A 56,060-nucleotide genomic window follows, 5' to 3' on the forward strand; every position below is an offset into this window, starting at 1 on the left:
ACTACGCTGACCAAGAATCAGGCCAGCCGGCACCTGCTGGACAAGCCTCCCGATAGGAACGAAAGTCAGGCCGATTCAGCCGGCTCGACAGCCTCGCGAACACCTACCACAGCGCTCACGAGGGCCTCGATCAGATCGTCGGAGTCCTCACCGACCTCGGTGACCTCTACAGCAAGTGCGAACCTGCTGAACGCCGCATGCTCAACCGCGCGCTGTTCAAGCGAATAGTCATCGACGAGGACGAACACGTCACGTTCGTGCCAGCCGAACCGGCGGCCGCTGTCCTCGCGCAGGAGCATGGGGGCGAGACGCCCCAACCGGCTCCGGACGCGAAACTGCCCCGCCATCAGGCGGGGCAGATTTCGAATTTCTCAACTTACGTGGACCCAGGGGGATTCGAACCCCCGACCTTCTCATTGCGAACGAGACGCGCTACCAACTGCGCCATGGGCCCGTGAACCTCGTCAACATTACCAGACCCGCGGCGGGCTCCCGCACGCGGGCGGGAGCCCGGGCGTGCCGGATCAGGATCAGGCGGACGCGCGCCGCGTGAGCAGGTCGCGGACGTGCGCCTCGATCTCGGCGTCGTCGACGTAGCCCATGCGCGAGTACGGCGAGGACGCCGCCGCCTGCTCGGTCCGGACGGTCTCGATCGGCACGGGAGCGGGACGCAGCTGCGCGGCACGCTGGCGCAGGGCCTCCTGCTCGGCGGCCCGTCGCAGCGCCTCGCGCGCCTCGGCCTCGGCCCTCGCGGTCTGCGCGCGCGACCCGGCGGTCGCGGTGAGCGGGGCCGGCAGCGAGCGCGGCACCCAGCCGCGATCTGCCTCGTCGAGCAGCGGAGCCGGCGCGGCGCGGCGCACCGGAGCGGCACCCACCGCGGGGGCCGCGGCGCGGCGCGCCGCACGCGCCTGCACGGCGGCCATCCGCTGCAGCATCGCGAGCGCGAGGAGCGTGATCGCGATTCCGGCGCTCAGCCACACGGCGCCGGCGCCGGCGATCAGCGCCCACGTGCCGAGGCCGCTCAGCGCGATCCCGGCGAGCGCGGCCACGGTGGCGACGAGCCTCACCCGACGGCGGGCCTTCGCCTGACGCACCTCGGGGGCGGATCGCAGAGCGGCGATCTCGCGGCGCTTCTGCTCGAGGGCGACGAGGTCCTTCTCGACCTGCAGGCGGCTCTGCTCGATCTTGAGCCGGCTCTGCTCGGCCTGCACCTGCTTCGCCAGCTTCTGCTTGGCCGAGGCCTCGCGAGCGGTGAGCTCGACGCGGACCTCCTCCGGCGTCTCGCTGGTCTCGGCGAGCACGCGCAGGGCCTGGTTCAGGCGCACGGCGTTGCGCTCGGCCGCGTTGTACTGCGCGCGGCTCTGCCAGGTCGGCAGCAGATAGACGAGCCACAGCAGCGTCGCGACCGCGACGACCACGCCTCCGCCCAGCAGCTGCCCATCCATGCCCCCCACGGTAGGCGACGCCGCCCCGCCCACCCGGCAGGCGGCGGGCGTGTCCTGCCGCATCGCCTGCGCTGCCCGTGCCGATCCCGGACGCGTGCGCTAGGGGATGTCGGCGGCGTGCTGCGGGGCGCGTCCGGACGCCCAGCGCTGCAGCACGCCGTCGGGCACGTCCTCGGTCGTCAGCGCGAAGGCGTAGTGGTCGCGCCAGGCGCCGTCGATGTGGATGTACCGCCGCCGCAGGCCCTCGTACCGGAAGCCGAGCTTCTGCACCACGCGCAGGCTCGCCGCGTTCTCGGGCCGGATGCAGATCTCCATCCGGTGAAGCTGCAGTTCGGTGAAGCACACGTCGGTGGCGAGGGCGACGCCCGTCGGCGTGATCCCCTTGCCCGCGAAACGCTCGCTCACCCAGTAGCCGATGGTCGCCGAGGACAGCGATCCCCGCGCGATCCCCCACACGTTCAGCTGGCCGGCGATCTCGCCGTCATACTCCAAGACGAACGGAACCCCCTGCCCGTCGCGGTACTGCTGCAGCAGGCGGCGGATGCTGCCGCGCATGTCGAGCGGAGCGGGGCCGCCGGGGCTCGTCGCCTCCCACGGCCGCAGCCAGGAGCGGTTCATGAGCAGCTCGTTCTGCAGGATCCGCGCGTCCCGATGACGAACGAGCCGGATGGAGATCGGCCCATGCTGTCGCGGGGCGAGACCGTCCATCCGGCTCCTTCGGGAAATGTGTGGCTACAGCGTCTTCGCGAACTCCTTGAACCACGGGCGCAGCTCGGGTCCGAGGTCCTCGCGATCGGCCGCGAGGCGCATGATCGCCTTGATGTAGTCGACCCTATCGCCGGTGTCGTAGCGACGGCCGCGGAACACGACGCCGAACACGCCGGGGCCCTCGGCGTCGGTCGCGACCTCCTGCAGGGCGTCGGTCAGCTGGATCTCGCCGCCCTTGCCCGGAGCGGTGCGGGCGAGGATCGGGAAGATCTCGGGCGAGAGCACGTAGCGGCCGATGATCGCCAGGTTGGACGGCGCGTCCTCCTTGGCCGGCTTCTCGACGAGGCCCTTCACCTTGACGACACCTTCGGTGTCGGTCTCCTCCACGTCGGCGCAGCCGTACATGTGGATGCTGTCGGGGTCGACCTCCATGAGGGCGATGATCATCGCGCCGCGCTTCGCCTGCTCGGCGATCATCGTCGTGAGCAGCTCGTCGCGCTCGTCGATGAGGTCGTCACCCAGCATGACCGCGAACGGAGAGCTGCCGACGTGCGCCTCGGCGCGCAGCACGGCGTGGCCGAGGCCCTTCGGCTCGCCCTGACGCACGAAGTGGATGTCGGCGAGGTCGCTCGAGGCCTGCACGCGCTCGAGACGCGCCTTGTCGCCCTTGTCGAGCAGCTTCGTCTCCAGTTCGGGAACCGCGTCGAAGTGGTTCGCGAGCGCGTTCTTGTTGCGCCCGATGATCATGAGGACGTCGCGGATGCCCGCGGCGACCGCCTCTTCGACCACGTACTGGATGGCCGGCTTGTCGACCACCGGCAGCATCTCCTTCGGAGTTGCCTTCGTGGCGGGGAGGAAGCGCGTGCCCAGGCCGGCCGCGGGGATGACTGCCTTGATCTTCGGGGGATGCATGCCCTTATCGTAGGCGAAGGGCGTTACGCGTCTGTGATGGTCTGCTGTCACCGGCTCCGCGTCGTCCTGATCCGACCCCCGGCGAGCCCGCGCCTAGACTCTTCGCAATGCGCCGCACGGAGCGGCCGGAGGGAGACGACGTGACGGACTCGCTCGATCAGGCCAAGCGGGCGCTACGCGCCGAACTCCGCGAGCGACGGCAGCAGCTGTCCGACGCGCAGCGCGAGAGCGCCGCGGAGGGCATCCGGGAGCAGCTCGAGGCACTCGTCGACTCGCTCGGCGCACGCAGCGTCTCCTGCTTCCTCTCCTCGCCGACGGAGCCGGGCACCCGCTCATTCATCAACGCCGCGATCGAGCAGGGCCTGCGCGTGCTGCTCCCCGTGATGCGCGAGGACGGCCTGCTCGACTGGACCGTCGCGTCGCCCGGCGGCCAGGAGGTGCAGAGCGCCCTCGGCGTGCCCGAGGCTGTCGGCGAGCTGCTCGGGCCGATCGCGGTCAACGACGTCGACCTGATGATCGTGCCGGCCGCCGCCGTCGACAGGGGCGGGATGAGGATGGGCTGGGGGCGCGGCTTCTTCGACAAGACCCTGGGTTCCATGGCGCGGCGTCCCCCCGCCTATGCCGTCATCTATGATTCGGAACTGGTCGACAGCGTGCCGCAGGACGTGCACGACCAGCCGGTGACCGGGGTCGTGACCCCGACGCGCACCGTGCGGCTGCCGGCCGACACCTGACTCCTCCGACACCTTCGAGGTCGCATGCCCACCTATGCCTATGCCTGCAAGACCTGCGGGCACGCGTTCGACGCCGTCCAGTCGTTCAGCGACGCCACCCTCACCGAGTGCCCCGCGTGCGGCGGCGTGTTGCGCAAGCAGTACGGGTCCGTCGGCGTGACGTTCAACGGGTCCGGGTTCTACCGGACCGACTCGCGCGGTTCGTCCGACGGGCGTGCCGCTGCCGGCGCAGCGTCCACCCCTCCGGCATCATCGAAGCCGGAGGCGTCGCCCAGTTCGGGCGCGTGAAGGGAATGACGCCGGCGATCGTGCCGGCAAAGGGGGAGGACCCATGATTCAGGGCTTCAAGGAATTCATCTCGCGCGGCAACGTGATCGACCTCGCGGTCGCCGTGATCATCGGCGCCGCGTTCAGCGCGATCGTGACCGCCGTGGTCGAGCACATCGTGAACCCGCTCATCGGCGCTCTCGTGCCGTCGGGCGACCTCGCGGGCTGGGTGATCCCGATCCAGGGAATCTTCGCCACCGCGAACTTCGGCATCGGTGCGGTGATCTCCGCGATCATCAACTTCCTCGCGGTCGCCGCCGTCGTGTACTTCGCGCTCGTGCTGCCGATGAACAAGATGGCCGAGCGCCGCGCAGCGAAGCTGGGCGTCGTCGAGGACGAGCCGGCCGCACCCACGCAGGAGGAGCTCCTCGCCGAGATCCGCGACCTGCTCGCGGCGCAGCGCCGGGCCTGACCCGCACGCATCGCGAAGGCCTCCCCGGATCATCCGGGGAGGCCTTCTTCGTACGCGAGTCGGATCCGACCGGGTCCGGGATCGACCGGATGCCCGGATCCGTCGGATCCGCGTCAGTAGTGAGGCGGCACGTCGCGGCGCAGGCGCTCGTCATTCGGTCCGCGGTCGGCGGATGGATCGACCGGCGCCTTCTCGCCGCGCAGCGTCGCCTCCGCCTCGGAGTCGGTGAGCGTGCCCTCGACCGGCGTCAGCTTGGCGCGGCGCGAACCGCGCACGCGCACCACCCGCTGACGCGGCGGCTGCTTCTCGTCCACGGCCTCAGAGGCTGAGCGGCTGGGTGTCGCCGTCGGCGCGCTGCGCCTCGGGAGAGACGCCCAGCACCGCGGCGATCCGCTCGGCCACGGCCGCCGGGTCGCTGTACAGGTCGAACGCGTGCACGCGCACGTAGTGCCAGCCCAGCCGGCGCAGCACGTGGGGCCGCAGCCGCAGCGACTCGCGCAGCGACTCGCCCCGCGACTCGGGGTCGGGCTCGACCACGACCGCCTTGCCGCCGTGCTGTGCGACGAGCGGCAGCAGTCCGCGGTAGTCGACGTCGACCGCCACGCCCAGACGACGCAGTTCGCGCGCGAGGGCGAGCGTGAGCGGATCGGCAAGGTCTTCCAGCCGCGCCTCGCGACCGCGAGCGGCGATGCTGCCGAGGATGCCCATCAGGGTCGCGGCGCCGTGCTCGAGCCGCCCCTCGTCGAAGGCGGACGGGCGGATCGACGACACGATCACCATCGAGCGCCGCGCGCGCGTCATGCCGACCGTGAGCAGCCGCTCGCCGTCGGGAGTCGACAGGTCGCCGAATTCGCTGAGCACGCGGCCGTGCTTGGTGAGGCCGTAGCCGAGCGAGAAGATGACGCGGTCGCGACTCTCGGCCGTGGCCTCCTCGAGCGTCAGCACCGCCAGCGGCTCCGCCGTCTCGCGGGCGACGAAGTCGGCGACATCCGACCGTCCGGCGAACGCCTCCATGATCGCGGTGCGCACGCGCTCGGCGTGGCGGCGGCTGGCAGTGACGACCATGAGCGACTCCGCGGGGCGGTTCACCGCGTGCTCGACCACGAGCGTCACCACGCGCGCCACCTCGGCGTCCGGGCTCTCGACGGATCCGGTGATCGGGTCGGGCGTGCCCGATCCGCCCTCGACGTAGTCGACCGAGAGGCTGCCGCGCCCGAGGTACGAGCCCGCCCACGGTAGCGACACGATCTCGCCGCCGTAGAACGCGTCGTTGACGAGCTCGGCGAGGTCCTCTCCCCCGGCCCGGTAGCTGCGCGTCAGGGTGGCGAGGGGCAGCACCTCGGCGAGGTTCTCGAACAGGCTCTCGGAATCGAACGCGGCGTCGGCGGCGGGCTCCCCCGCCGCGGCCACGGCGAACTGCGTCGGCCGCTGCGTCACGGGGTCGCCGAAGGCGACGACCTGGCGCGCGCGGCGGATGGCCGGCACCGCCTCGGCGACGCCGATCGCGCCCGCGTCGGCGATGAGCACCACGTCGAACGCGGGGTCATCCGGAATCGAGGGGACCTCGTACGGCGACGCGATCCAGACCGGGGCGAGGATGCGCCCCAGCGTCGGGGCCTGCGCGAGGAGATCCTGCGGCGTGACCCGACCCTGGGTGAGGGCGCGGCGGAGCGCCGCCGACTCCTCGGGCTCGTCGACGATGCCGATGCGCCACTGCGCGGCGAGCTGCCAGGCGAGAAGCGGGCCGGATGCGGCGGCGTGCGCCTCGTCGACGAGGCGGAAGTCGCGCTCGAGCCGATCGACGACCGAGGTGTTCGCGCCGAGGAGGGCGCGGTCGTGCTGCAGCAGGTGCTCCAGCACCGACTGCCACCAGGCGAACTCGAGCTCCTCGCCCACGCGCTCCTCGTCGACGTGCCGCACCGACAGCTCCGTCAGCAGCGGCTCGAGGCCCAGGCGCGCGAGCTCGGAGCGCAGCTCGGCGCGCTCCACGATGTTGTCGAAGACCTCCGACTCGGCGGCGAGGCCGGCGAGGGTGCGGACAAGACGCTGCACGGGCATCGCCGCGAGGCGCGTGCCGCGGCCGAGCGCGCGATCCAAATCCGAGAGCTCGGCCTCGACGCGCTGCCACTCGACCTGGACGTCGGCAAGACCCAGCGGGATGTCGGGGATGGTGCCGACGTCGACGAGCTTCTGCCACTGCGCGCGCTGGTGCTGGATGCGCACGAGCGCCTCGTGCATGTCGGCGAGGTGGACGCCGGGGCGCAGGTACTCCTTGGCGAGGCGCTTCAGGCGGCGGCGCGCGGCCCCCGTCATCTGCGACTCGCGGCGCGGACCGTATGCGCGGATCATGTCGGCAAGCGGACGCTCGAACACGGTCGGGCTGAAGCGGTCGAGCGAGTCGCGGATGCCGTGGAGCAGGCGCAGGAACTCGCCCAGCTCGTCGATCGTCGTGAACGGCCGCATGCGCGTCTGCGCGATGAGCTCGTAGCCCCGCTCGAGCAGCTCGGGCACGCTCTTGTGGTGGAGCTTCCCGGCCTGCTCGTGGGCGCGGCGGGCGTCCTCGGTCGTCGCGAACGTGACGCCGTACCAGGGCGAGTCGTCGGGGCCGACCTTGAACTCGCCGAGGCGCGCCGCGAGCGCGAGGGTCTTGCCGGCCGAGACGCGGTCGCCCGCGAGGGCCTCGAGCGCGCGGATGCCGAGGCGCGCCGACGTCGAGGGCGGCTCCGGAAGCGAGGCGAGCTTCGTCAGCGCGCGCGTCGCGTCGAGCACCGAGACGTTCAGCCTGTCGTGCCGGCGGGTGAGCGCGCGGCGGTAGTCGCGCAGCACGGTGCGCAGACGCACGAGCGCATCGTCGACCTCGGCGACCTTCGGCTGCTCGGCCTTCTCGTTGCGGCCGATCGCGCGGATCAGGTCGCGGCGCAGGTCGGCCGGCGAGACGGCGAGTCCGTCGAGGCCTATGCCGGCCAGCCGGTGGCGCACGCCGTCGAGCGTCGCGCGGCGGGCGCTGACGACGAGCACCCGCTTGCCGGCGCGCACGAGCGAGCCGACTGCGTTGATGACGGTCTGGGTGCCGCCCGTGCCGGGAAGCGTATGGACGACCAGCGATTCGCCGGCCGCGATGCGCGCGAGCACCGCCTCCTGCTCGGCATCCGCGTCGAGGAGCAGGGTGTCGGCGGCGGGCGCGCGCTCATCCGGATTCGGCACCGCCGCGGGCGTGACCTCCGCGGCGAGCGCGGCGAGGTCCTCGCGGTGTCCGGCGAGAGCGTTGAGCAGCGGGTGGTCGAGCCTGGTGAGGTCGCGCGCCATCGCGCCGCCCACCTCGGCGAAGGTCGAGACGATCAGGCGGGGACGCACCGAGAACGTGTCCACGTGCGCGAGAGCGGCACGGAGAGCGTCGATGACCGGCTGGGGCTTGAACACCCCCTCGCCGTAGGCGAGCGCGGCGAGCGCGTCGCCGTCGAGCTCGACGCCGAAGTGGTCGCGCGCGGCGCGCACGAACTCGGGGTTGACGGTGAAGTGACCGTGGAGCTTCAGCTCGAAGTCGCTGTGGTGACGCCGGATGGCCAGCGGGCGCAGCAGGACGGGCGCGGCGAACTGCTCGTCGGCCACACGCCACACGGCCATGCCGACCGCGAGTCTCACGGCGTCGATGCCGCGCACCGTGCGCAGCTCGAGGTGCTTGGTGGTGATGCGCTCGGCCGCGATGCGCGCGGTGCGCAGGGCAACCTCGTCGCGGAACAGGTTCGACAGCAGCGTCGACTTGCCCGTGATGAACTGCGGCAGGCTCCCGGGATGCGCTTTGGTGATGTCGATGCCGGCCTCCGGCACCTCGGTGCCGTCGACGCCGATCGGGAAGTGAAGCAGCGGCGAGGGGCCCCCGAGATCGCCCGCGACGGTGCGCAGCCGCTCTCGTTCGGGGTCGGCGACGTGCGCGACCACGATCCCCGGCTCGGCCACGCCGAGATCGGTCGGGGTCACGATGGTCCCCGTGTCGTCTGCCACGATGCGATCCACCGCGGAGCTGCCTTCTGTCCGCCACACGTGAGCCAGGGTAGGCGCGGCGTACGCGCATATCGCGCGGGCGCGGCGGAGTTTCGCCGGATTGGGTCCGGGCGCGTCGTCCCAGTCCGTGGTAATAGCCGCCTGGTTGGTCCACAGGCCAGGGAGGCGACCGGATCCATCCCCCGCCGGCTGGAACCGGACCCGGTGTCCGCGGCACGCGTCAGGATGGGGGACGTGACCCTCCGCTACGACCTCGGCGCGACGCCCCTCGGCGTCGTGACCACCGTGCTCTCCGACCACGGCGTGCTCGCACTGCATGTGTCGGACGACACCGACCGCTGGGTGCTCGAGCTGCTCGCGCAGGAGCACGGCGTGGTGCCCGACCACGTGCCGGGTTCCGCCGGAGCGCTGTTCACCCAGCTCGACGAGTACTTCGAGGGGCGGCGCGAGTCGTTCGACGTGACGATCGACTGGAGCCTCACCCACGGCTTCGCGCGCGATGCGCTGCAGGCGGTGTGCACCATCCCCTACGGCGAGACCGCGAGCTACGGCGAGGTGGCCGTCATGGCCGGCAGGGCCCGCGCGCACCGCGCCGTCGGCACCGCCTGCCGCACCACGCCTTTCTCGCTCGTCGTCCCTGTGCACCGGGTGATCCGCTCCGACGGATCGATCGGCGAGTACGGCGGCCGCCCCGAGAACAAGCGCTTCCTGATCGACCTCGAGAAGGTCGCGCCCGCGTCCTTCTCGATCCCGCCCGCGCCGGCCTCTGCGAACGGAGACGACTTTTGACCGATACCATCACCGATCTGGTCACCGGGCCCGATGGCCTCGTGCGCCCGCTCTGGGCGGCGCGCGATCCGCTCATGCAGTCGTACTACGACACCGAGTGGGGAATGCCGATCCGCGACGAGCAGGGCCTGTTCGAGCGACTCAGCCTCGAGGGGTTCCAGTCGGGCCTGTCGTGGGCGACCATCCTGCGCAAGCGCCCCGCCTTCCGCGCCGCGTTCGCCGACTTCGCGCCGGATGCCGTCGCCGCATTCGACGAGTCGGATGTCGAGCGGCTGATGGCCGACGCCGGCATCGTCCGCAACCGGGCGAAGATCCTCGCCACCATCGGCAACGCTCGGGCGACCGTCGCCATGCGCGGCACCGTTCCGGATGCGGACGGAGGTCAGAGCGGGGGGCTGGCCGAGCTCGTCTGGAGCTTCCGGCCGCTGGAGACGCCGGCACCGCGATCCTTCGCCGACATCCCCTCGTCGTCGCCCGAGTCGCTTGCCCTGTCCAAGGAGCTCAAGCGCCGGGGCTTCCGCTTCGTCGGCCCGACCACGATGTTTGCGCTGATGGAGGCCGTCGGCATCGTCGACACCCACCTGGTCGACAGCCACCGCCGCGGCACGAGCGGCGTCTGGCCCGCGTGATCCCGCGCCCCTCAACGGCCGAGCGCCGGCCCGGAGGCGTGTAGGCCGCCCCGGACCGGCGCTCGGCGCCGTTCGTCGATCTAGTGGTGCACCGCCTTCTCGGCGCCGTGGCCGGTGAGCGAGCGCACCTCCATCTCGGCGGCGATCCGCGGGTCCTCCGATCCCTTCGACGTGATCGAGCCGAGCCAGCCGAGCAGGAAGCCGATCGGGATCGACACGATGCCCGGGTTGCTGAGCGGGAAGATCGCCGTTCCCTCGCCGGTCTTCAGGACGCTGGTCGGGCCGCCGAAGAACACCGGCGACAGCGCGATCAGCACGATCGCGGCGATCAGACCGCCGTACATGCTCCACACGGCGCCGCGGGTGGTGAAGCCGCGCCAGAAGAGCGAGTACAGGATGGTCGGCAGGTTCGCCGACGCCGCGATGGCGAAGGCGAGCGCCACCAGGAAGGCGACGTTCTGGCCGAGCACGGCGATGCCGCCGATGATGGCGAGGGCGCCGATCACGAGGATCGTGATGTTGGCGACCTTGCGCTCCTGCTTCTCGGTGGCCGTGCCGCGCTTGACGACACCGTTGTAGATGTCGTGCGAGAACGACGCTGCAGCCGTGATCGTGAGGCCGGCGACGACCGCGAGGATCGTCGCGAAGGCGACCGCGGAGATGATGCCCATGAGCACCGGACCGCCGAGCGCCTGAGCCAGCAGCGGAGCCGCCGAGTTCACGCCGCCCGGGGCGGTGAGGATCGTCCCCGCGCCGACGAGCGAGGCCGCGCCGTAGCCGAGCACGAGCGTCAGCAGGTAGAACCCGCCGATGAGCATGATCGCCCAGACGACCGACTTGCGCGCTTCCTTGGCCGTGGGGACGGTGTAGAAGCGCATCAGCACGTGGGGCAGGCCGGCGGTGCCGAGCACCAGGGCCAGTCCCAGCGATAGGAAGTCGAGCGGGTTCTTGTACTGCAGGCCCGGGTCGAGCACCGAGGCCCCGCCCGCGATCGCGTCGCCGAGGGCTTTCGCCGATTCGGGATACGTCTGGTTCTGCGATGCCTCGACGGCCGCGCTGAACAGGTCGACGCCCTGGATGGCGAGAACCCAGATCGTCATGATGACCGCGCCGCCGATGAGCAGGAAGGCCTTCACGATCTGCACCCAGGTGGTGCCCTTCATGCCGCCGATGAGCACGTAGCCGACCATCAGCACGCCGACGACCGTGACGACTGCCGCGGTGCCGATCTGGTCGGTCACGCCGAGCAGCAGGGCAACGAGGCCGCCCGCGCCCGCCATCTGCGCCAGCAGATAGAAGAAGCAGACGACGAGCGTGCTGATCGCCGCCGCCATGCGGACGGGGCGCTGCTTGAGCCGGAAGGACAGCACGTCGGCCATTGTGAACTTGCCGGTGTTGCGCATCAGCTCGGCGACGAGCAGCAGTGCGACGAGCCACGCGACGAGGAATCCGATCGAATAGAGGAATCCGTCGTAGCCGTACACCGCGATCGCGCCGCAGATTCCGAGGAACGAGGCGGCGGACAGGTAGTCGCCCGCAATGGCGAAGCCATTCTGCGTGCCCGAGAAGGAACGTCCGCCGGCGTAGAAGTCGGCGGCCGTCTTGTTGTTGCGCGACGCCCGGATCACGATGAACAGCGTCACCGCGACGAAGGCGCCGAAGATCGCGATGTTCAGGATCGGGTTGTTCCTCTCGGCCGTCTCTGCGGCCGCGGCGAAGACGTTCATGCGCCGGCCTCCTGCTTCTCGAGATCCTCACGGATGGCTGCGGCCTTCGGGTCGAGGCGCGCATTGGCGAATCGGACGTACCAGAGCGTGATGATCAGCGTCGTCACGAACTGGCCGAGACCGATCAGCAGACCGACATTCATGTCGCCGAAGACGGGCTGCGCCATGAAGTCCTTCGCCCAGCCCGCGAGCAGGACGTAGACGAAGTACCAGACGAGGAAGAACACGGAGAGCGGAAAGACGAACGAGCGGTGGGTGCGCTTCAATTCGCGGAACCGCGGAGAGTTCTCCTCCGCGATGTAATCGATGCGTCCCTGGGTGGGAGCACCGGGGGGCGTGTCTGTCACGAGGCCTCCTTGCCACATGTCGAGATCCACGGCGCTCCATCGCGCCGCGTACATACGGCCCCGAGCAGGGCAGGGCCGATGATAGGTTCGACGCTACGAAGGCGGCGAAGGGGCCGTCACCCCCGAAAGTTGGTACCCGGTTGACCCTGCAAGAGGAGCTCGCCGACGACCGTCGGCTGGTTGCGGATGCGGTGCGCGAACTGGCGCGGCGCACCCGCTTCCCCGTTGCGTTCGGGGGGCTCATCGAGAACGGCGTCGCGCGGATGACGGCGTTCGTCGGCAACCACACCGACGCGCTCGCGGGCCTGTCGGTGCGGCCCGAGCGGGGCCTCGGCGGGCGCGCGATGGTCGAACTGCGTCCGCGGATGACCGGCGACTATCGCACTGCCCGCCAGATCACGCACGACTACGACGTCTACATCCTCGGCGAGGGGATCGGCACCCTGCTGGCAACGCCGGTCATCGTCTCGGGTCGGGCCCGCGGCGTCCTCTACGGCGGAGCGTGGAGCCGCTCCACCGTGGGCGGTGTCGCCGCCGCGCCCGCCGTCCGCGTCGCGGAGGATCTCGGGCGGGAGCTCGCCAAGCGCGACGAGGCGCGACGCCGGCTCGCGGAGTCCGCGGCGCCGACCGAGGTCGACCTCTCCCCGCGTCACCGTGAGGAGCTGCGCGAGAGCTACGCCGAGCTCCGCGCCATCGCGACATCGATCGACGACGCCGCCGTGCGCGCGCGCCTTGCCGACGTGGAGCGCAGACTCGCCGCGCTGGCCGGATTCTCCGAGGCGCCTCGCACCGAGCCGATTCCCGCGGTGCGCCTTTCCCCGCGCGAGGTGGATGTGCTCGCACGCGCCGCGCTCGGCGAGACGAATGCGCAGATCGGGATGCTGCTGGGCCTTCGTGAGGGAACCGTGAAGGTTTATCTCAGCGCCGCGATGGCGAAACTCGATGCCTCCACGCGGCATGCCGCCGTTGCCAGAGCGCGTAAATGGGGCTTTCTTCCTTAGCAGAGCCGAGTTTCCTTTCCCGCGAATTGCACACCGTGGAAATGGGTACTTCTCTCCCCCTATATCTCCAGGGTCTAACCGGTATCATCGGCCCATGGCCCGAAAGATCGTTCACCAGCTCGTCGATGACCTCGACGGCACTGTCCTTGAGCCCGGCGAAGGAGAGACAGTCCTGTTCTCCCTCGATGGGAAGAGCTACGAGATCGACCTCACCGCGGACAATGCGCAGGCACTGCGCGACACGTTCGCGAATTACATCTCGGCCGCGCGCCGCATGTCGTCCGGCTCCTCCGGCTCTGCCTCCGCCCGCGGTCGCCGCCGCACCGGCCAGACCGATTACGGTCCTGTGCGCGAGTGGGCGAAGAAGAACGGCTTCACCGTCTCGGAGCGCGGCCGCGTTCCGGCGGCGATCATCGAGGCGTACGAAGCCGCGAATTGATCCTGTTTCCGACATATTCGGTCACCCCCGCCAGGGATCGCCTGACGGGGGTTTCCTTTTATCCGGGAGCGCAGCGTCGAGCCACGCCGGGCCCCGCGGCTTTGAGCCGTCGAGGATCCAGGTGTGTATCCCCTGGACGTCCCGCGTGACCCTTGCAATCGACGACGATTCTCGGAATCGTGGCCGGTCCCGAGGGAAGGAGAGCCAGATGCTCACGCTTACCGAGAACGCCACGGACGCCGTCCGCACCATCGTGTCTCAGACGCCGGATGCCTCGACCGCGGGGCTCCGCATCCAGGGCACCAGCGCGTCTGACGAGGGCTATGCGCTCACGCTCGCCCCGTCGCCCGAGCTGGGTGACACGGTCGTCGAGAACGGCGACGCCCGCGTGTTCCTCGAGCAGGTCGCAGCCACCGAGCTCGACGACAAGGTGCTCGACGCGCAGGTCACCGACGAGGGCGTGCGCTTCGCCCTCGCGCTCCAGCAGTAACGCGCCAGCGCGTCACGCGGCCGCCGCCCGGCTCATCCGGGCGGCGGCCGCGTTGTTGTGGAGGGCAGGCCGCCGAGCCCCGATAGACTTGCGGGGCCAGCCTCTGTAGCTCAATGGAAGAGCAGTTCCGTCCTAAGGAAACGGTTGGGGGTTCGAGTCCCTCCAGGGGCACCGAGCGATGGATGTCCCACGTCACCGTGGCGCCGTCGTCACCGCGGCTTGGGCTCCCGGCTCGGCGGCTGCTGCGGCTTCGGTCCGAGAACGCGCGGCGCGGGGGTCGACCGCGTGACCGATTCGCCGGCGACGAGGACGATCTCCTCGTCGAAGTGACGGAACGCGCAGCGCTCCCCCTCGATCAGCGTGTAACGCGACCGGTTCGCCGCGACGTCGACCTCGAGCAGCGCCTTTCGGAGCGTGAGCCGGAAACACACGCGCCGCAGCGGCGCGGGAAGGCGCGGGGCGAACCGCAGACCGCGGTCGGTCTCGCGCATGCCGCCGAGGCCCGCGACGATGGCGCTCCAGGTTCCCGCGAGCGAGGCGATGTGCAACCCGTCGGCGGTGTCGCCCTGCGTGTCCGCCAGGTCGATGCCTGATGCCTCGTCGAGATAGTCGAGCGCGAGATCCAGATGCCCCACCTCCGCCGCGATGATCGACTGGACGCACGCAGACAGGGACGAATCCCTCACGGTGAGCGACTCGTAGTACGCGAAGTCGCGCGCCTTCTCCTCGAGAGTGAACGCATCGCAGGACGTGTAAAGCGCGAGCACGAGATCGGCCTGCTTCACGACCTGCTTGCGATACAGATCCACGTACGGGAAGTGCTCCTGCAGCGGGTACTGGTCGGGCCTTGTCGCGTCGAAGTCCCAGCGCGCGTGCCGGGTGAAGCCCGCGGACTGCGGGTGCACCCCCAGTTCCGCGTCGTATCCGATGGCCATCGCCTCCGCGGCCGCGGACCACACCTCGATCTCCGCCTCCGTCACACCGAGGCGGCGGGCGACATCCGGGTGACGGCGGGCCACGGCGACGCCCGCGGCGAGATTCTCACGGGCAGACAGATTGGTGTAGACGTTGTCGTCAGCGAGGGCCGAGTACTCGTCCGGCCCGGTGACGCCGTCGATGTGGAAGCCGCCGTCTGCATCCCAGCGTCCGAGGGAAGCCCACAGCCGCGATGTCTCGATCAGGATCTCAGCACCGGCGTCGCGCTCGAAGTCGACGTCCCCGGTGGCGCGGACGTAACGGCAGACGGCTGCGGCGATCGCCGCATTGTTGTGGAAGGCGGCGGTGCCGGCCGGCCAATACCCCGAGCTCTCGCGGCCGTCGATCGTACGCCACGGGAACGCGGCGCCCTCGAGGTGCAGCTCGCGGGCGCGCTCGCGTGCCTGCGGCAGCGTGTCGTGCCGCCACTGCAGGGCTGTGCGCACCGCCGCGGGCTCCAGGTACGTGAACGCGGGCAGGACGAACGCCTCCGAGTCCCAGAAGGTGTGCCCCGCGTATCCGGTCCCCGTCAGCCCCTTGCTCGGCACCGACCGGCCTTCGAGTCGCGCGGCCGACTGGAACACCTGGTACAGCGCGAATCGGATCGCCTGCTGCAGCCCGTCGTCGCCGTCGACGACGACATCCGCGCGATGCCAGAAGCCGTCCAGCGTCGCACGCTGCTGCGCGGCGAGCCCGTCCCATCCGGTGCGGCGCGCGTCGTTCACGGCCTCTTCCGCCCGGTCGCGCAGACCGGGAACCGACACTCCGCTCGCTTCCTCGTGTCCGACGTACTTGACGATGGTCAGCCGCGCGCCGGGTGGCAGCTGCGATCGGATGGTGGTGCGCGCGAGATCGTCGGAGACATCGGTGCGCAGCTCGAGGACCGTCGCATCACCGGACGTCTCGTGGTCCATGCAGACGGCGACGTGGATCCCGCTCTCCCTTGTGCGGTGCACAAGGGTGGCCGAGTCGCCCCGCGTGTGCTGTCCCGCAGCCGCGAACGCCGGGTCGAGCGCATCCTGCACGCGCGGATCCGGGTGCACGGACGGAAGCGGCTCATTCGCCACGAGCTCCGACTGCACGGCGATCGCGACCGGGTGCTCGTCCGCGGTCACGGTGTAGCGGATCGCCGCCACCGCACGGTGTGTGAGAGAGACCAGCCGCTCCGACTCGACGGTCACGGTCGATCCCGACGGAGACGTCCACCGCGAGCGCCGCCGCAGCACCCCGTCGCGCATGTCGAGCCGCTGCTCATGGTGGTGCAGACGCCCCCGCCGCATGTCGAAGGGGTCATCGTCCACGAAGAGGCGGATCACCTTGCCGTCCGTGACGTTCACGACGGCCTGTCCACGCGCGGGATAGCCGTAACCGGGCTCGGCGTAGGGCATCGGATGCAGCTCGTGCACGCCGTTGAGGAAGCTCCCCGGCTCCGCCGACGGCTCACCCTCGTCGAGGTTGCCCCGCCACCCGACATGCCCGTTGGACAGCGTGAAGACGGATTCTCGCCGCCCCAGGAGCGACTCGTCGAAGCCTTCCGCGCGAATCGACCAGGGCGAGACATCGCTCGCGTCCGTTCCGAGGGCCGCAGGATCGATCGATTCAGGCGTCACACCTCGACGCTATCCGACCGCTTGTCGGCCCTCCGCCCTGTCAGCAAGACACCCGCCGCGTCAAGCGGACCCGGAGCTTCCCATCGGGGTGACAGGGTGGAATGCGTGAAGACTCCTATCGAGCGTTTGAGCGAGGCTGCCCGCGCACGCGGTCTGACCGTGGCGGTCGCCGAGTCGCTGACGTCCGGCCTTCTGGCGAGCGAGGTCGGCAAGGGCGAGTCGTCGAGCGACTGGTTCTCGGGCGGCGTGGTGGCGTACCGGATGCCGGTGAAGACGCACCTGCTGGGCGTGCCGGAGGGAACGGATCCGACCTCTCCCGAGTGCGCCACCACCCTGGCGACGGGCGTGCGCGCGCTGCTCGACGCCGACCTCGCCGTGGCGACGACGGGCGTGGGCGGGCCGGATCCCGAGGACGGGCACCCGGCCGGCACCGTGTATCTCGGCTGGGCGACGGCGACGGACACCGGAGCGGAGCACTTCCAGTTCGCGGGCGATCCCGAGGACGTCCTGGGCGCGACCGTGGAGCACGCCCTGCGCCTGCTCGTGCGGCTCGCCGAGCGGGCCTGAGCCGGCGCGAGGACGTGGGGATGACCGGCACCCCGGGGGCACCGGCCTCCTCCGCGCTGCGCACGCAGCGGCATCTGCGGCTGTCCCTCGTCCTGCTGGTCGCCGCGCTGTTCATCGCGGTCGCGATCCAGACCGTCGTCGTGTCGTGGCAGCCGGTCCGCCTCGGCTGGCAGGTGCTGCCGTCGATCAGCCACTACTTCTACACCCCGGCGCGGGCCGTCTTCGTGGGCGTTCTCGTCGCGGCCTCGGTGGCGATGCTCGCCCTGTCGGGGCGGCGCCGGCCGAGCGTCTTCCTCGATGTGGCGGCCCTGTTTGCGCCCCTCATCGCCATCGTGCCGACCCCGATCCGCGGGGAGGGCACCGCGCCCGGCCTCACGTGCGTCGGGGCCGATTGCATTCCCACCGCGCTGCTGCCGGAGGTCCGCATCGGCGTGGCCACCTACGTCATCGTGGTGGTGCTCGCGGTCGTCACGACGGCCGCGATCCGGCGACGGCAGCGCATGGCCACCACCTCCGCTCACCGGATCGTGTCGGCGGTGGCCCTCGTCGCGGCCGCGGGCCTCGCGCTGCTCGCGTTCGCGCCCGGCCTGAGCGAGAGCTTCCCGCTCGCCCTCTGGCCGGTCGGCTCCGTGCACTTCGCGGCGGTGCTGCTGTTCTTCGGGTCGTTCGCGGCCGTGCCCATCGTGTACGGATGGCGCCCGGCCGAGGCGGATGAGACGCCGCCGACGCCGTGGCAGCGGACCGTGTACCGGCTCGTCGCCGGGCTGCTCGTCGCCGACCTGCTCTTCCTCGTGCTGGTGATCCTGGATCGCCAGACGGAGTGGGGGCTGTTCGGGGAGGCTCCGGTGGTGCTCATCGGCGAGGCGATCGCGCTGCTGCTGTTCGCCTGGTTCTGGTGGGAGCAGACGCTCCAGCGGTGGGACGACGTCGCCGGCCCGTTCGCGTGGTCACCGGCGGGGTCCGAAGACCCCGCCGGTGGCGATCACGGGACGACGTAGCCGGCGGCGCGGAACAGCTCGTACCACTCGGGCCGCGTGAGCGGGATGTCCGAGCCGAGTGCCGCAGCGGCCACGCGCGCGGGCGTCGTCGTGCCGAGCACGACCTGCATCTGCGCGGGGTGACGCGTGATCCAGGCCACCGCGATGGCCTCGGCCGGCACCTCGTACTTCTCCGCGAGGCGGTCGATCACGGCGTTGAGCTCGGGGTAGCGCTCGGACCCGAGGAACGGGCCGTCGAAGAAGCCCGCCTGGAACGGCGACCACGCCTGCACTGTGATGTCGTTCAGGCGGCAGTAATCGACGATCCCGTCGTCGCGCACGATCGACTGATCCAGCCCCTGCATGTTCGCCGCCACGCCCTGGGCGATGATCGGCGAGTGAGTGATCGACAGCTGCAGCTGGTTCGCGACGATCGGCTGCGTGACGTACCTGCGCAGCAGATCGATCTGGCGCGGCGTCTGGTTCGAGACGCCGAACGCCCGCACCTTGCCGGACGCGGCGAGCTCGTCGAACGCGCGGGCGACCTCCTCCGGCTCGACGAGGGCGTCGGGACGGTGAAGCAGCAGGATGTCGAGGTAGTCGGTGCCGAGCGCCTCGAGCGACCCGTTCACCGACTCGACGATGTGCTCGTACGAGAAGTCGAAGTACGGCCCGTCCTTGACGATGCCGGCCTTCGACTGGATGACGAACTGCTCGCGCTCGGAGGACGTCAGCTTCATCGCCTCGGCGAAGCGCCGCTCGCAGCCGTGCACGCCGGATCCGTAGATGTCGGCGTGGTCGAGGAAGGTGATGCCCGCATCGCGGGCGGTGCTCACGAGCGTGTGCACCTCCTCGTCGGTCTTGTCCTGGATGCGCATCAGTCCGAGGACGACGTTGGGCACCTCAAGATCGGTGCCGGGCAGGGTGAAGGTCTTCAACGGTTCCTCCAGAGGATCAGGCGGACAGGCGGGCGACCTGGTCGGCCGTCAGCACGAGGTCGGTGGCACCGGCCGAGTCGCGGATGCTCTCGGGACGGGAGGCGCCGGGGATGGGGATCACGATCGGCGCGAGCGCGAGCTCCCAGGCGAGGGTGACCTGGTAGACGCTGGCGCCCACCTCATCCGCGACCTCCTGGAAGGCGCCGTGACGGTCGGCGAGGTCCTTCGCACCCGCGATGCCGCCGAGCGGGCTCCAGGGAAGGAACGCGATGCCGAGCTCGGCGCAGTGCTCGAGCTCGCCCTGGCTCGAGCGGAACGCGGGCGAGAACTGGTTCTGCACCGACACCAGCCGGCCACCGAGGATCTCCCGCGCCTCGTCGATCTGCGAGATGTCGGCGTTCGAGATTCCGGCCATCAGGATGACGCCCTCGTCGAGCAGGTCGCGGATCGCACCGATCGAGTCGGCGTACGGCACCGCCGGGTCGGGCCGGTGGAACTGGTAGAGGCCGATGGCGTCGACGCCGAGCCGGCGGGCGGACTCCTTGGCGGCGCCCTTGAGGTACTCGGGGTCGCCGTTGCGCGTCCAGGTGCCGTCGCCGGGACGGAGGTGACCGCCCTTCGTCGCCACGAGGACGTCGGCGGAGCCGGCACCGTACTCGCGCAGGGCGCGGGCGATGAGCTCCTCGTTGTGGCCGACCTCGTTCGCGTCGCGGTGGTAGGCGTCCGCGGTGTCGATCAGCGTGACGCCGGCGTCGAGCGCCGCGTGGATCGTCGCGATCGACCGCTCCTCGTCGGGACGGCCCTCGATCGACATGGGCATGCCGCCGAGGCCGATCGCCGAGACGGAACGACCTCCGATGGTGCCCTGCTGCATGTGCTCTCTTTCTCCAGAGACGTGACGTCGATGGCGGCGCCGAACGGGCCGCTGCTTCAGCCTAGGAACGGCTAATCTAGAAGTCCAACAGTTTGCAGTTCTGGGATTGAGAAGCGGAGGGAATGGATGGATCTGCGCCAGATGGAGTACCTGCTCGCGGTGGCCGAGGAGCGGAACTTCACGCGCGCCGCCGAGCTGGCGGGCATCTCGCAGTCGGGTCTGTCCTCCGCGATCCGCAGTCTCGAGGAGGAGCTCGGCACCGCTCTGTTCGACCGCACCACCCGGCGCGTCGAGCTGACCGAGGCCGGGCTCGCCCTCCTCCCCTATGCCCGGCAGATGCTCGCCCAGGCCGCCGCCGCGCGCGACGCGGTCGTGATGGCAAGCCGCGAGGTGACCGGCTCGCTGCGCATCGGCGCCGAGCAGTGCCTCGGTTTCGTCGACGTCGCGGCGCTGCTCGAGCGGTTCCATCGCCGCCACCCCCGGGTGGAGACGCACTTCACACAGGCCGGATCGCAGGATCTGGTCGCGATGACGCGCGCCGGCGACATCGACGTGGCGTTCGTGGCGACCGCGAAGCACCTCGGCGCGCTCCCCCACCGCACCCTCGGTCAGGAGTCGCTCGTCCTGCTCGCGGCCCCGGATCATCCGCTCGCCGCCCGGGGGTCGGCGCGGCAGGAGATCGCGTGGCGCCAGCTGGAGGGTGAGGACTTCATCGACTTCACCGCGTCGTGGGGCGTCCGCGAGCTGAACGAGGACACGCTCGCCGCGCACGGCGTCCATCGCCGCGTGCGCTGCACGGTCAACGACGTCCACACGCTTCTCGACCTCGTCTCGCGCGGCCTCGGCGTCGCGATCGTCCCCCGCCACGTCGCGGCGAAGCCGCAGGCCGCGGGCCTTCGCGTCCTGAATCTGCCCGAGGCGACCGGCTCCGCCTGGATCGTGTCGGTCGTCTCGGCTTCCCGCGACCGGGTCGAGGCCCCCTCGGCGCACCTGCTGGAGCTGCTGGCGGACGCGGGCGCACCCGCCGAATCGCGCTCCCTCGCCGGATGAGCGCGGCCCCGCCGCTCCGGGTAGGTCCGGTGCTCGTGACGTGGGACCGGGTCGCCGTGGTCGCGCCGAAAGGACCAAGCCGGGAGGGATCGCCCCCCGCGGCGCGGAGCTGCGGGTTCCGCGAGGATCGCCGCGCGCGCGGCGACGCGCTGCTCGCCGGACTCATCGCCGAGCTCGCGCCCGGCGCCGACACATCCATCGCGCGGCGCTGCCGCCACTGCGGCGCGGACGACCACGGGGCACCGCACGCCGTCGCGGCTCCCGTCGCCGTGAGCGTGAGCTACGCCGGACGGATCGTGGTCGCGGCCGCGGCCCTGACGCGCGACGCGTCGGCCGTGGGGGTCGACGTCGAGCGCGGCACGGGTCCGCTGCCCGGCCTCGCTCCCCTGTTCGCGCCGCAGCCGCCGCCGGATCGCGCCGGCTGGACGAGGATCGAGGCCGCGCTGAAGGCCGACGGCCGCGGCACGCGCGTCCCCCCGGGCGACGTGCGCGTCACCGAGGCCGGCGGATCGCTCGTCGCCCGGGTCCCCGACGGGGACACGGCAATCGAAGTGGCGACGCTCGAGACCGCGCCGCCGGGGTGCGTCCTCAGCCTCGCGATCCTGCCTACAGCGACGCGCTGACGGAGGCGGGGCGGACGGCCGGCCCCGGCGGCAGCGCGGGGAGGGCGACGTCGTCGAGCCACGGGCCGAGGAGGGATGCGGCGGGGCCGCCGGCGAGCTCCTCCACGAGCCGGACGAAGTCTGCCGTCTTCGCCGTGCCGCCGCGGTGCCGCTCGGTCCAGGCCCGCAGCACGCCGAAGAACGCCTCGTCGCCGATCGTCAGCCGCAGCGCGTGGAGCGCGAGAGCGCCGCGCTTGTAGACGCGGTCGTCGAACATGAGGTCGGCTCCCGGGTCGGACAGCACGACGTCCTGCGGCTGCGCGGCCAGCCGGCCGTGGTAGCCGAGCGCGAGCGCGTGCGCGGACGGGCCGCCCGAGCGCTCCTCCCAGATCCACTCGGCGTAGCAGGCGAAGCCCTCGTTGAGCCAGATGTCGCGCCACCGCGCGAGGCCGACGCTGTTGCCGAACCACTGGTGCGCGAGCTCGTGCGCGATCAGCCGCTCGAGGCCTCCCTGGCCATCGATGTGGTTCGCGCCGAACACCGCCATCCCCTGCGCCTCAAGAGGGATCTCGAGGTCGTCCTCCGTCACCACAACGGTGTATCCCGGCAGCGGGTACGGGCCGAAGGCCTCTTCGAACACGGTCATCATCCGGTCGAGGTCGGCGAAATCGGCCTCGACGCGCGACTCGATCGCCCGCGGGTACAGGATGGCGCCCCGCACCCCACCGAGCTCGACGTCCCGGCGCGTGTAGCGGCCGATGTACAGCGCGACGAGATACGTCGGCGTGGGGACGTCGAGGTCGAACGTCCACACCCGCCTCCCGCGCTCGAGGACGGGCGTGACGGGCTGGCCCGCCGCCACGGTGTACGCCGCGTCGGTGGTCACGCGGATCCGGTACGTCGCCTTGTCGCGGGGAAGGTCGTTGCACGGGAACCAGGTGGGCGCCCCGGTGGGCTGCGAGGCGACGAGCACGCCGTCGTTCAGCTCCTCCCAGCCGAGGGTGCCCCAGCGGGTGCCGCGGGCGCGCGGCGCGCCGCCGTACGCGATCGTGAGGGTGAACGACTCCCCCGCCTCGAGGGGCGCACCGAAGGCGAGCTTGAGCTTGCGGTCGGTCTGGCGGTGCTTCACGTCCGAGCGGCCGGCGGCCTTGACACGCGTCGCGCGGAGGCCGACGAGGTCGAGCGAGATCGACTTCGTGCGCTCGCGCACTCTGCCGGTGACGGTGGCCACCGCGTCGAGCCGGTTGGTGGCGACACGGTAGTCGAGCTGCAGCTCGTAGCGGGCGATCCTGACGTTCGGGTCACCGCTCAGCGGCGTGTACGCGTCGGGCTTCACGCGTGCGCCCCGACCGCCGCCTCGGGCTGGCGCTCGACGGCCTGGTAGGCGCGCACCTTCACCGCCCGCCACGGTCCGATGGGGTTCCCGCTCCACCGGCTGCCATCCGGCACTCCCTCGCCGCGCATCACGAGCGACGCGGGGCCGACCGTCGCCGAGGCGCCGATCGTCGCGGCGGGGAGGATGACGCTGTGCGGCCCGAGCGTCGCACCGGGCTCGAAGGTGACGGTGTCGATGCTCATCACTCGATCATGGAACAGATGCGTCTGGACCACACATCCGCGGTTCACCGTCGCGCCGTCGCCGAGGGTGACGAGGTCGGGCTCGGGCAGCCAGTAGCTGTCGGTCCACACGCCGCGGCCGATCTTCGCGCCGAGCGAGCGCAGCCACACGGCGAGCGCCGGCGTCCCCGCCGCCGCGTTCGCGAACCAGGGCGCGGCGAGCATCTCGGTGAAGGTGTCCGACACCTCGGTGCGCCACACGAAGCTCGACCACAGCGGGTGCTCCCCCGGGCGGATGGGCCCGACGATCGCCCACTTCGCGATCGTCGTGATGCTCGCGGCGAGGAAGCCCGCGACCAGCAGGACAACACCCGAGAGCAGGAGGCTCCACACGGGCCCGATCGTCTCGATCAGCCACGCGAGGGTCAGCATGACCCCCACCCCCAGCGCGCAGGTGAGGAACACGGGCACAACACGGCACAGCTCCCAGAGCGCGCGGGCGACGCGCAGCGACGCGCGGGGCCGGTACGTGCGCTCGAGGTCGGCATCGTTGACGATGCGGCGCAGGCGCACCGCGGGCGATCCGAGCCAGGACGATCCGGCCTTCGCCTTCTCCGGCGCGACCGAGAGCACCGCGACCAGGGCGTTCTTGGGCACCCGGTGACCGGCTCCCGCGAGCCCGGAGTTGCCGAGGAACGCGCGCTTGCCGATCCTTGCCGTCCCGAGCCGCATCCATCCGCCGCGCAGCTCGTAGGTGCCGACCATCGTGTCGTCGGCGAGAAACGCGCCGTCGTCGATCACCGTCATCGAGGGGATGAGCAGCACGGTGGACGCCTCGACGTCGCGACCGACCTTCGCGCCGAGCAGGCGCAGCCAGGTCGGCGTGAACAGGCTCGAGTAGATCGGGAACAGGATGGTGCGCGCCGAGTCGAGCAGGCGCTCGGTCGTCCACGCCTGCCAGGCGACCCGGCCGCGCACGGGGTGCACTCCCTCGACGAGGCCGATGGCGAGCAGCCGGACGAGACCCACGACGGCGCCCGCGAACAGCACGCCGGTGACGAGCACGGCCGGCACGAGCAGGGCGAGCACACCGGGGATCGCCTCGCCGAGCGAGCCGGCCCCGCGGATGCCCTGGGCGAGCACGAGTCCGCCGACGGCGAAGGCGGCGAGCGGCAGCAGTCCGAGCATCGCCGACGACGCCGCGTAGGCCCAGAGCCAGCGGCGCGGCGCAGGAGGCCGGGTCGGTGCCAGCGGGGCCGAGGGCCCGCCGACCCGGGCGGCGGGTGATCCCGCCCAGCGCTGGCCGGCCTTCACCCGGCCGAACACCGCCGATCCGGGCGCGATCTCCGCGTCGCGGCCGATGCGGGCGCCGGGGGCGAGCGTGCTGCGCGAGCCGATCACGGCTCCCGCGCCGATCCGGATGCCGCCGATGCGGACCGTGTCGCCGTCGATCCAGTAGCCGCTGAGATCGACCTCGGGCTCGATCGCGGCGCCGGATCCCACCTGCAGCATGCCGGTGACCGGCGGCAGGGTGTGAAGGTCGACGCCCTCGCCGATGCGCGCGCCGAGGGCGCGGGCGTAGTACGTGACCCACGGGGCTCCCGCGAGGCCCACCGGGTCGATCTGGTGCGAGATCTGCTCGGCGAGCCAGAGCCGCAGGTGGACGCCGCCGCCGCGCGGGTAGTCGCCCGGCTTCACGCCGGCAAGCAGCACGCGCGCGGCGAGCGCGGCGATCGCCATCCGGCCGAACGGCGTCGCGAACAGCAGGATGCCCAGCAGGATGACCCCCACCGGCGCATCGGGAAGCGCCTCGAAGCCCGGGGCGAGCTGCAGGATCCAGGACGCCGCCATGAGCCAGACGATCCAGCGCGCGCCGGCAAGGGCGAGCAGCGGGGCACCGAGAAGCGTCTGCACCCACTGCATACGGCGCGGCGTCGGCCTCGCCGCGCGGAACTCGCCGCTGGGCGCCTCGTCACTCGACTCGACCTCGACCGCGGCGGCCATCTGGCCGAGGCGGGGAAGGTCGTACACGTCGCCCATCGTGAACTCGGGCGCCCGCGTCCGGATCCGCGAGACGAGCTGCGCGGCGGCGAGCGAACCGCCGCCGAGCTGGAAGAAGTCGGCCTTCTCGTCGGCGGGGCGGGTGCCGAGCACCGCCACCCACTGCTCCGCGAGCCAGGCCGCCGTGCCGGACAGGGACGAGTCGCCCCCGTCGCCGGTGTCGAGGGGCCACGGCAGCGCCGCCTTGTCGACCTTGCCCGACGTGCGCACGGGAAGCTCGTCCATCACGGCGAGGATCGGGATGAGCGGCGCCGGAAGCGTCTCGGCGAGCTCCGCGCGCGCGACCTGACGGTCGAAGCCCTCGGTGGGCACCACGTACCCGACGAGGAGGGGCACACCACCCTCCGAGCGCTGGACGACGACGGTCGCGGCCGACACGGCCGTGAGCGCCTGCAGCGCGGCCTCGACCTCGCCGAGCTCGATGCGGCGGCCGCCGATCTTCACCTGGTCGTCGGCGCGGCCCTGGAAGACGAGGCCCTCGCGATCCGCTCGCACCAGGTCGCCGGACCGGTACGCGCGCTCCCAGCCGAGCGTCGGCATGGGGGCGTACTTCTCGGCGTCCTTCGCCGGGTCGAGATAGCGCGCGAGGCCGACGCCGCCGATGATCAGCTCGCCCACCTCGCCCTCCGCGACCGGGTTGCCGTCCGCGTCGACGACCTCGAGCGCCCAGCCGTCGAGAGGCAGGCCGATGCGGACGGGCTCGCCCGCGGCGAGCGCCGCGGCGTCCATCCGCGCGCCGCACGCGACGACCGTCGCCTCGGTCGGCCCATACGTGTTCCACACCTCGCGCTCGTCGCCCACAAGCCGGGCGGCGAGCTCGGGCGGCAGCGCCTCGCCGCCGAAGATCAGCAGGCGGAGGTTCTCGATCGCATCCTGCGGCCACAGCGCGGCGAGCGTCGGCACCGTCGACACCGCGGTGATGCCGTGCCCGACCAGCCACGGTCCGAGATCCTCACCTGAGCGGACGAGCGCGCGCGGGGCCGGCACGAGGCAGGCGCCGTGGCCCCACGCGAGCCACATCTCCTCGCACGAGGCGTCGAACGCGACCGACAGGCCCGCGAGCACGCGATCTCCGGGGCCGAGCGGCGCATCCTGCAGGAACATCCGCGCCTCGGCGTCGACGAAGGCCGCCGCCGACCGGTGCGAGACCGCCACGCCCTTCGGGACCCCCGTCGAGCCGGACGTGAAGATGATCCACGCGTCGTCGTCGAGCGCGGGCGGCTCGACCAGCGATACTGCATGCGTCGCCGGATGCGGGTCCTCCCCGTCGAACAGGGCGCCATCCGCTGCCGTGTGGGCGCCGGCGGGGACGAACGTTCCCCCGGCGCCGATCACGCCGCGCACGCGTGCCTCGCCGAAGACGAGGTCCGCGCGCTCCTGCGGGTCGTCCGCGTCCACCGGCACGTAGGCGGCGCCCGCGGCCATCACGCCGAGGATCGCGACGTACAGCTCCCTGTCGCCCGACGGCATGCGGATGCCGACACGGTCGCCGCGGCGCACTCCGTGCTCGTGCAGGCGCGCCGCCGTGCGCCAGATGAGGGCGAGCATCTCGCGATAGCTGAGCGCCCCTCGCTCGTCCTCGATGGCTGAGGCCTCCGGGTGGCGGGCGGCGGTGTCGCGCAGGATGTCGATGAGCGTCCGCGGCGACGGTGCAGCGGCGGTGCGGTCGTACGCCCCAGGGGTCACGGGCGTCGGGTCGCCTCCGGTGGTCACGGGCGGGTCAGGAGAACAGCTCGACGAGCTGCGCCTTCGTCAGGCGGGAGTATCCCGTGCGCTGCTCTGCGCGCGCCTTCGCACGCAGCTCGGCGACGGACATCGACGACAGGCTCGAGGCGTCGAACGGGGCGACGGCCGCGTTCGGCGCACGACGCCGCGGGGCGGGCTCCTTCGCGACGGCGGGAGCGGGTCGCTCGATCTCGCCGGGCTCGACGTCGGCGGGCGCCGCGGTCTCGGCCTCCTGCGGCTCGACCTGCGCGGCGGTCTGGAGCTCGCCTGCTGCCTCGGTCTCATCCGGCGCCTCGGTCTCGTCCGGGGCCTCGATCTCGTCCGGCGCCTCGATGACGCTCGGGGCCTCGGGCGCATCCGGCGCCTCGCGCTCGGCCGCGCGCTTGCGGGCCTTCTTCACGAGCTTCTCGGCGGCCTTCTTCTCCGCGGCGCGCTGCGCGAGCTTCGACTCGATCTTCTCGGTCGCCTTGTCGATCGCGGCGACGGCGGCCGAGGCTTCCTTGACGACCTTGCGGGGCTTCTTCGCGATCTTCTTCTTCGAGACGTCCGCCGCGTCGGCGGCCTCCTCGGCCAGCGAGCGCAGCTTCTTCGCGTCCTTCTTCGGCAGCGACTTGCTGAGCTTCTTCGCGTCCTTCGCAGCATCGGCCGCGGCCTCGATCGCCGCCTCCGCCGCCTTCTCGGTCTTGGTCTTCTTCGCCACGATCAGCCTCCTGTGTCAGAGTCGTCGGCCGCGCCTCGTCGGCGCACCGGAGACTCTACTCAGTCAATGCGAACGGTTCGCGAACAGCGGGCGTGCGGATCGGATCCGCGGAGGTCGCTGCGTCAGGCGGCGAGCGCCAGGTACGGCTCCCAGCGGGGATCGCTGCGCTCGACGCCGCGCACGGTCCACGCGGTGCCGTGCGGCGGGCGCGGCGTCATCCGCAATTCCCAGCCCATCTCCTGCGGGGTGCGGTCGCTCTTGATGTTGTTGCAGCGCAGGCAGCACGCGGCGAGGTTCTCCCACGAGTCGGCACCGCCGCGCGAGCGGGGAAGGATGTGGTCGATCGTCGACGCCGCCTTCCCGCAGTACACGCACCGGTAGGCGTCGCGACGCAGGACGCCGCGTCGCGTGACCGGGATGCGTCTCGAGGTCGGCACACGCACGTAGCGCGTCAGCACGATCACGGCGGGTCGGTCATAGGAGGCGTTCGTGCCCCAGATCGGTTCTTCCTCGTCGCGCTCGATCACCGTCGCCTTCTCGCTCATCACGAGCACAAGGGCTCGCTTGAAGGAGATCACGGCCAGCGGCTCGTAGCCCGCGTTCAACACCAGCGTGCGCATCCGACATCCTCTCGATCGCTCCCGGACGGCTTCCGGGAGTCCCGAACTGCGGTCGTGTCGACGGATGAAGGTGTGCAGAGACGAGAAAAGGCGCCGTCTAGACAGACGGCGCCTCCATGGCCACGGTGGTACCGCGGCTCGCGTGCACACGATGCCGAAGGACGTAACGCCCGAGCGCATCCATGGTGCGGATGCGAGGTATTCGTTCCATCGGCTTCTCCCTTCGTCCCTCTGGACGACGGGATCAGGCTAGCCCACGCCCGCGCCGCAGGCACCGAACGGAAGGTGAATTCCCTGGCGTGTCACGGCCTCCGGTCCGGCGATGCACCCGGACGCGACGAGACCCGCGCCGGGTGGCGCGGGTCTCGTCGGCGGTGCGGATGCCGTCGCGGCTCAGATGGGGAGGACGCCCATCGGGTCGACCAGGCCGCCGTTGATGCGCACCTCGATGTGGAGGTGGTTCGCGGTCGAGCGGCCGGTGCTGCCGACGTAGCCGATGACCTGGCCGGCGGAGACGGTCTGGCCGGGGCCGACGGCGATCGAGCTCATGTGCGCGTTGCGGACCTCGACGGACGAGCCGTTCACGTTGCCCACGAAGGTCACGAGGTTGCCATAGGCGCCCGAGTAACCGGCGGTCACGACCGTGCCGGAGGTGACCGCGTAGATCGGGGTGCCCGCGCCGATGACCATGTCGGTGCCCTGGTGGGCGCCGCCGACGGAGCGGGTGATCGTGTAGCCACCCGGCAGCGGGGCGCCGAAGCCGCCGCTCACGGCGGGCGGGGCGGCGACACTGGCGACCGACGGGGCCGCCGACGTCGTCGTGTACGTCTGGGCGGCGGCTGCCTGTGCAGCGGCTGCTGCCTGCTGCTTGGCGCGCTCGGCGGCCTCGGCCTCGGCCTTCGCCGCGGCGACCTCTTCCGGGGTCGTCGCGGAGTAGTCCGAGCCCGCGACGCCGGCGGTCTTCACCTCGGAGGCGACGACGAGCGACTGCGCGGATCCGGCGGCGACGTCGTGCACCGAGACGGGCTGTGCCTCGGACTGGATGGCGGCGTAGGCCGGGAAGGCGACACCGGCGATCAGGGCGCCCACCGCGGCGACCGTGCCGATGGCGCGGACGGGACGGATCTTCGGGGCGACCGCGCGGCGGGCGTCGCGCTCGGCGCGGCGGATGGCGGCGCGCATGTTGACGGGACGGGCGGGGGTCGTCGACCGGGTGGGGACGAGACTCGCTGACTCAGCCGTGTCGGGAGAGACGGCAGATGGAACGTTTTCGGACAATGCTGATCCTCCATCACCTTGCGGTTCGGGTCCGCCGGCTCGTCAGCACTGGTTTGTCGGGGCACGCAGTGTGCGATCCGTGGAAACGACGAGCCGTTGAGGCGATTTCCCACGGAGCAACCCGGGGAACGGGTCACCCCGGGTATCCCCCGACACTACGGCAAGGTAACGGAATTGTCACGCTCCTATCGGGATAGGGACCTGTCAATCCCCTGGCATCCCGGCCCGTTCCGTGCGCTACTGCCCGATCAGTGGGACCGACGGCCTCAGACGGCGACGCGGTCGTCGACGAGGAAGATGTGCGAGGCGAGCTCGACGGGCAGCTCGAGCGCGTCCTCGTTGCCGTCCATCTGGACCAGCACGTAGCCCTCGCTGTAGCGGTAGCCGCCCTCGGCTCCCGGGATCACGCCGGCGCCGCGCAGCTGCTGCAGGAGATCCGGATCGACCTGCGCGGGCTCCGCCAGGCGACGGACCGTGCCGCGGATGGGACCGCCCTCGGCGTCGAGGCGCTTGACCAGGCCGACGACGCCCTCCTCGAAGGTGCGCGCCGCCGCGCCGCCGAGCTGATCGAGCCCGGGGATCGGGTTTCCGTACGGCGACTCGGTCGGGTGCCCCAGCAGCTCGACGAGACGGCGCTCCACCTGCTCGCTCATCACGTGCTCCCAGCGGCAGGCCTCCTCGTGGACGTACGCCCAGTCGAGGCCGATCACGTCGGACAGGAGGCGCTCGGCGAGGCGGTGCTTGCGCATCACGTCGACGGCCTTCTGGCGTCCGGCGTCGGTCAGCTCCAGCCGGCGGTCGATGCCGACGACGACGAGCCCGTCGCGCTCCATCCGGCCCACCGTCTGCGAGACCGTCGGGCCCGAGTGACCGAGCCGCTCCGAGATGCGCGCACGCAGCGGCACGATGTTCTCCTCCTCGAGCTCGAGGATCGTGCGGAGGTACATCTCGGTGGTGTCGATCAGGTCGGTCATGGCAGCCCTGTCAGAAGGAGGCGGGTCGCGCGGCGCAGTCGCCGCGGGTACTCAGGCAATCCTAACGACCGGGACGGACACACGGCCGAGCCGAGGGCACTGCCCCCAATATGCTGGAGCGCATGACGCTGACGATCCCCGCCGATCTCCTGCCCGCCGACGGTCGCTTCGGATGCGGCCCCTCGAAGGTGCGCGCCGAGCAGGTCGAGGCGCTTGCCGCGGTGGGTTCCTCGCTGCTGGGCACGTCGCACCGTCAGGCTCCCGTGAAGAACCTCGTCGCGAGTGTGCGCGAGCACCTCGGCGACCTGTTCCGCCTGCCCGACGGGTACGAGATCGTCCTCGGCAATGGCGGCTCGACCGCGTTCTGGGACGCCGCCGCCTTCGGCCTGATCGAGCGTCGCAGCCAGCACCTGACGTTCGGCGAGTTCGGCAGCAAGTTCGCCAAGGCGGCGAAGGCGCCGTGGCTCGAGGCGCCGGATGTGCGCGAGGCCGCGGCAGGCTCGCGCACCGCCGCGGAGGCCGTCGAGGGCGTCGACGTGTACGCGTGGCCGCACAACGAGACCTCCACGGGGGTCTCGGCGCCGGTCACCCGCGTGCGGGCGGATCAGGGCGCGCTGACCGTCATCGACGCGACGAGCGCGGCCGGCGGCATCGATGTCGACCTGACCGAGGCGGACGTCTACTACTTCGCCCCGCAGAAGAACCTCGGATCGGACGGCGGCCTGTGGTTCGCGGCGATGTCGCCGGCCGCGATCGAGCGGATCGAGCGGATCGCGGCGTCCGACCGGTACATCCCGGAGTTCCTCAGCCTGTCGCAGGCAGTCGCCAACTCGCGGCTGCAGCAGACCCTGAACACTCCCGCGCTCACCACGCTCCACCTTCTCGACAGCCAGCTGTCGTGGATCCTCGGCAATGGTGGGCTCGAGTGGGCCGCCGCCCGCACCGCAGAGTCGTCGGGTGCCCTCTACGAGTGGGCGGAGGCCTCCGAGGTCGCGACGCCATTCGTCGCGGACCCCGCGCACCGCTCCCCCGTTGTGGCGACCATCGACTTCGACGAGTCGATCGACGCCGCGGCGATCGCCAAGACGCTCCGCGCCAACGGGATCGTGGACACCGAGCCCTACCGCAAGCTCGGCCGCAACCAGCTGCGTGTCGCCACGTTCGTCTCGATCGATCCCGACGACGTCCGCCAGCTGATCCGCTCGATCGAGTACGTGCTCGCGAACAGCTGACACCCTCCCGTCGACAACGCCCTCGGCCTCGGCCGGGGGCGTTCGTCGTTGTGTGGCGATTCGGAACCTGCGTCCAGATCGGGTTGCTAACGCGCACGCGTATGGCGCGCGGCCCGGAGGCTGTCAAATCGATCCGGGCGCGGCCTCGGCCCGTCCGGATTCTCGGTATGGTCGGGGCTTTGGTGTCCGCCGCCCCCAGGCGGACGGGCACCCGTCGAAACGCACAGGATCATACGAAACGAGTGATGACAGTGGATCGCAGCAGTACAGAGCCGCCCATGGCGAATCGTGTGGAGGTCTCCCAGACCGCCCGCAAGCCCCGGCGGCAGTCCCGCAGGCTCCGGGTCGATGACGTGCTGGTGGTGAAGCGGTCGCGGATCCGCACCGCCATCTCCGGCACCGTCGTCGGCAACTTCATGGAGTGGTTCGACTTCGGCATCTACGGCTACCTCGCCGTCACGATGACGGCGGTGTTCACGGAGGGCCTCCCGCGCGAGGCCGGCCTCCTCGTGACGCTGTTCGGCTTCGCCGTCTCGTTCCTCGTCCGCCCGCTCGGCGGCGCCATCCTGGGCCCCATCGGAGACAGGATCGGGCGCCAGAAGGTGCTGTTCCTCACGATGGCGATGATGGCCGCGTCCACCGCGCTCATCGGCCTCCTCCCCACTGCCGCGCAGATCGGCCTGTGGGCGATCATCCCGCTGTACCTGCTGAAGATGGTGCAGGGGTTCTCGACCGGCGGCGAGTACGCCGGCGCCACGACCTACGTGGCGGAGTTCTCCCCCGACAGCCGCCGCGGTTACTGGTCGGCCTGGCTCGACGCGGGTTCGTACCTCGGCTTCGCCGCCGGTGCTTCGACGGTCGCCCTCACGACGCTCGCCGTCGAGTCGGTCTCGGGTGCGGGCGCCATGGTCGAGTACGGCTGGCGCATCCCGTTCCTCGTGGCGATCCCCCTCGGCATCGCCGCGATCTGGCTGCGCTCGCGCATCCCGGAGACGCCGGCCTACGAGGTCGCCGACTCGGCGGGCGAGACGACGCCCGACGCCGCAGACCCGCTCGCTCGTCACGGCATCCTCGGCATCTTCCGCCACTACTGGCGCCAGATCCTCATCGCCATGGCGATCGTCGCGGCCACCAACACGGCCGGCTATGCGCTCACCAGCTACATGCCCACCTACCTCGAGACCGAGGTCGGCGTGTCGAACCTGCTCGCGGCGATGGCCACGGTGCCGGTGCTCATCGTGCTGTCGGCGTGCCTGCCGCTCGTCGGGCGCCTCTCGGACCGCATCGGCCGCAAGCCGGTGTACCTGCTGGCGTCGGCCTCGACGCTGGTGCTCATCCTGCCGGCGTTCGCGCTGCTGCAGACGGGCGCGCTGTGGGCGATCTTCATCGCGCTGACGCTGTGCACCGTTCCCGTCGCGCTGTGGGTGGGCCCGTCGGCCGCTGCCCTGCCGGCGCTGTTCCCGACCGCCTCGCGCTTCGGGGCGATGGCGATCGCCTACAACCTGTCGGTGTCGCTCTTCGGCGGGACCACTCCGCTCTTCAGCGAGTGGCTCATCCAGCTGACCGGCAACACCTTCATGCCGGCGTTCTACATCATGTTCTTCGGCCTGGTGGCGGGAGTCGCGGTGCTGACGATGGACGAGTCGGCCCGGCGGCCCCTGCTCGGTTCGGTCCCGGCCGTGGAGACGCGCGACGAGGCCGCCGCGCTTGTCGCCGGACAGGATGAGAACCCGCTCATCGACACGCGCACGATGCCGCTCGAGATGGTGAAGTCCGACGACGCCGGCCCCGTGCGAGACCCCGCGGGCGTCTGACCGACGTCCCGCAACGCGAACGGCGCCCCGGTTCCCCGGGGCGCCGTTCGGCGTTCAGCACGACGGATCAGTCGTCGTCATCGTCATCGTCATCGTCGTCGTCATCCGAGTCATCGCCATCGTCGTCGTCCGACTCGTCGTCATCGTCATCGTCCGAGTCATCGTCATCGTCGTCCGTGTCGAGGGCATCGATGTCGACGCCGTCGACGTCGCCGGCGTGAAGGATGGACGACTCGTCGTCCTCGAAGTCCTCGTCGTCGACCTCCTCGTCGTCGGCATCCTCGGCGTCTTCGTGATCGACGGCGGCGACCGCCGCCTCGGCCGCGGCGGCCTGGGCGGCCTGGTACTCCTTCAGGCGCACCGCCCACGGCACCCACTCGGGTGCGAGGAGCGCCTGCTCGCCGGGCAGCAGCTCGACCTCGAGCACGGTCGGATCGGATCCCTCGACCACGGCGAGGGAGACGGTCCAGAACCAGCCCGGGTAGCCGAGCAGCGCGTTCTCGAAGCGCAGCGACACAACACCGTCGGGCTCGACGGAGTATCCGGCGGCCGTGCCGACCGTCGACGCAGGGGTGATCTCGTGAAGCGCGGCGAGGGCGAGGTCGTGCGCCTCCAGGAGGCGACGATCCGGCTCCGGCAGCTCGGCCTCGACGGGAGCCGCATCCTCGGCGGGAGTCGCATCCTCCTCGCGCGTCGAGTCCTCGACGGGGGTCACGTCCGCGTCGGGAGTGACGTCGTCGGGCGTCTCGGGCGCGTCAGGCATCGAGCTCCTCCGCGACCTTGCGCAGCACTGCCGCGACCTTCCGCGCATGCGGGGCGGACGGGTAGTGACCGCGGCGCAGGTCGCCGCCGATGCCGTCGAGGAGCTTCACGAGGTCCTCGACGATGACCGCCATGTCATCCGCGGGCTTGCGCTTCGCCTTCACCAGGCTCGGCGGGGCCTCGAGCACGCGCACGGAGAGCGCCTGCAGCCCCTTGCGACCGTCGGCGACGCCGAACTCGAGGCGCGCGCCCGGCTTGGGCGCCGGCGCCCCCGCGGGGAGGGCGCTGGCGTGCAGGAAGACGTCCTGGCCGTTATCCGCGCTGATGAAGCCGAAGCCCTTGTCCTCGTCGTAGAACCTGACCTTGCCGGTGGGCATGACAAACCTCTTCAACCCGTTGGAGAAAACGAAAAGCGAGACCGACCGATCCCGCCGTTCCAGACTATCGCGCCGACGCGTACGACTAGTCTGGGGAGGATGAGCGCGAACTCCCCTGCCGATCCGCCGATCCGGCGCATCGACCGCATTCTTGCGTTCATGGCGCTCGGCATCGCCATCGCCTCGGTGCTCTGCTTCTTCGCGATCATGATCTCGACCGCGGCCGGCATGACGCGGGACGACTACTCCACCGGCATCTGGCCCATCGTCTCGGTGGTTCCGCTGGTCGGTCTGCCGATCGCGTTCCTGCTCATCCTGACCCTGCTCATCATGAGCATCGTGCGAAGGGGCAAGGCCGGGCGGTCCTGACCCCCGCAGCCCCGTGATCTCTCGAGCCGCCGTGAACAGCAACGACGTCGTGCCGGGTGAGCGGCCCGGGATCGCGGATGCACGCGCGCTCGCCGAGCGCCTCGCGAAGGCGGATGACGCCGAGCTCGCGGCGCTCCTCGGTCGCCGTCGCGTGCCGGCGAACGCGAACTGGCACGACTTCTTCGACGCCGCCGAGGCGCTGCTCGCGCCGGAGTCGGTGGCCCGCGCGGTCACGGAGCTGCCGCGCGACGCGCTCGCCGACCTCGCCGCGGGCACCGGTCTCGAGCGGCTGGGCCTGACCGACGCGGCAGGCGTCCCTTACGCACCGGTGCGCGCGGCGCTCGGCCCGGTCCTCCCCGAGCGCACTCCGCCGAGTGAGCCCACCCCCGCCGGCGACGAGGCGACGGCGCACGCGGCCGAGCGCGCCTTCACCGCGACCTCGGCCGTCGCCGACCTGCTGCTGATGACGCTCCGGACCCCCGTGACGCGCGTCGGCACGGGCGCCGTGGGAGCGGCCGATCGGCGGCGCATGGTGCAGGAGGAGATCGTCCGCGACGCCGACGACGCCGACGATCTCGTCGCGCTCGCCGAGGCAGCGGGGCTCGTCGCCGCCTCCGACCGGCACTGGCTCGCGACGCCCGCCGGCGCCGACTGGATCCGCGAGTCGAGCGGTGAGCGCTGGACCCGGCTCGTGATCGCCCTGCGCGAGGCCCTGCCCGCGGGAGTGCGCACGGCGGACGGCGGTTGGATCGATCCCGCCCTCTGGCTCGACGCCTACCCGCTCGACCCGTCCTGGCCCGCCCGCGCCGAGCGGTGGCGCCGGCTGATGCGCCTCACCGGCCTCGTCACCGAGGGCGATGCCGCGCTGTGGGACGCGGAGCCGGCGTGGGCGACCTCCCTGCGGCGCGGCGGCGAGCCCGACACCGGCGCACTGGTCACGCTGCTGCCGCACGAGGTCGACAAGGTGTTCCTGCAGAACGACCTGACCGCGATCTCCCCCGGCCCGCTCGCCCCGGCCCTGGACGTGCGCCTGCAGAACGTCGCCGTCCGCGAGTCGCACGCGCAGGCATCCTCCTATCGGTTCACCGAGCCCTCCATCGCGGGCGCGATGTCGGCCGGCGAGACGGCGGAGAGCATCCTCGAGTTCCTCTCCTCGCTGTCCCTCACCGGAGTGCCGCAGCCGCTGGAGTACCTCATCCACCGCATCGCCGAGCGCCACGGACTCGTGCGGGTCTCGCAGGACGCGCGCAACGGGCACACCATCGTGTCGAGCCGGGATGAGGGCGTGCTCGAGACGATCGCGGTCGACCAGGCGCTGCGCGCGCTGGGGCTTGTGCCAGTGGACGGCCGGACGCTGCGCACGCGCGCGTCGCGCGAGGCCGTGTACTGGGCCCTCGCCGACGCGAAGTACCCCGTCGTCGCGCTCGACGAGGAGGGCGGATCGGAGACCCTCGACCGTCATCGCCTCGCGTCCGAACCGGCCGAGCCCGATGCGCGATCGCGCTACGCATCGCTGATCCAGGTGCTGCGCGCCGCCCACAACGGCGACGCGGATGCCGCCTGGCTTGAACGCGAGCTGGAGACGGCGGTGCGCGCGAAGTCGCTGCTCGAGGTCGACGTCGCCCTTCCCGACGGGTCGACGCGCACGTTCACGCTCGAGGCGACCGGGCTCGGCGGCGGACGGCTGCGCGGGCGGGACCGCGCCGCCGATGTGGAGCGCACCCTGCCGGTCAAGAGCATCACGAGCGTGCGACAGGCCTGATCGGCCGCACCACTCCGGTCGATGTCCTCCCGAGCGAGCGGTCCCGTGCGGCCCGGATCCCACCCATCGGACCGAAGGTAGACTGGACGGCTATGGCTGATGGCCCCTTGATCGTCCAGAGCGACCGCACAGTGCTGCTGGAGGTCGCGCACTCCGACGCGGAGACGGCGCGGCACGAGCTCGCGATCTTCGCCGAGCTCGAGCGCGCCCCCGAGCACATCCACACCTACCGGATCACCCGGCTCGGTCTGTGGAACGCGCGTGCGGCGGGTCACACCGCCGACGACATGCTGCAGACGCTCGACCGGTGGTCGCGGTTCCCCGTGCCGCCGTCGGTGTCCGTCGACATCCGCGAGACCGTGAATCGCTACGGCCGCCTGACGATCCGGCGCGGCGACGACGGCGAGCTGCTGCTGACCTCGACGGATCGCGCGGTGCTCGCGGAGGTCTCGCGCAACAAGCGCATCCAGCCGCTGCTGATCGCCCAGCCCGACCCCGACACGTACGTCATCGACGCGTGGGCGCGCGGCCACATCAAGCAGGAGCTGCTCAAGATCGGCTGGCCGGCCGAGGACCTCGCCGGCTACACGCCGGGAACGCCGCACCCGATCGACCTCGACGAGGACGGCTGGGCACTGCGCCCGTACCAGCGCGAGGCGGTCGAGAAGTTCCACGACGGCGGCTCGGGCGTCGTCGTGCTCCCCTGCGGCGCGGGTAAGACGCTCGTCGGCGCGGCCGCGATGGCCGAGACGAAGACGACGACGCTGATCCTCGTCACCAACACGGTGTCGGCGCGGCAGTGGCGCGACGAGCTGCTCAAGCGCACGTCGCTCACCGCCGAGGAGATCGGCGAGTACTCCGGCCAGACCAAGGAGGTCAAGCCGGTCACGATCGCGACGTACCAGATCCTCACCGCGCGCCGGAAGGGCGAGTACCCGCACCTCGCGCTGCTGAACGCGCTCGATTGGGGCCTCATCGTGTACGACGAGGTGCACCTGCTCCCGGCGCCCGTGTTCAAGCTCACCGCCGACCTGCAGGCGCGCCGCCGTCTCGGCCTGACCGCCACGCTCGTGCGCGAGGACGGCCGCGAGGGCGACGTGTTCAGCCTCATCGGCCCCAAGCGGTTCGATGCGCCGTGGAAGGAGATCGAGGCCCAGGGCTTCATCTCCCCCGCCGCCTGCTACGAGGTGCGGGTCGACCTGCCGCCGAGCGAGCGCCTCGAGTATGCCGCCAGCGCCGACGAGGACCGGTACCGCCTGGCGGCGACCGCCCCCGCGAAGATCGACGTTGTGCGCAGCCTGATCGCGAAGCACCCGGACGAGCAGATCCTCGTGATCGGCCAGTACCTCGAGCAGCTCGACGAGCTGTCCGAGGCCCTGGATGCGCCGAAGATCACCGGATCGACCCCCGTCGACGAGCGCGAGCGGCTCTTCCAGTCGTTCCGCGACGGAACGATCAACCTGCTCGTGGTGTCGAAGGTCGCGAACTTCTCGGTGGACCTTCCGGAGGCGTCGGTTGCCATCCAGGTCTCCGGATCGTTCGGCTCGCGGCAGGAGGAGGCCCAGCGCCTCGGCCGCCTGCTGCGCCCCAAGCAGACCGAGCACACCGCGAGCTTCTACACGCTGATCGCGCGCGACACGGTCGACCAGGACTTCGCGCAGAACCGCCAGCGCTTCCTCGCGGAGCAGGGCTACAGCTACACGATCCTGGATGCGGAGCGCCTCGAGGCCGCGTGATCGCGGGCCTTGCCCCGATCCGTCGCTTCGACACGGCAGGATGAGGCACGCCCGCCCGGGATCATCCGGAGAGCGGATGTGAAGGGAACCGCGGGTTCCGGACAATACGTGGTGTGAGCACCGTCACCGAAGCGATCGCCGTCCCCTCGTCCGCCGAGCCCGAGCCGGCTCCGCGTCGCCATGGCGGCCGCGTCGCCCTGTGGGTCGGCATCCCGCTCGTCCTCGCGGCCGCGGGCGCCGCATACGCGTCGACCCTGTTCATCGCACCCGGGGTGACCGTCGCCGGCACGCCGGTGGGCTGGATGACCGCAGATGCGGCCGAGGATGCCATCCACGCGCGGATCGCGGGCGCGGAGGTCGTCGTCGGCGGCGCGACGATGTCGACGGCCGATCTCGGCGTCACGGTCGACGCGGAGGCGCTCGCGCGTCAGGCGCTCGGTGCGCACCCGCTCTGGAACGTGAGCGGCTGGGATCCCGAGCCGATCGACGCGGCCCTCGCGATCGATACGGTCGCGGCGTCCGCCGTGCTGCGCGCGCAGGCACCGGAGCTGTTCGCCGATCCGGTGGACGCGCAGGTGGCGTTCGACGAGGCGGCGGGCCGCTTCGCGGCGACGCCCGCGGTGCCGGGGCGTGGGGTGGATCTCGCCGCGCTCGAGGCCGACCTTGCCGCATCTCTCACCGCCGGTGGGGCGCTCACCGCCGAGCCGCGCCAGACCGAGCAGAGCGCGGCGATCCGCACCGAGGCGGCCGAGGCGTTCGCGGCCGGGCTCAACGACCAGGCGGGCGACGCCGGCTTCCACGTCGACAGAGGCGGCTCGGTGCCGATCGACCTCGCGACGCTGGCATCGTGGATCGAGATCGCCGCCGATCCCGCGACCGGCGGCTTCGCGATCGCGGCGGACGTCGCGGCGATCGACGAGCTCGTGAAGACCCTGCCCGAGCGGCTGAACACGGCGCCGGTGCCCGGCCAGGTGGTGACGAACTCGGGCGGCACGGTGCTGCGCACCATCCAGGCCGGGCAGGACGGCTCCGGCATCGGATCGATCGACGGCCTCGCCGAGAAGGTCGCCGCCTCCGTGAACGGCGGCGACCTGCGCTTCGAGCTGCAGGGCACGGTCATCCCGCACGAGTCGCAGGCGCTGATGCGCACGATCGAGGTCGACAAGAGCGCGGGCACCACCCTGCTGTATGAGAACGGCGCGCTCGTCGCGTCGTACCCGGTGGCCATCGGAACGGGCGGCGTCCATGAGACCCGCACCGGCCACTACACCGTGTACGTGCAGCGGGCGATGCAGGACATGGGCGACTGCAACGGCGGGGACTACGGCTACGGGTACTGCACCGAGAACGTGCCGTGGGTCAGCTTCTTCAACGGCGACCAGGGCTTCCACGGCACGTACTGGCACGGCAACTTCGGGGCGGCCGCGCGGATGAGCCACGGCTGCGTCAACATGACGATCGCCGCGGCGGAGCACCTCTACCGCTTCGCCCAGGTCGGCACCGAGGTGTGGGTGCACGACTGACCCGCGGCCGGTTGATCGCATCCACGCGGGGGTCCGCTGCGGCAGGGGTTCGTCCCTCCCGGTCGTTGAGCGAGCGAAGCGAGTCGAAACGGGTTGAGCGAGCGAAGCGAGCCGAAACCGCCCGGGCTCACCCGCGGGTTGTACGCGCCTCCGGTCGTTGAGCGGAGCGAAGCGGAGTCGAAACGGGTTGAGCGAGCGAAGCGAGCGCCGCACTGAGCGAGCGAAGCGAGTCGAAGTGTCGAAACCGCCCCGGACCCGCCCGTGGGGCTGAGTGCCACGGCCCCGCTGCCTCGTCCACACCCCTCCCCAGGCGGCCCCTCTCTCCACAGTCGAAACCCATCCGGATCAGGGGTTTCCATACCGGTGGAATGTCGGTGGCCCCTGTCAGACTTGCCTCATGACCTCCCCAGTGTTCGCCCCGGATCCGTGGATCGCCACGGCCGAGGAGAACGCGCGCGCCGACGTGCTGGTGTCCCGGTTCGTCGAGCTGGAGCAGCAGATCGCCCGCGCGCGGGCCGAGCAGGCGCAGGTGCTGGTCGGGTTGGCGGAGATCGCTGCGACGCAGGCCCGGCGGAGCGGGTCGGAGTCGGAGTACGACTTCGCCACCCGCTCCATGGCCGCCGAACTCGGCGCCGCCGCCCGCATCCCCGACGGGACGATCCGCACCCGGATGGGCGAGGCCCTCACCCTCGTCGTCGAGTTCCCCACCACCTTCGCCGCCCTGCAGGCCGGGCGGATCAGCGAACCCCACGCGAAGGCGATCGTCGCCGCCGGGGAACGCCTCGACGATGATTCCCGGGTCGAGTACGAGGGCGTCGTCCTCCCCCGGGCCGAGGTGATGACGGTCGGTCAGCTCAGGTCCCTCGTCCGGTCCGTGGCGGAGCGGATCGATCCGGTGCCGCTGGCGGTGCGGCAGGAGGAGGCGATGGCGCAGCGGGGGGCGTGGGTGAGTCCGCTGGAGAACGGGATGGGGGAGTTCCGATACGTCGGGCCCGCCGTGACGGTGTACGCGATGCATGACCGGGTGACGCAGATGGCGGTGAAGAACAAGGCCGTCGCCCGTGCCGCCGGCACCGGCGACACCCGCACTCTGGATCACCACCGTGCGGATGTGCTCACCGACCTCGTCCTGACGGGCACCCCCACCGCCGGTGACGGCCTGGACGCGATCCGCGCCACCGTGCAGGTGACGATCCCCGTCGACACGGTCACCGGGATCGGGGATGAGGCGGCGTTCCTCACTGGATACGGGCCGATCGACCCCGACACCGCCCGTCGCCTGGCCGGCAACGCGACCTTGTGGGTGCGGTTGTGGGAGAACAAGGACACCGGCGCCCTCGACACCGTCGACGCCTACACCCCCACCGCCGCGCAACGCCGGTTCCTGGTAGCGCGGGACGAGCACTGCCGGTTCCCCGGATGCCGGCAACCCGCCAGGCGCTGCGACATCGACCACACCACCCCCTACTCGAGGGGCGGTCCCACCGCGGTGACCAACACCGCCCACCTCTGCGAAGCCCACCACCGCCTGAAGCACCACTCCCCGTGGGGAATGCGGCAGGGACCCGACGGACTCACCGAATACATCAGCCCGCTCGGACGCGTCTACGCCTACAAACCGACCCCGATGGTCAGATTCCAAGCCGAAGCCGAGATCCTCATGCCCGACCTGCACCTCAGCGACGACCCACCACCCTTCTGACCCGAGGCCCACTGCCGACACAGCACCCGCCATGGCATCGAGCGGCGAGGGACGGCGGGCGCTGCCGGCGCGATCACGCGGGCGGCGCGGGCGGTGCGACGAGGTCTTCGTCCTGCACGAGGTCGAGCTGCGACCACGCCACGTCGTGCCAGGCGCCGTGCTTCCACCCGACCCGGGGCTGCGTGCCGGTGTGCGTGAAGCCGAGCTTCTCGTGCAGGCGATTGCTCGCCGGGTTCGGCTGCGCGACGACCGCGATCGCCCGCCGGTAGCCTCGCTCACGGAGCATCGGCAGCAGAGCGTCGTACAGCGCGCGTCCCGCGCCGGCGCCGCGGTGTTCCGGGAGCAGGTACACGCTGACCTCGCAGCTCCACTGGTAGGCGGCGCGCGGCTTGAAGGGGCCGGCGTAGGCATATCCGACGACGGCACCCGCCTCCTCGAGCACGAGCCACGCGTGCCGCTCGTTCGACGTCGCGATGCGGACCGCCATGTCCGCCACGGACGGCGGCTCCGTCTCGAACGTGATGACCGTGTGCCGCACGTAGTGCGCGTAGATGACCGCGCAGGCGGCCGCGTCCTCGGTCGTCGCGAGCCGGATCCGGCGATCTTGCGTCATCGTCACATTCTGACTGAGGCAGGGGCCCGCAGCGCCGAGCCGCCTGCGGCATTGTCGCGGCGTGTACCCCGCCGCGTGGTGGCCCGCTCCGACGTGGATCCGCGCGCCACGATGTCCACCGCAGGCGCTCGCGATTTCGCTATGGGCCGATCCGGGGCGAAATCCGCCCAGATCAAAGGGGGGACGGACATAATGGGGCCATGACCGCACCGCGCATCCTGGTCGTCGACGACGAGCCGAACATCCGAGACCTGCTCTCGCAGAGCCTGCGGTTCGCGGGCTTCCAGGTGAAGACCGTAGGCAACGGCGCCGCGACGATCTCCGCCGTGCTGGAGGAGGAGCCCGACCTGATCGTGCTGGACGTGATGCTTCCCGACATGAACGGGTTCAGCGTCACCACGCGTCTGCGCGACCACGGCTTCACGGCGCCGATCCTCTTCCTCACCGCGAAGGACGAGACCGAAGACAAGATCAAGGGCCTGAACGCCGGCGGTGACGACTACGTCACCAAGCCCTTCAGCCTCGACGAGATCGTCGCCCGCATCCAGGCCATCCTGCGCCGCACCATGCAGGACACCGAGGACGAGCAGGTGATCCGCGCCGGCGAGCTGACGATGGATCAGGACACGCACGACGTGTTCGTCGGCGACGCGCAGATCGACCTCAGCCCCACCGAGTTCAAGCTGCTGCGCTACCTCATGCTCAACCCCAACCGGGTGCTGTCGAAGGCGCAGATCCTCGACCACGTGTGGGAGTACGACTTCAACGGCGACGCCGGCATCGTCGAGAGCTACATCTCCTACCTGCGCCGCAAGATCGACCCGCACGCGTCGGAGTCGCTCATCCAGACCAAGCGCGGCTTCGGCTACATGCTGAAGGTCGACAAGGCGGGCTGATCCCGTCGCGCCCGCCGATCCGGCGGACGCACCCACCGAAAGAGGCACGTCCTGGCGAAGAAGACCGACGCGGTCACCACCTGGTGGCGGCGGATCAGCCTTCGGGCGAAGGTCACCGGGGTCACGGTGACCGTGCTCGCGCTGGGCCTGATGGCCGCCGGCATCGGCACGGTGCCGATGCTGCGCCAGGCGCTGATCGGAAGCATCGAGTCGTCGCTGCAGCAGCTCGCCTCCTCCGCCGTCGGCGAGCAGCTGTTCAACATCTCCGACGGCAGCAACGGCCCGCTGTTCACGGCCAAGGCGAACGCCCCGCGCACCGACTACTACGTGGCGCTGTACGGCGTCGACGGGCAGCTTCTCTCGCGCGCCGGCGGCCCCGGACCCGAGGCGCCCTGGCCGCCGCCGGTGTTCCCCGACTCGATCGCCCTCGACTATGCCTACTCGCACGCGGGCGAGATCAAGCGCCTCACCGACGCGGACGGCGAGATGGACTACCGCGCGGCGTTCGCGGTGATCCAGTTCCCCGGCAGCAACAACATCTACACACAGCTCGTGGCGCGCCCCCTGAACGAGGTCGAGGACGTGGTCGGCACGTACTTCGGCATCTTCTTCCTCGTCGCGCTGGTCACGATCATCGGCGGCGCCCTGCTCACGCGCTGGGCGGTGACGCTGACGTTCCGCCGGTTCGGGCAGGTGGAGAACACTGCGATGTCGATCGCCGCGGGCGACTTCAGCCAGCGCCTCAGCGACATCGAGCCGCGCACCGAGATCGGCCGCCTCAAGGCCGCGATCAACACCATGCTCGACCGGATCGACGACGCGATCGCCGAGCGCGACGCGACCGTCCGCCAGATGCGCCGCTTCGTCGGCGATGCGAGCCACGAGCTGCGCACTCCCCTCGTGAGCGTGCGCGGCTACGCCGAGCTGTACCGGATGGGCGCCATCCAGGGCGAGGACGACACCGCGCGCGCCATGGAGCGCATCGAGAAGGAGGCGATCCGGATGGGCGTCCTCGTCGAAGACCTCCTTGCCCTCGCCCGCCTCGACGAGAAGCGCGAGCTCGACATCCAGCCACTGGATCTGCGTCCGATCGCGCGCGACGCCGCGCTGGATGTGCGGGCGGCCGAGCCCGGGCGCGACGTGACAGTAGTGGACACGACGATCGAGGCCCTCACGGAGCCGATCGCGCTGGTGCGCAGCGAGGAGCCGGAGGACGCCAACCCGCACGAGACGCCGCGCCGCCTGCCGCGCACCCTGACCGCCGCGACCGAGGGCCTGAGCTCGCTGCTGCGGCGCCGACCGAAGGCACCGGGCGATCCGCACACGGGCGAGCTGCCGGTGGTGGAGGAGGACGTCCCCTCGGGCGGGGTGCCGCGACTCGACTTCTCGGTGCCGCATTCGCTGCGCCCCGTGGCGGTGCCGCCGGTGATCCTCGGGGAGGAGCACCGGGTGCGCCAGGTGGTGGCGAACCTGCTCGGCAACGCCCGCCGCTTCAGCCCCGAGGGCTCGCCGATCGAGATCGAGGTCGGCGTCGACGTCGCCGCGCGGATGGGCTGGATCGCCGTCGTCGACCACGGCGAGGGCGTTCCGGAGGCGATCCGCGACCAGATCTTCGAGCGGTTCTGGCGGGCGGACTCCTCGCGTGCACGCGAGACCGGCGGCAGCGGCCTGGGGCTGGCGATCGTCGCCTCGATCGTCGAGGCCCTGCACGGCTCGGTGCAGGTGCTCGACACCCCGGGCGGCGGGGCGACCTTCCGGGTCGCGTTCCCGCTGGCACCGCCTCCCGCTCCGGAGCCGGATCTCGCCGAGACCCGGCCGGTGCCGCGCGTGCGGCGCGAGCTCACCGACTGAGCCGGTCGTCCACAGCACGCGTTCGCGGACCGGTCTCTCCCCGATCCGCTGCCGGCCCCCTGCGGGGTGTGCGGGCTTCCTAGCGTGGGGTCATCCACCCGCCACACGACCCAGGGAGCACATCGTGGCCATCTTCACCGTCGACACCGACGCGGTCTCCGCCGCCAACGGGCAGGCCCTCGCCACCGCCGAGCAGCTGCGCACCACGAGCCTGACCCTCAGCGGTCAGCTCGCGCAGCTCGAGACGACGTGGACGGGCGCCAGCGCCACCTCGTTCCAGTCCGCGCTCGCTCAGTGGAAGGCCGTGCAGCAGTCCGTCGAGCAGGCGCTCGACGGACTCGGCCGCGCACTCGGCGCGGCGAGCGCGCAGTACGCGGAGGCCGAGCGCCTCACATCCGGGATGTTCCGCTGACCCCGACAGCGGACAGCAGAACGGCCCCTCCCGAAGGAGGGGCCGTTCTGGCTCAGCGGCTCTGGATCAGAAGTCCATGCCACCCGTCGGGTCGCCGGCCGGGGCCGACGCCTTCTCGGGCTTGTCGGCGACGACGGCCTCGGTCGTGAGGAAGAGGCCGGCGATCGACGCGGCGTTCTGCAGCGCCGAACGCGTCACCTTGGCGGGGTCGATGATGCCCTGCGCGAACAGGTCACCGTACTCGCCGGTGGCGGCGTTCAGGCCGTGGCCGACGGGGAGGTCGGCGACCTTGTTGGCGACGACGCCCGGCTCCATGCCGGCGTTGAGGGCGATCTGCTTCAGCGGGGCCTCGATGGCGACCTTGACGATCTGCGCACCGGTCGCCTCGTCGCCGACCAGGCCGAGGTCACCGGCGAAGACGACCTTGCCGGCCTGGATGAGGGCGACGCCACCACCGGCGACGATGCCCTCCTCGACGGCGGCCTTCGCGTTGCGGACGGCGTCCTCGATGCGGTGCTTGCGCTCCTTGAGCTCGACCTCGGTGGCCGCGCCCGCCTTGATGACGGCGACGCCACCGGCGAGCTTGGCGAGGCGCTCCTGCAGCTTCTCGCGGTCGTAGTCGCTGTCGGTGTTCTCGATCTCGCGACGGATCTGCGTGACGCGACCCTCGATCTGACCGGCATCGCCGGCACCCTCGACGATCGTGGTCTCGTCCTTGGTGACGATGACCTTGCGGGCACGACCGAGCAGCTCGAGGTCGGTGTTCTCGAGCTTGAGGCCGACCTCCTCCGTGATGACCTGGCCGCCGGTCAGGATCGCGATGTCCTGCAGCTGAGCCTTGCGACGGTCACCGAAGCCGGGGGCCTTGACGGCGACCGACTTGAAGATGCCGCGGATCTTGTTGAGCACGAGCGTCGCAAGAGCCTCGCCCTCGACGTCCTCGGCGATGATGACGAGCTCCTTGCCCGACTGGATCACCTTGTCGACGACGGGGAGAAGATCCTTGATGTTCGAGATCTTCTGGTTCGCGATGAGGATGTACGGGTCCTCGAAGACGGCCTCCTGGCGCTCCGGGTCCGTGACGAAGTAGGGGTTCAGGTAGCCCTTGTCGAAGCGCATACCCTCGGTGAGCTCGAGCTCGGTGCCGAAGGTGTTCGACTCCTCGACGGTGACGACGCCCTCCTTGCCCACCTTGTCGATGGCCTCGGCGATGAGCTCGCCGATGGCGGGGTCGGCGGCCGAGATCGAGGCGGTCGCAGCGATCTGCTCCTTGGACTCGACCTCCTTGGCCTGCGAGAGCAGCTCGTCCGAGAGCGCCTTGACGGCCTTCTCGATGCCGCGCTTGAGGCTGATCGGGTCAGCGCCCGCGGCGACGTTGCGGAGACCCTCGCGGACGAGAGCCTGGGCGAGAACGGTCGCGGTCGTGGTGCCGTCACCGGCGACGTCGTCGGTCTTCTTGGCGACCTCCTTGACGAGCTCCGCGCCGATCTTCTCGTACGGGTCGTCGAGCTCGATCTCCTTGGCGATCGAGACGCCGTCGTTCGTGATGGTGGGGGCGCCCCACTTCTTCTCGAGCACGACGTTGCGACCGCGCGGGCCGAGCGTCACCTTGACGGCGTCGGCCAGGATGTTGAGGCCGCGCTCGAGGCCGCGGCGGGCCTCCTCGTCGAAAGCGATCATCTTTGCCATGTTGGTGTCGTCCCTCCCGGACGTAGGCGTGTGGTCTTTAGCACTCACCTGAGGGGAGTGCCAGGACGATTCTGGCACTCACCCCCATCGAGTGCAAGCCGCGTGGGCCGCCGCGCCGTACACACGGAAAGCGCCCCGCGAGCGATGTCACGGGGCGCCTTCCGGGAACGATGGGGATCAGACGGGACGCACTGCCTCGGCCTGCGGGCCCTTCTGGCCCGTGCCGACGTTGAACTCGACCGCCTGGCCCTCCTCGAGCACGCGGAATCCGCTCATCTCGATGTTCGAGTAGTGGACGAAGACGTCCTGGCTGCCGTCCGCCACGGTGATGAACCCGTAGCCCTTCTCGGCGTTGAACCACTTGACGGTGCCCTGGGTCATGCGAACTCTCCTGGTACTGGGCCCTCCTGATAGAGGGGATTACCGGGGAATCGTATCCGCGTGTTTTCGGGGCTCGAGGCGGTTCAGGCGACTATTGACACGCCTGCATCGAACTGTTTACCCGGCGGAAACACGGTCGAGTCCGACGACGACCGTGAGCTCCTTCTCCTCGTCGCCCGGCTGGTCGTACTGGTCGCTCTGCTCCGTGCGCGCGCCCCCGATCGCCTGGGCGACGCCGAGCGCGGCGGCCTCCTCCTCGGGCGACGCGTAGTAGACAGTGGTCTCCGGGAAGTCGGTGGCCGACGAGTCGCTGGGGATGACGGAGCCCTCCTCCCATCCGGCCGCGACGAGCTGAGCGGCCACCTCCTCGGCGACGCCGCTCGTGCTCGTTCCGTTGAGCACGAGCACCGTGTACTCGGTGTCGACGACGGGCGCGACGGTCGGCTCGGCCTGCGGCGGGTCGGGCACGATCCCGGTGCGCTGCGAGAGGACGAGGAACCCGAGGATTCCGGCGATCATCAGGATGACCGTCGCGAGGGCGGCCCACATCAGCACGACGCCGCGCGGGGTGCGAGGCTGCTCGGCCCGGTGAGCGCCGACGCGGGCGGGCTGGCGGGGGACGTCGTCGAAACGGTCCCGGGGGAGGCTGGTCGGCACGGCTCGATCGTACCCGGGCGTCCGAGCAGGACCTCTCAGCCGGCGATGCGGGAGCGGGCGGCGTCGCGCGCGTCGCGCATCCGCCGCAGGCGCCCGATGAGCAGCGGATCGGCGGCGAGCGCGTCGCCCGAGTCGATCAGCCGGCCGAGCAGCTGGTAGTAGCGGGCGGGCGCCATCTCGAGCTCCGAGCGGATCGCCTCCTCCTTCGCGCCACCGTGGACGCGCCAGCGCGCCTCGAACGCCAGGAGGGCGCGGTCGCGGTCGGAGAGGGGCATGGGGTCGAGGCTAGGCGCCCGTCCGGTCCAGGTCGGGAGGCGCACCGAGAGGTGCCGTCATCCACCGTCGCGCCGGGCCCGGCGTCGATCACGCGCGCCAGTCGATCCAGGATCCGAGCGGGTCGGCCGCGGCGAGCACCCGCCCGTCCAGTGCGAGCGCGAAGCCCGGCCACGTCGCGGGGTCGATCGGCGGGACCCACGCGTCGTGGAGGCCCGGCTGGTCGAGCGTGATCCAGCGCACGCCGCCCGCGCGGATGCCGGCGGCATCGTCCGGAGCCGCGGTGAGCGCCGCGATCAGCCCGTCGCGGCGGGCGCGTGGCACGTACGGCAGGATCCCCGGCGTCGTGACGACGAGCGTGGCGTCGGCGGGGGCGTCCGCCGCGACCCGGCGGACGAGGTCGACGTCGGCGGCGTCCCCCGCCACGAGGCGGGGCGGCTCCGAGGCGACGATGCCGAGCGCCGCGGCGATGCGTGCAGCGCGCTCGCTCTCCTCGGGCCACACAAGTCCCTCGAGCCAGGCGCGGTCGGCCGGGTCACGGGCGTCGAGCGGCTGCAGGTCGATCCCCGCGCGCCAGACGATCTCGGGCAGCCGCGGCTCCGGCAGCGCGGCACCACGCGACGCGGATGCGAGCGTCACGGTCGATTCCCCGATCGCGACGGTTTCGTAGCGGTAGGCGTAGCGATCCGGATACAGGCAGAGCCCGCCCGAGGCGCCGAGCTCGAGCAGGGCGATCGGGCCGTCGATCAGCGCGAGCGCCGGCAGCAGCACGGCGCAGCGCAGCGGCTCGTTCGTCTGCAGCGTGCGGGCGGCGCACTCGGCCACGACCTCTTCCGCATGCGCGCGGACGAACGCCGCCCACGTGGGCCCGTCCGAGACGGGCGCCCCGAGCATCCGCGTGACGGCGAAGACGAGCGGGGGCTGCCGGTGCGTGGCCGGGATGCGGGACAGGATGTCGCGCAGCCCGGCGTCGCCCGCGACCTCGCGCGCCCATGACAGGTAGACGTCCGACCGACCCGGCGCCTCGTCGCGGGCGAAGCGGGCGAAGCGCTCGGCGACGGCAGCCGCGGCGTCCTCGTGCGTGTCCATCGCCCCATTCTCCCGGGGCCGGGAGGCCGATCCGTCCTGCGTCACACACGATCCCGATGGCCGCAGACGGCCGTAATCTTGATAGCGACCCCCGGGAGGATTCCATGTCGTACAACGTGAGCAAGTCCGAGGACGAGTGGCGCACTGAGCTCTCGCCCGAGCAGTACGCGGTGCTGCGCGAGGCGGGCACCGAGCGCCCGTGGACGGGCGAGCTGCTGGATGAGGAGCGCGCGGGCCTGTACACGTGTGCCGCGTGCGGCAGCGAGCTCTTCCAGAGCGGCACCAAGTTCGACTCGCACTGCGGCTGGCCGAGCTTCTACGAGTCGGTGCGCCCCGACGCGGTCGAGCTCCTCGAGGACAACAGCCACGGCATGCAGCGCACCGAGGTGCGCTGCGCGAACTGCGGCTCGCACCTGGGCCACGTCTTCCCCGACGGGTTCGGGACGCCGACCGGCGACCGCTACTGCATGAACTCACTCTCCCTGAACTTCGCACCCGCTGAGGAGTCGTGACCGCCCTCGAGGCGATGCGGGCCCGCCGCTCGCTCTCGAAAGTCACGGATGCGGCGCCGACCCACGACGAGCTCGTCGAGCTGGTCTCGGCCGCCGGACGCGTCGCCGATCACAAGGAGCTCAGGCCCTGGCGGCTCATCGAGATCCGCGGCGACGACCGGATCGCCCTCGGCCGCGCGATCGCGAAGTCAGAGGGCAAGAAGGGCGTGTACTCCAAGCCGCTGCGCGCTCCCCTGCTGATCGCGGTCGTGGCATCGGTGCGCTCGAAGAAGGTCGACGCCTGGGAGCAGGAGGCGACCGCCGCGGGCGTCGCGCACGCCCTGAGTCTGCTGCTCGACGAGGCCGGCTGGGGAGTGTTCTGGCGCACCGGCGACTACACGCGCGCCAAGGCGGTCGCGAAGGCCCACGGCCTGGAGAAGGGCGAGCACCTGCTCGGCTGGCTCTACGTCGGTGGCAAGCCCGAGCGCTCGCGTCCGCTGCGCGGCAAGACGATCGACGGCGCCCGCCACCTCTCGCGCATGCCGCGCGGCAAGAAGGACTGACCTCGCGTCAGCGGACGGGCCGACGCCCGAAGGCCGCGACGGCCACGCCCACGCAGGCGATGACGACGGTGATCGCCGAGCGGATCGGCGACGGCGGCACGGCGGGCGGCCATACGAGGTCGAGCACGAACGATCCCACGAGCATGCCGAGCACCGACCCGAGGGACAGCAGCAGCACCCCGATCCGCGGCGCGAGCGCGGCCGACAGGAAGATGTAGATCACGCCCACCGCGCCGCCGGTGTACAGCCACGGCGACGCGGGCAGCGGCGAGAACCCGACCTGCGGCACCTGCACGAGCGCGATGATCGCGAGCAGCACCGTGCCGCCGACGAAGTTCACGAACGTCGCCGTGAGCGCCGAACCGGTCTTCAGCTGCAGCCGCCCGTTCGTTCCCTGCTGCCACGCGAGCCCGGCGCCGACGAGCACCGGCAGGATGAGCATCCACAGCGGCGCCTCTGCGGTTCCGCCACCGGCGAGCGACACCGCGACCGCGGCGAGCGCCAGCCCGACGCCGAGCACCCGCGGGATGGTCACGGCCGTGACACCGGCGGGGCTGTACCCGACCCGATCGAGCACAAGCCCGTTGAGCGTCTGGCCGGCGACGAGTCCGACCGTGAACAGCGCGGTGCCGATGATGCCGACCACGAGGCCCTGCGACGCGACGGTGAAGGCGCCGCCCGCCCCGCCGATCAGCAGCCACCACGGGATCCCCCGATCGCGGATGCCGGCGACGAGGCGCGCCACGCCCGCGCGGCCGGACGGCAGGGCGGCGGCGAGCACGGCGGTCAGCAGCAGTCCGCTGCCGAAGGAGATGACCGCCGCCAGGATCCCGTTGTCGAGCTCCGCCCCGAGGGCGCCGTTGATGCGCGACTGGATCGCGGTGAGCACGCCGACCGCGATCGCCGCCGCGAGGGCGAGCATCCCGCCCCGCCGCGCTCGCGCCTCGGCTGGCCCACGGGATCCACTCACTCGTCCCAGCCTAGGCGCGCGCCCGGCGCCCCCGATCCGCCGGGACGGCGCCGCTTCGGGGAGACAGTGATCGAAAGCGTTGCGGTATCTATCGACTTGCGATAGGTTCATGTCGTTCTTCGATGAAGGAGGCCCCATGGGCAAGTACGTCGTCCTGGCGCTGCAGATCGTGATCGCGCTCTCGCTCGCCGGATCCCTGTTCGTACAGGCGGTCATCCTGCCCCTTGTGTGGGTCGACCTCGAGGGGGAGGCGCTGTGGGGCCGGATCGCGCTCGTCGCCATCGCCGCTTTCTGGATCCTCGGGCTGCAGGTGTGCGCCGTGTGCATCTGGCGCCTGCTGACCCTCGTGCGCCGAGGATCGGTCTTCTCCCGCGCGGCCTTCCGCTGGGTGGATGTCATCATCGGCGCGATCGCGTTCGACGCGGTCGTGACCTTCGCTCTCGCCGCACTGCTGGCGCCCGGTTCGGCGGCGCCCGGCGTGGTGGGCCTCGTGTGCGGGGCGGCGTTCGTCACCGGCGGCGTCGCGCTGCTCGTCGTGGTGATGCGCCAGCTGCTGCAGCAGGCGATGGACCGCGAGATCGAGGCCCGGACGCTGCGCTCCGAGCTCGACGGGGTGGTCTGATGGCGATCATCGTCGACGTCGATGTGATGCTGGCGCGGCGCAAGATGGCCGTCGGCACCCTGGCGGAGCGAGTGGGCATCACCCCCGCGAACCTGGCGGTGCTGAAGAACGGCCGCGCGAAGGCGGTGCGCTTCACGACCCTCGACGCGATCTGCCGGGTGCTCGAGTGCCAGCCGGGCGACGTGCTGCGCTGGGAGCCGGACGAGCCCGGCGAGCCCGGCGAGCCCGAGCCGGCCGCTACCTGATCGCCGCCGTCGCCTTGCTGGTCCTCGCGGTCGTCGCGTAGTTCGCCTTCTTGCCGGTCACCCGCACCGAGACCGCCTTGCCCTTGTCGGCCGCCGCGAGTTTGTAGGTGCGCGCGGTCGCCCCGGAGATCGGCTGGCCGGCGCGCAGCCACTGGTACGTGAGCACCACACCCGACGGCGCCCACGCTCCGGGGTTCGCGGTGAGGGTCGAGCCGACGCGCAGAGTGCCGGTGATGGTCGGCACCGGCGCGGTCATCGCCAGCAGCGGCACCGACACCGCCGCACTCCTGCGCGTGGTGGTCGTGTATCCCGCCTTGGCGCCCGTGACCTGCACCGACACCTTTGTGCCGGCGTCGGCCGTGACCAGGCGATAGGTGCTCTTCGTCGCGCCCGAGATCGCCGCCCCGTTGCGCAGCCACCGGTACGTCAGTGCGACGCCGGTCGGCGCCCACGTGCCGGGCCTGGCGGTGAGCGTTCCGCCGACGACCGCCGATCCGGAGACCGTCGGGATCGGCGACGCGGGAAGCGACGGCTTGGCGACGCGGATGAATCCGGAGACCTCGCTGAGCCGATACACGCGCCAGTCGAAGTCGGAGCTGTAGTTGTCCTCGGAGACCGTGAAGGTGCCGGCCGCGACGTCGACCTTCTCGACGTAGGCGACGTGCCCGAGGCCGCTGCCGCCGATCGCGGCACGGTCCCACCACGCGACGTCGCCGACGCGGGGCGTGCCCTTGTCGACCGCGAGACCCGCGGCCTTCGCCTCCGCTCCCCACTGGTACGCGTTGCCGTAGCCGACGCGGACGAAGCGCGGGATCCCCGCCTTCTGCATGCGGTAGGCGACGTAGTTCGTGCAGTTGTGACCGCCGTACATGTTCCAGAACGACTGCTTGTACACGCTCTGGTAGCCGGCGTTGCCGTACCCCTTGGCAGCGCAGGCGGCGAAGCCGTCGCAGAGCTTCGGGCCCCAGGTGATCGCCTGCGCGGGCGCGACGAACACCAGGGACGACACCACCAGCGCGAGGGTCGCGAGCAGGGCGGCAAGGGCCCGGGGCAGCCGGATCCCGGCGCGTCGGTCGACGATGGTCACATCCACTCCTCACGGGCGTGCGCACACAGGCCCGGCCGAACACTATCGGGTACTCGGGTTGAGCCCGGGCACCGGGTCCTGTCCACCGCGACGGACAGCCGGCCGCGGATTGTCAACCCGGATGGCGCACCCAGGCCGGGTCCGTACGGTGGAGGCATGACCGGAAGCGAACCCGAATCGCAGACGGGCGCCATCCTCGACGGCCGTTACCGCCTGATCGAGCGCATCGGCACGGGCGGGATGTCCCGTGTCTACCGCGCCGAGGACGCCGCCCTCGGCCGCACCGTGGCGATCAAGCTCATCGCCGACATGGAGGGCGACGCCGCCGCACGTGCGCACAGCGAGGTCACCCTGCTGGCCTCACTCAGCCACCCGTCGCTCGTGACGCTCTTCGACGCACACATCGGACAGGGCCAGGACTACCTCGTGATGGAGTACGTCGACGGACCACCCCTGTCGCGGCTGCTGCGGGAGGGACCGCTCTCCCCCGCCGAGACCGCCGTCCTCGCCACCGAGCTCGCCGAGGGCCTGCACACGGTACACCGCGCGGGAATCGTGCACCGCGACATCAAGCCGTCGAACGTGCTGCTGGCCTCGACCGAGACGCCGGGGCGCCGCTTCCACGCGAAGCTCGCCGACTTCGGCATCGCGTACCTCCTCGACGGCGACCGGATGACCTCCCCCGGGCTGGTGATGGGCACGGCGGCGTACCTCGCACCCGAGCAGGCGCGCGGCGAAGCGCCCACGCCGGCCGCCGACATCTACGCGCTCGGGCTTGTGCTGCTCGAGACGCTGTCCGGCTCGCCGGGCTTCCCGCGGTCGACGCCGATGGAGAGCCTCGTCGCGCGCCAGACGGCGCGCCCCACCATCCCCGCGTCGGTGCCGCCTGAGTGGGCGTCGCTGATCGATCGGATGACCGCGCAGGATCCGGCGCACCGCCCGTCCGCCGCGGCCGTCGCGGGCGAGACCTCGCGTCTCGCGAGCCGCCGGGCGGCGGACCGCGACGGCGCGGCGACCGTGCCTCTCGCCGCGCTCGGCGGCGCGGCGGCGCTCGGTGCGGGCACCGCGGGTGCCGCAGCCGCCGCGGGCGATGCGCCGACGACCGCCTTCCCGGCCACGGCCGCCACCACCGCGTTCGCGCAGGCGCCGGGCCCTCCCGTCACGGCGCAGCACACGGCCGCGGCGCATCCCGCGGCACCATCGCGTCGGGGGCGCCGCGCGCTTGCCGTCACGGGGGCCGCCGCGGCACTGGCCGCGGCGGGCATCGGAGTCTGGGCGCTCGGCTCCGGGCTGGCCGGATCGGGCGAGCCGAACCGGTCCGTCGCTCCCGCCGTGGAGCGGACCCCGTCGCCCGAGCCGACCGCTCCGGCCGAGGAGCAGCCCGCCGAGGTGCCGGCCGCCCCGCCCGTCTCGGAGGACGAGCAGAGCAAGGCCGAGGAGGAGCAGCGCAAGGTGGACGAGAAGGCAGCGAAGGAGGCCGAGAAGGCGGCCGAGGAGCAGCGGAAGGCCGAAGAGAAGGCCGCGGAAGAGCAGCGGAAGGCGGAGGAGGAGCAGCAGAAGGCCGCCGAGGAGGATGCCGAGGACGACGGCGACGATTCGGCGCCGGTCGAGATCCCGACACCCCTTCCCACGGAGCAGCCGGTGCAGTAGTCGGCGCCGGCGGGCCGCGCATGTCCGCGGCTGCGCCTACGCTCCTCATCCGTGGCGAGTACGAAGGTCAGTGAGCAGATGCTCGAGATCGTCGTGTCGAACATCGCCCCCTGCACGCTGCCGGCGCTGGCGTACGGGCCGCAGCCGATCGAATGGCACAGCGATGCCATGCCGGTCTGGGCGTGGATCTCGTGGCCGCATCGCCCGACCGAGCGCATCGAGGCCTTCGCTCGCGGCTGGAACGACCGCGTCGTCATCGTCGAGTGGACGGCCGAGCGCGGAACCGTCAGCACGGTCGTCTGGCGCAACGCCGTGACACGACGCGACGCGGCCGCCCGGCGTCTCGCGGACGATCCCGGCCGGCGCGCAACCGCACCGAAACCGCCCCTCCCGGCGTCGCCCCGGCCTACCCTGTGAGTGCCGACGGAGGAGGACGCATGACAAGCGAGTGGACAACAGACGACCTTGACCGGATCGGGCGCGCGGAGGAGCTGCAGATCGCCTCGCACCGGCGCGACGGAACACTGCGCCCGTACGTCACCATCTGGGCCGTCCGCGCCGGCGAGGGCCTCTACGTCCGCTCCGCGTACGGGCCGGAGAACGGCTGGTTCCGACGCGCGGTGGCCGCGGGAACCGGGCGCATCCGCGTCGGCGACGCGGAGTTCGACGTGCTCTTCGAGCCGGTGGACGCGGGAGATCCGCGTCAGGACGCGGTCGACGACGTCTATCGCGCGAAGTACGGCCACTTCGGTCCCCGCTACATCGACACCGTGGTCAGCGCGGCGGCGCGGGAGAGCACGCTGCTGATCCTCCGGCGACCCGAC

56 protein-coding genes and 2 tRNA genes (1 of these 58 running past the window's edge) are annotated in these 56,060 nt (G+C 71.4%); 30 read left to right on the plus strand and 28 right to left on the minus strand.

Annotated elements, in window-relative coordinates; translation table 11 throughout:
- Positions 1-65: 65 nt before the first annotated feature.
- The 5 genes from ABD161_RS11500 to galU form a co-directional block, all read right to left on the minus strand.
- Positions 66-299, minus strand: coding sequence for a hypothetical protein (locus ABD161_RS11500; RefSeq protein ID WP_344002898.1), 234 nt, complete (start codon positions 297-299; stop codon positions 66-68).
- Between the two features lie 82 nt (positions 300-381).
- A tRNA-Ala gene (locus ABD161_RS11505) sits at positions 382-454 on the minus strand.
- Positions 455-530: 76 nt separating this feature from the next.
- On the minus strand, positions 531-1,445 hold the full coding sequence (locus tag ABD161_RS11510; RefSeq protein ID WP_344002901.1) for an AAA family ATPase: 915 nt from the start codon (positions 1,443-1,445) through the stop codon (positions 531-533).
- 99 nt (positions 1,446-1,544) lie between these two features.
- Complete coding sequence (locus tag ABD161_RS11515) at positions 1,545-2,153, minus strand: GNAT family N-acetyltransferase (RefSeq protein ID WP_344002904.1); 609 nt, start codon at positions 2,151-2,153, stop codon at positions 1,545-1,547.
- Positions 2,154-2,177: 24 nt separating this feature from the next.
- On the minus strand, positions 2,178-3,065 hold the full coding sequence (gene galU / locus ABD161_RS11520) for a UTP--glucose-1-phosphate uridylyltransferase GalU (protein ID WP_344002907.1): 888 nt from the start codon (positions 3,063-3,065) through the stop codon (positions 2,178-2,180).
- A 107-nt stretch (positions 3,066-3,172) separates the two neighbouring features.
- Between galU and ABD161_RS11525 the strand changes: the two genes are divergently transcribed.
- From ABD161_RS11525 to mscL, 3 genes are read left to right on the plus strand one after another with little or no spacing between them, the layout of a single operon-like run.
- Positions 3,173-3,799: a 5-formyltetrahydrofolate cyclo-ligase gene (locus ABD161_RS11525; RefSeq protein WP_425560882.1), complete on the plus strand. Its 627-nt coding sequence runs from the start codon at positions 3,173-3,175 to the stop codon at positions 3,797-3,799.
- A gap of 24 nt (positions 3,800-3,823) precedes the next feature.
- Positions 3,824-4,087 (plus strand): FmdB family zinc ribbon protein, encoded by a 264-nt coding sequence (locus ABD161_RS11530; protein ID WP_344002910.1) that lies wholly within the window; start codon positions 3,824-3,826, stop codon positions 4,085-4,087.
- A 43-nt stretch (positions 4,088-4,130) separates the two neighbouring features.
- Positions 4,131-4,538 carry a large conductance mechanosensitive channel protein MscL gene (mscL, locus tag ABD161_RS11535; protein ID WP_135115386.1) on the plus strand — a complete coding sequence of 136 codons (408 nt, stop codon included), beginning with the start codon at positions 4,131-4,133 and terminating at the stop codon, positions 4,536-4,538.
- 113 nt (positions 4,539-4,651) lie between these two features.
- Here the strand turns inward: mscL and ABD161_RS11540 are convergent, their stop codons facing one another.
- Positions 4,652-4,852 carry a hypothetical protein gene (locus ABD161_RS11540; protein ID WP_344002912.1) on the minus strand — a complete coding sequence of 67 codons (201 nt, stop codon included), beginning with the start codon at positions 4,850-4,852 and terminating at the stop codon, positions 4,652-4,654.
- 4 nt (positions 4,853-4,856) lie between these two features.
- On the minus strand, positions 4,857-8,540 hold the full coding sequence (locus ABD161_RS11545) for an AAA family ATPase (RefSeq protein ID WP_425560884.1): 3,684 nt from the start codon (positions 8,538-8,540) through the stop codon (positions 4,857-4,859).
- Between the two features lie 234 nt (positions 8,541-8,774).
- Between ABD161_RS11545 and ABD161_RS11550 the strand changes: the two genes are divergently transcribed.
- Together ABD161_RS11550 and ABD161_RS11555 are read left to right on the plus strand one after the other, a co-directional pair.
- Entirely contained in the window at positions 8,775-9,329 is a 555-nt protein-coding gene (locus ABD161_RS11550) for a methylated-DNA--[protein]-cysteine S-methyltransferase (RefSeq protein ID WP_425560885.1), read from the plus strand.
- Positions 9,326-9,958: a DNA-3-methyladenine glycosylase I gene (locus ABD161_RS11555; RefSeq protein WP_344002917.1), complete on the plus strand. Its 633-nt coding sequence runs from the start codon at positions 9,326-9,328 to the stop codon at positions 9,956-9,958. The genes ABD161_RS11550 and ABD161_RS11555 overlap by 4 nt, the downstream gene beginning before the upstream one ends.
- Before the next feature lie 80 nt (positions 9,959-10,038).
- Here ABD161_RS11555 and ABD161_RS11560 read toward each other — a convergent pair whose 3' ends face one another.
- A complete protein-coding gene (locus ABD161_RS11560; protein WP_344002920.1) occupies positions 10,039-11,685 on the minus strand; it encodes a solute symporter family protein in 1,647 nt (548 codons plus the stop codon).
- Positions 11,682-12,032: a DUF485 domain-containing protein gene (locus tag ABD161_RS11565; protein WP_406918103.1), complete on the minus strand. Its 351-nt coding sequence runs from the start codon at positions 12,030-12,032 to the stop codon at positions 11,682-11,684. Before ABD161_RS11565 ends, ABD161_RS11560 begins: the two co-directional genes overlap by 4 nt.
- A gap of 140 nt (positions 12,033-12,172) precedes the next feature.
- On the opposite strand from ABD161_RS11565, the gene ABD161_RS11570 reads away from it, so the two are divergent.
- From ABD161_RS11570 to ABD161_RS11585, 4 genes are all read left to right on the plus strand, one after another.
- Positions 12,173-13,033: a response regulator transcription factor gene (locus ABD161_RS11570; RefSeq protein WP_344002923.1), complete on the plus strand. Its 861-nt coding sequence runs from the start codon at positions 12,173-12,175 to the stop codon at positions 13,031-13,033.
- 94 nt (positions 13,034-13,127) lie between these two features.
- Positions 13,128-13,472, plus strand: a complete 345-nt coding sequence (locus ABD161_RS11575) for a histone-like nucleoid-structuring protein Lsr2 (RefSeq protein ID WP_344002926.1) — start codon at positions 13,128-13,130, stop codon at positions 13,470-13,472.
- Positions 13,473-13,680: 208 nt separating this feature from the next.
- A complete protein-coding gene (locus ABD161_RS11580) occupies positions 13,681-13,962 on the plus strand; it encodes a Fe-S cluster assembly protein HesB (protein ID WP_135115392.1) in 282 nt (93 codons plus the stop codon).
- A 99-nt stretch (positions 13,963-14,061) separates the two neighbouring features.
- Positions 14,062-14,133, plus strand: a tRNA-Arg gene (locus tag ABD161_RS11585).
- A gap of 38 nt (positions 14,134-14,171) precedes the next feature.
- On the opposite strand, the gene ABD161_RS11590 is transcribed toward ABD161_RS11585, so the two are convergent.
- Positions 14,172-16,547 (minus strand): glycoside hydrolase family 65 protein, encoded by a 2,376-nt coding sequence (locus ABD161_RS11590; RefSeq protein WP_344002930.1) that lies wholly within the window; start codon positions 16,545-16,547, stop codon positions 14,172-14,174.
- A 105-nt stretch (positions 16,548-16,652) separates the two neighbouring features.
- On the opposite strand from ABD161_RS11590, the gene ABD161_RS11595 reads away from it, so the two are divergent.
- Entirely contained in the window at positions 16,653-17,114 is a 462-nt protein-coding gene (locus ABD161_RS11595; protein ID WP_344002933.1) for a CinA family protein, read from the plus strand.
- A gap of 20 nt (positions 17,115-17,134) precedes the next feature.
- Entirely contained in the window at positions 17,135-18,112 is a 978-nt protein-coding gene (locus tag ABD161_RS11600) for a hypothetical protein (RefSeq protein ID WP_344002936.1), read from the plus strand.
- On the opposite strand, the gene ABD161_RS11605 is transcribed toward ABD161_RS11600, so the two are convergent.
- Entirely contained in the window at positions 18,097-19,029 is a 933-nt protein-coding gene (locus ABD161_RS11605; protein ID WP_344002939.1) for an aldo/keto reductase, read from the minus strand. The genes ABD161_RS11600 and ABD161_RS11605 overlap by 16 nt on opposite strands.
- Positions 19,030-19,045: 16 nt before the next feature.
- Entirely contained in the window at positions 19,046-19,903 is an 858-nt protein-coding gene (locus ABD161_RS11610; RefSeq protein WP_344002942.1) for an aldo/keto reductase, read from the minus strand.
- A gap of 126 nt (positions 19,904-20,029) precedes the next feature.
- On the opposite strand from ABD161_RS11610, the gene ABD161_RS11615 reads away from it, so the two are divergent.
- Positions 20,030-20,953, plus strand: a complete 924-nt coding sequence (locus ABD161_RS11615) for a LysR family transcriptional regulator (protein ID WP_344002947.1) — start codon at positions 20,030-20,032, stop codon at positions 20,951-20,953.
- Positions 20,950-21,576 carry a 4'-phosphopantetheinyl transferase family protein gene (locus tag ABD161_RS11620; protein ID WP_344002950.1) on the plus strand — a complete coding sequence of 209 codons (627 nt, stop codon included), beginning with the start codon at positions 20,950-20,952 and terminating at the stop codon, positions 21,574-21,576. Before ABD161_RS11615 ends, ABD161_RS11620 begins: the two co-directional genes overlap by 4 nt.
- Here the strand turns inward: ABD161_RS11620 and ABD161_RS11625 are convergent.
- The 6 genes from ABD161_RS11625 to ABD161_RS11650 all read right to left on the minus strand — a co-directional run bounded on the left by ABD161_RS11625 (position 21,560) and on the right by ABD161_RS11650 (position 30,470).
- Positions 21,560-22,891, minus strand: coding sequence for a M1 family metallopeptidase (locus ABD161_RS11625; protein WP_344002953.1), 1,332 nt, complete (start codon positions 22,889-22,891; stop codon positions 21,560-21,562). The two genes, ABD161_RS11620 and ABD161_RS11625, sit on opposite strands and share 17 nt — an antisense overlap.
- A complete protein-coding gene (locus ABD161_RS11630) occupies positions 22,888-26,886 on the minus strand; it encodes a Pls/PosA family non-ribosomal peptide synthetase (protein WP_425560887.1) in 3,999 nt (1,332 codons plus the stop codon). Before ABD161_RS11630 ends, ABD161_RS11625 begins: the two co-directional genes overlap by 4 nt.
- A 7-nt stretch (positions 26,887-26,893) precedes the next feature.
- Positions 26,894-27,598, minus strand: a complete 705-nt coding sequence (locus ABD161_RS11635) for a hypothetical protein (protein ID WP_344002956.1) — start codon at positions 27,596-27,598, stop codon at positions 26,894-26,896.
- A 122-nt stretch (positions 27,599-27,720) separates the two neighbouring features.
- Positions 27,721-28,218 carry an HNH endonuclease gene (locus ABD161_RS11640; RefSeq protein WP_135115343.1) on the minus strand — a complete coding sequence of 166 codons (498 nt, stop codon included), beginning with the start codon at positions 28,216-28,218 and terminating at the stop codon, positions 27,721-27,723.
- A gap of 393 nt (positions 28,219-28,611) precedes the next feature.
- Positions 28,612-29,400 carry a M23 family metallopeptidase gene (locus ABD161_RS11645; protein ID WP_344002962.1) on the minus strand — a complete coding sequence of 263 codons (789 nt, stop codon included), beginning with the start codon at positions 29,398-29,400 and terminating at the stop codon, positions 28,612-28,614.
- A 362-nt stretch (positions 29,401-29,762) separates the two neighbouring features.
- Entirely contained in the window at positions 29,763-30,470 is a 708-nt protein-coding gene (locus ABD161_RS11650; RefSeq protein ID WP_344002965.1) for an iron-dependent transcriptional repressor DtxR, read from the minus strand.
- Between the two features lie 122 nt (positions 30,471-30,592).
- Between ABD161_RS11650 and serC the strand changes: the two genes are divergently transcribed.
- Positions 30,593-31,702, plus strand: coding sequence for a phosphoserine transaminase (serC, locus tag ABD161_RS11655; protein WP_344002968.1), 1,110 nt, complete (start codon positions 30,593-30,595; stop codon positions 31,700-31,702).
- A gap of 278 nt (positions 31,703-31,980) precedes the next feature.
- Positions 31,981-33,516 carry an MFS transporter gene (locus ABD161_RS11660; RefSeq protein ID WP_135115339.1) on the plus strand — a complete coding sequence of 512 codons (1,536 nt, stop codon included), beginning with the start codon at positions 31,981-31,983 and terminating at the stop codon, positions 33,514-33,516.
- A gap of 67 nt (positions 33,517-33,583) precedes the next feature.
- On the opposite strand, the gene ABD161_RS11665 is transcribed toward ABD161_RS11660, so the two are convergent.
- Together ABD161_RS11665 and ABD161_RS11670 are read right to left on the minus strand one after the other, a co-directional pair.
- Positions 33,584-34,279 carry a DUF3027 domain-containing protein gene (locus ABD161_RS11665; RefSeq protein ID WP_344002972.1) on the minus strand — a complete coding sequence of 232 codons (696 nt, stop codon included), beginning with the start codon at positions 34,277-34,279 and terminating at the stop codon, positions 33,584-33,586.
- Positions 34,272-34,655 (minus strand): cold-shock protein, encoded by a 384-nt coding sequence (locus tag ABD161_RS11670; RefSeq protein ID WP_344002975.1) that lies wholly within the window; start codon positions 34,653-34,655, stop codon positions 34,272-34,274. Before ABD161_RS11670 ends, ABD161_RS11665 begins: the two co-directional genes overlap by 8 nt.
- 99 nt (positions 34,656-34,754) lie before the next feature.
- Here ABD161_RS11670 and ABD161_RS11675 point away from each other — a divergent pair, with 99 nt between their 5' ends.
- The 5 genes from ABD161_RS11675 (at position 34,755) to ABD161_RS11695 (ending at position 41,747) form a co-directional block, all read left to right on the plus strand.
- Positions 34,755-35,024, plus strand: coding sequence for a multidrug ABC transporter ATPase (locus tag ABD161_RS11675; protein ID WP_135115336.1), 270 nt, complete (start codon positions 34,755-34,757; stop codon positions 35,022-35,024).
- A 31-nt stretch (positions 35,025-35,055) separates the two neighbouring features.
- Complete coding sequence (locus ABD161_RS11680; protein ID WP_344002979.1) at positions 35,056-36,786, plus strand: helicase-associated domain-containing protein; 1,731 nt, start codon at positions 35,056-35,058, stop codon at positions 36,784-36,786.
- Between the two features lie 92 nt (positions 36,787-36,878).
- A complete protein-coding gene (locus ABD161_RS11685; RefSeq protein ID WP_344002982.1) occupies positions 36,879-38,522 on the plus strand; it encodes a DNA repair helicase XPB in 1,644 nt (547 codons plus the stop codon).
- A 113-nt stretch (positions 38,523-38,635) separates the two neighbouring features.
- Positions 38,636-40,045, plus strand: coding sequence for a L,D-transpeptidase (locus ABD161_RS11690; protein WP_344002985.1), 1,410 nt, complete (start codon positions 38,636-38,638; stop codon positions 40,043-40,045).
- A gap of 397 nt (positions 40,046-40,442) precedes the next feature.
- On the plus strand, positions 40,443-41,747 hold the full coding sequence (locus tag ABD161_RS11695) for an HNH endonuclease signature motif containing protein (protein ID WP_344002989.1): 1,305 nt from the start codon (positions 40,443-40,445) through the stop codon (positions 41,745-41,747).
- A 73-nt stretch (positions 41,748-41,820) separates the two neighbouring features.
- Here the strand turns inward: ABD161_RS11695 and ABD161_RS11700 are convergent, their stop codons facing one another.
- A complete protein-coding gene (locus tag ABD161_RS11700; protein ID WP_344002992.1) occupies positions 41,821-42,360 on the minus strand; it encodes a GNAT family N-acetyltransferase in 540 nt (179 codons plus the stop codon).
- A 200-nt stretch (positions 42,361-42,560) separates the two neighbouring features.
- Here ABD161_RS11700 and ABD161_RS11705 point away from each other — a divergent pair, with 200 nt between their 5' ends.
- From ABD161_RS11705 to ABD161_RS11715, 3 genes are all read left to right on the plus strand, one after another.
- Entirely contained in the window at positions 42,561-43,256 is a 696-nt protein-coding gene (locus tag ABD161_RS11705; RefSeq protein ID WP_135112453.1) for a response regulator transcription factor, read from the plus strand.
- A 126-nt stretch (positions 43,257-43,382) separates the two neighbouring features.
- The gene (locus ABD161_RS11710; protein WP_425560888.1) at positions 43,383-45,107 is read left to right on the plus strand and encodes a sensor histidine kinase; all 1,725 of its coding nucleotides are present in this window, start codon (positions 43,383-43,385) and stop codon (positions 45,105-45,107) included.
- 124 nt (positions 45,108-45,231) lie between these two features.
- Positions 45,232-45,519, plus strand: a complete 288-nt coding sequence (locus ABD161_RS11715) for a WXG100 family type VII secretion target (protein ID WP_344002996.1) — start codon at positions 45,232-45,234, stop codon at positions 45,517-45,519.
- 66 nt (positions 45,520-45,585) lie between these two features.
- Here the strand turns inward: ABD161_RS11715 and groL are convergent, their stop codons facing one another.
- From groL to ABD161_RS11740, 5 genes are all read right to left on the minus strand, one after another.
- Positions 45,586-47,208: a chaperonin GroEL gene (groL, locus tag ABD161_RS11720; RefSeq protein WP_344002999.1), complete on the minus strand. Its 1,623-nt coding sequence runs from the start codon at positions 47,206-47,208 to the stop codon at positions 45,586-45,588.
- Positions 47,209-47,385: 177 nt separating this feature from the next.
- Entirely contained in the window at positions 47,386-47,589 is a 204-nt protein-coding gene (locus ABD161_RS11725; protein ID WP_135112447.1) for a cold-shock protein, read from the minus strand.
- Positions 47,590-47,706: 117 nt separating this feature from the next.
- The gene (locus ABD161_RS11730) at positions 47,707-48,246 is read right to left on the minus strand and encodes a LytR C-terminal domain-containing protein (RefSeq protein ID WP_344003002.1); all 540 of its coding nucleotides are present in this window, start codon (positions 48,244-48,246) and stop codon (positions 47,707-47,709) included.
- 35 nt (positions 48,247-48,281) lie between these two features.
- Positions 48,282-48,521 (minus strand): DUF3263 domain-containing protein, encoded by a 240-nt coding sequence (locus tag ABD161_RS11735; RefSeq protein ID WP_344003005.1) that lies wholly within the window; start codon positions 48,519-48,521, stop codon positions 48,282-48,284.
- Between the two features lie 88 nt (positions 48,522-48,609).
- Positions 48,610-49,608 carry a DUF2332 domain-containing protein gene (locus ABD161_RS11740; RefSeq protein ID WP_135112441.1) on the minus strand — a complete coding sequence of 333 codons (999 nt, stop codon included), beginning with the start codon at positions 49,606-49,608 and terminating at the stop codon, positions 48,610-48,612.
- A 104-nt stretch (positions 49,609-49,712) separates the two neighbouring features.
- On the opposite strand from ABD161_RS11740, the gene msrB reads away from it, so the two are divergent.
- Both msrB and ABD161_RS11750 read left to right on the plus strand, forming a co-directional pair.
- On the plus strand, positions 49,713-50,120 hold the full coding sequence (gene msrB / locus ABD161_RS11745; RefSeq protein WP_344003011.1) for a peptide-methionine (R)-S-oxide reductase MsrB: 408 nt from the start codon (positions 49,713-49,715) through the stop codon (positions 50,118-50,120).
- A gap of 14 nt (positions 50,121-50,134) precedes the next feature.
- On the plus strand, positions 50,135-50,662 hold the full coding sequence (locus ABD161_RS11750) for a nitroreductase family protein (RefSeq protein WP_135112668.1): 528 nt from the start codon (positions 50,135-50,137) through the stop codon (positions 50,660-50,662).
- 7 nt (positions 50,663-50,669) lie between these two features.
- On the opposite strand, the gene ABD161_RS11755 is transcribed toward ABD161_RS11750, so the two are convergent.
- Positions 50,670-51,632, minus strand: a complete 963-nt coding sequence (locus ABD161_RS11755) for a DMT family transporter (RefSeq protein ID WP_344003014.1) — start codon at positions 51,630-51,632, stop codon at positions 50,670-50,672.
- Between the two features lie 136 nt (positions 51,633-51,768).
- Between ABD161_RS11755 and ABD161_RS11760 the strand changes: the two genes are divergently transcribed.
- On the plus strand, positions 51,769-52,254 hold the full coding sequence (locus ABD161_RS11760; RefSeq protein ID WP_344003017.1) for a DUF2975 domain-containing protein: 486 nt from the start codon (positions 51,769-51,771) through the stop codon (positions 52,252-52,254).
- Positions 52,254-52,499, plus strand: coding sequence for a helix-turn-helix domain-containing protein (locus tag ABD161_RS11765; RefSeq protein ID WP_135112436.1), 246 nt, complete (start codon positions 52,254-52,256; stop codon positions 52,497-52,499). Before ABD161_RS11760 ends, ABD161_RS11765 begins: the two co-directional genes overlap by 1 nt.
- Here the strand turns inward: ABD161_RS11765 and ABD161_RS11770 are convergent.
- Positions 52,492-53,586, minus strand: coding sequence for a CHAP domain-containing protein (locus tag ABD161_RS11770; RefSeq protein WP_344003022.1), 1,095 nt, complete (start codon positions 53,584-53,586; stop codon positions 52,492-52,494). The genes ABD161_RS11765 and ABD161_RS11770 overlap by 8 nt on opposite strands.
- A gap of 156 nt (positions 53,587-53,742) precedes the next feature.
- Between ABD161_RS11770 and ABD161_RS11775 the strand changes: the two genes are divergently transcribed.
- The 3 genes in view from ABD161_RS11775 to ABD161_RS11785 are tightly spaced (at most 51 nt apart) and all read left to right on the plus strand, a layout consistent with a single transcriptional unit that may run on beyond the window.
- Positions 53,743-55,236 (plus strand): serine/threonine-protein kinase, encoded by a 1,494-nt coding sequence (locus ABD161_RS11775; RefSeq protein ID WP_344003024.1) that lies wholly within the window; start codon positions 53,743-53,745, stop codon positions 55,234-55,236.
- A 51-nt stretch (positions 55,237-55,287) separates the two neighbouring features.
- Positions 55,288-55,653 (plus strand): hypothetical protein, encoded by a 366-nt coding sequence (locus tag ABD161_RS11780; RefSeq protein WP_344003027.1) that lies wholly within the window; start codon positions 55,288-55,290, stop codon positions 55,651-55,653.
- Positions 55,654-55,673: 20 nt separating this feature from the next.
- Positions 55,674-56,060, plus strand: partial view of a DUF2255 family protein gene (locus ABD161_RS11785; protein ID WP_344003030.1) — the 5' portion only. The gene runs 9 nt beyond the window's last position; only the first 387 of its 396 coding nucleotides appear in the window; its start codon is at positions 55,674-55,676; its stop codon lies off the right edge, out of view.

This window comes from Microbacterium paludicola, from assembly GCF_039529675.1.
GTDB classification, from domain to species: Bacteria; Actinomycetota; Actinomycetes; order Actinomycetales; family Microbacteriaceae; genus Microbacterium; species Microbacterium paludicola.

Bases quoted from the DNA above. Each gene is read 5' to 3' on its own strand.
- ABD161_RS11500 (WP_344002898.1), bottom strand. From the start codon at position 299: ATGCTCCTGCGCGAGGACAGCGGCCGCCGGTTCGGCTGGCACGAACGT.
- ABD161_RS11510 (WP_344002901.1), bottom strand. From the start codon at position 1,445: ATGGATGGGCAGCTGCTGGGCGGAGGCGTGGTCGTCGCGGTCGCGACG.
- ABD161_RS11515 (WP_344002904.1), bottom strand. From the start codon at position 2,153: ATGGACGGTCTCGCCCCGCGACAGCATGGGCCGATCTCCATCCGGCTC.
- galU (WP_344002907.1), bottom strand. From the start codon at position 3,065: ATGCATCCCCCGAAGATCAAGGCAGTCATCCCCGCGGCCGGCCTGGGC.
- ABD161_RS11525 (WP_425560882.1), top strand. From the start codon at position 3,173: ATGCGCCGCACGGAGCGGCCGGAGGGAGACGACGTGACGGACTCGCTC.
- ABD161_RS11530 (WP_344002910.1), top strand. From the start codon at position 3,824: ATGCCCACCTATGCCTATGCCTGCAAGACCTGCGGGCACGCGTTCGAC.
- mscL (WP_135115386.1), top strand. From the start codon at position 4,131: ATGATTCAGGGCTTCAAGGAATTCATCTCGCGCGGCAACGTGATCGAC.
- ABD161_RS11560 (WP_344002920.1), bottom strand. From the start codon at position 11,685: ATGAACGTCTTCGCCGCGGCCGCAGAGACGGCCGAGAGGAACAACCCG.
- ABD161_RS11575 (WP_344002926.1), top strand. From the start codon at position 13,128: ATGGCCCGAAAGATCGTTCACCAGCTCGTCGATGACCTCGACGGCACT.
- ABD161_RS11580 (WP_135115392.1), top strand. From the start codon at position 13,681: ATGCTCACGCTTACCGAGAACGCCACGGACGCCGTCCGCACCATCGTG.
- ABD161_RS11600 (WP_344002936.1), top strand. From the start codon at position 17,135: ATGACCGGCACCCCGGGGGCACCGGCCTCCTCCGCGCTGCGCACGCAG.
- ABD161_RS11610 (WP_344002942.1), bottom strand. From the start codon at position 19,903: ATGCAGCAGGGCACCATCGGAGGTCGTTCCGTCTCGGCGATCGGCCTC.
- ABD161_RS11615 (WP_344002947.1), top strand. From the start codon at position 20,030: ATGGATCTGCGCCAGATGGAGTACCTGCTCGCGGTGGCCGAGGAGCGG.
- ABD161_RS11620 (WP_344002950.1), top strand. From the start codon at position 20,950: ATGAGCGCGGCCCCGCCGCTCCGGGTAGGTCCGGTGCTCGTGACGTGG.
- ABD161_RS11640 (WP_135115343.1), bottom strand. From the start codon at position 28,218: ATGCGCACGCTGGTGTTGAACGCGGGCTACGAGCCGCTGGCCGTGATC.
- ABD161_RS11645 (WP_344002962.1), bottom strand. From the start codon at position 29,400: ATGCGCGCCGCCATCCGCCGCGCCGAGCGCGACGCCCGCCGCGCGGTC.
- ABD161_RS11650 (WP_344002965.1), bottom strand. From the start codon at position 30,470: ATGACCGACCTGATCGACACCACCGAGATGTACCTCCGCACGATCCTC.
- serC (WP_344002968.1), top strand. From the start codon at position 30,593: ATGACGCTGACGATCCCCGCCGATCTCCTGCCCGCCGACGGTCGCTTC.
- ABD161_RS11660 (WP_135115339.1), top strand. From the start codon at position 31,981: ATGGCGAATCGTGTGGAGGTCTCCCAGACCGCCCGCAAGCCCCGGCGG.
- ABD161_RS11665 (WP_344002972.1), bottom strand. From the start codon at position 34,279: ATGCCTGACGCGCCCGAGACGCCCGACGACGTCACTCCCGACGCGGAC.
- ABD161_RS11670 (WP_344002975.1), bottom strand. From the start codon at position 34,655: ATGCCCACCGGCAAGGTCAGGTTCTACGACGAGGACAAGGGCTTCGGC.
- ABD161_RS11675 (WP_135115336.1), top strand. From the start codon at position 34,755: ATGAGCGCGAACTCCCCTGCCGATCCGCCGATCCGGCGCATCGACCGC.
- ABD161_RS11685 (WP_344002982.1), top strand. From the start codon at position 36,879: ATGGCTGATGGCCCCTTGATCGTCCAGAGCGACCGCACAGTGCTGCTG.
- ABD161_RS11695 (WP_344002989.1), top strand. From the start codon at position 40,443: ATGACCTCCCCAGTGTTCGCCCCGGATCCGTGGATCGCCACGGCCGAG.
- ABD161_RS11700 (WP_344002992.1), bottom strand. From the start codon at position 42,360: ATGACGCAAGATCGCCGGATCCGGCTCGCGACGACCGAGGACGCGGCC.
- ABD161_RS11705 (WP_135112453.1), top strand. From the start codon at position 42,561: ATGACCGCACCGCGCATCCTGGTCGTCGACGACGAGCCGAACATCCGA.
- groL (WP_344002999.1), bottom strand. From the start codon at position 47,208: ATGGCAAAGATGATCGCTTTCGACGAGGAGGCCCGCCGCGGCCTCGAG.
- ABD161_RS11725 (WP_135112447.1), bottom strand. From the start codon at position 47,589: ATGACCCAGGGCACCGTCAAGTGGTTCAACGCCGAGAAGGGCTACGGG.
- ABD161_RS11735 (WP_344003005.1), bottom strand. From the start codon at position 48,521: ATGCCCCTCTCCGACCGCGACCGCGCCCTCCTGGCGTTCGAGGCGCGC.
- ABD161_RS11740 (WP_135112441.1), bottom strand. From the start codon at position 49,608: ATGGACACGCACGAGGACGCCGCGGCTGCCGTCGCCGAGCGCTTCGCC.
- msrB (WP_344003011.1), top strand. From the start codon at position 49,713: ATGTCGTACAACGTGAGCAAGTCCGAGGACGAGTGGCGCACTGAGCTC.
- ABD161_RS11750 (WP_135112668.1), top strand. From the start codon at position 50,135: ATGCGGGCCCGCCGCTCGCTCTCGAAAGTCACGGATGCGGCGCCGACC.
- ABD161_RS11760 (WP_344003017.1), top strand. From the start codon at position 51,769: ATGGGCAAGTACGTCGTCCTGGCGCTGCAGATCGTGATCGCGCTCTCG.
- ABD161_RS11765 (WP_135112436.1), top strand. From the start codon at position 52,254: ATGGCGATCATCGTCGACGTCGATGTGATGCTGGCGCGGCGCAAGATG.
- ABD161_RS11775 (WP_344003024.1), top strand. From the start codon at position 53,743: ATGACCGGAAGCGAACCCGAATCGCAGACGGGCGCCATCCTCGACGGC.